The organism is Mycetocola sp. (assembly GCF_025464835.1).
Classification (GTDB): domain Bacteria; phylum Actinomycetota; class Actinomycetes; order Actinomycetales; family Microbacteriaceae; genus Mycetocola_A.
Genome location: NZ_JAODMP010000052.1, coordinates 1 through 46,412, shown reverse-complemented (window position 1 = coordinate 46,412; position 46,412 = coordinate 1). Strand labels below are relative to the sequence as shown.

40 protein-coding genes, 2 tRNA genes and 1 riboswitch are annotated in these 46,412 nt (G+C 66.1%); of the genes, 11 read left to right on the top strand and 31 right to left on the bottom strand.

What is annotated here, in order from left to right; genetic code table 11:
* Window positions 1–181 precede the first annotated feature (181 nt).
* Window positions 182–254: transfer RNA gene (locus JWP90_RS06685), tRNA-Arg, on the bottom strand.
* Between the two features lie 110 nt (window positions 255–364).
* Here JWP90_RS06685 and orn point away from each other — a divergent pair.
* From orn to JWP90_RS06665, 4 genes are all read left to right on the top strand, one after another.
* The gene (gene orn / locus JWP90_RS06680) at window positions 365–985 is read left to right on the top strand and encodes an oligoribonuclease (protein ID WP_297361447.1); all 621 of its coding nucleotides are present in this window, start codon (window positions 365–367) and stop codon (window positions 983–985) included.
* Window positions 986–1,034: 49 nt separating this feature from the next.
* Window positions 1,035–1,110, top strand: a tRNA-His gene (locus tag JWP90_RS06675).
* Window positions 1,111–1,164: 54 nt separating this feature from the next.
* Entirely contained in the window at window positions 1,165–1,515 is a 351-nt protein-coding gene (locus tag JWP90_RS06670; protein WP_297361445.1) for a metallopeptidase family protein, read from the top strand.
* 58 nt (window positions 1,516–1,573) lie between these two features.
* Window positions 1,574–2,806, top strand: a complete 1,233-nt coding sequence (locus tag JWP90_RS06665) for a D-alanyl-D-alanine carboxypeptidase family protein (protein WP_297361443.1) — start codon at window positions 1,574–1,576, stop codon at window positions 2,804–2,806.
* Between the two features lie 15 nt (window positions 2,807–2,821).
* Here the strand turns inward: JWP90_RS06665 and JWP90_RS06660 are convergent, their stop codons facing one another.
* The 10 genes from JWP90_RS06660 to gatC all read right to left on the bottom strand — a co-directional run bounded on the left by JWP90_RS06660 (window position 2,822) and on the right by gatC (window position 12,915).
* A complete protein-coding gene (locus JWP90_RS06660; RefSeq protein ID WP_297361441.1) occupies window positions 2,822–3,400 on the bottom strand; it encodes an ATP-binding protein in 579 nt (192 codons plus the stop codon).
* Window positions 3,387–4,175 carry an energy-coupling factor transporter transmembrane protein EcfT gene (locus JWP90_RS06655; RefSeq protein WP_297361439.1) on the bottom strand — a complete coding sequence of 263 codons (789 nt, stop codon included), beginning with the start codon at window positions 4,173–4,175 and terminating at the stop codon, window positions 3,387–3,389. Before JWP90_RS06655 ends, JWP90_RS06660 begins: the two co-directional genes overlap by 14 nt.
* Window positions 4,172–5,674, bottom strand: coding sequence for an ABC transporter ATP-binding protein (locus JWP90_RS06650; protein ID WP_297361437.1), 1,503 nt, complete (start codon window positions 5,672–5,674; stop codon window positions 4,172–4,174). Before JWP90_RS06650 ends, JWP90_RS06655 begins: the two co-directional genes overlap by 4 nt.
* Entirely contained in the window at window positions 5,671–6,324 is a 654-nt protein-coding gene (locus JWP90_RS06645; protein WP_297361433.1) for an ECF transporter S component, read from the bottom strand. The genes JWP90_RS06650 and JWP90_RS06645 overlap by 4 nt, the downstream gene beginning before the upstream one ends.
* 25 nt (window positions 6,325–6,349) lie before the next feature.
* Window positions 6,350–6,461, bottom strand: a riboswitch (TPP riboswitch).
* 34 nt (window positions 6,462–6,495) lie between these two features.
* Complete coding sequence (locus JWP90_RS06640) at window positions 6,496–6,855, bottom strand: hypothetical protein (RefSeq protein ID WP_297361430.1); 360 nt, start codon at window positions 6,853–6,855, stop codon at window positions 6,496–6,498.
* Window positions 6,856–6,906: 51 nt separating this feature from the next.
* A complete protein-coding gene (dinB, locus tag JWP90_RS06635; RefSeq protein WP_297361427.1) occupies window positions 6,907–8,154 on the bottom strand; it encodes a DNA polymerase IV in 1,248 nt (415 codons plus the stop codon).
* Between the two features lie 724 nt (window positions 8,155–8,878).
* Window positions 8,879–9,472 carry a hypothetical protein gene (locus JWP90_RS06630; RefSeq protein WP_297361423.1) on the bottom strand — a complete coding sequence of 198 codons (594 nt, stop codon included), beginning with the start codon at window positions 9,470–9,472 and terminating at the stop codon, window positions 8,879–8,881.
* Window positions 9,473–9,590: 118 nt separating this feature from the next.
* The gene (gene gatB / locus JWP90_RS06625; protein ID WP_297361420.1) at window positions 9,591–11,105 is read right to left on the bottom strand and encodes an Asp-tRNA(Asn)/Glu-tRNA(Gln) amidotransferase subunit GatB; all 1,515 of its coding nucleotides are present in this window, start codon (window positions 11,103–11,105) and stop codon (window positions 9,591–9,593) included.
* Entirely contained in the window at window positions 11,105–12,616 is a 1,512-nt protein-coding gene (gene gatA / locus JWP90_RS06620; RefSeq protein WP_297361417.1) for an Asp-tRNA(Asn)/Glu-tRNA(Gln) amidotransferase subunit GatA, read from the bottom strand. The genes gatB and gatA overlap by 1 nt, the downstream gene beginning before the upstream one ends.
* Window positions 12,616–12,915 carry an Asp-tRNA(Asn)/Glu-tRNA(Gln) amidotransferase subunit GatC gene (gene gatC / locus JWP90_RS06615; protein WP_297361414.1) on the bottom strand — a complete coding sequence of 100 codons (300 nt, stop codon included), beginning with the start codon at window positions 12,913–12,915 and terminating at the stop codon, window positions 12,616–12,618. The genes gatA and gatC overlap by 1 nt, the downstream gene beginning before the upstream one ends.
* An 86-nt stretch (window positions 12,916–13,001) precedes the next feature.
* Here gatC and JWP90_RS06610 point away from each other — a divergent pair, with 86 nt between their 5' ends.
* Complete coding sequence (locus JWP90_RS06610) at window positions 13,002–14,717, top strand: long-chain-fatty-acid--CoA ligase (RefSeq protein WP_297361411.1); 1,716 nt, start codon at window positions 13,002–13,004, stop codon at window positions 14,715–14,717.
* A gap of 94 nt (window positions 14,718–14,811) precedes the next feature.
* Here the strand turns inward: JWP90_RS06610 and ligA are convergent, their stop codons facing one another.
* From ligA to JWP90_RS06595, 3 genes are all read right to left on the bottom strand, one after another.
* Complete coding sequence (gene ligA, locus JWP90_RS06605; protein WP_297361408.1) at window positions 14,812–17,124, bottom strand: NAD-dependent DNA ligase LigA; 2,313 nt, start codon at window positions 17,122–17,124, stop codon at window positions 14,812–14,814.
* 92 nt (window positions 17,125–17,216) lie between these two features.
* Entirely contained in the window at window positions 17,217–18,344 is a 1,128-nt protein-coding gene (gene mnmA, locus JWP90_RS06600) for a tRNA 2-thiouridine(34) synthase MnmA (RefSeq protein WP_297361405.1), read from the bottom strand.
* 41 nt (window positions 18,345–18,385) lie between these two features.
* Window positions 18,386–19,606, bottom strand: coding sequence for a cysteine desulfurase family protein (locus JWP90_RS06595; RefSeq protein WP_297361403.1), 1,221 nt, complete (start codon window positions 19,604–19,606; stop codon window positions 18,386–18,388).
* 56 nt (window positions 19,607–19,662) lie between these two features.
* Here JWP90_RS06595 and glgX point away from each other — a divergent pair, with 56 nt between their 5' ends.
* Together glgX and ybaK are read left to right on the top strand one after the other, a co-directional pair.
* A complete protein-coding gene (gene glgX / locus JWP90_RS06590) occupies window positions 19,663–21,717 on the top strand; it encodes a glycogen debranching protein GlgX (RefSeq protein ID WP_297361400.1) in 2,055 nt (684 codons plus the stop codon).
* Window positions 21,718–21,719: 2 nt separating this feature from the next.
* Window positions 21,720–22,208, top strand: a complete 489-nt coding sequence (gene ybaK / locus JWP90_RS06585; RefSeq protein WP_297361396.1) for a Cys-tRNA(Pro) deacylase — start codon at window positions 21,720–21,722, stop codon at window positions 22,206–22,208.
* Window positions 22,209–22,218: 10 nt separating this feature from the next.
* Here the strand turns inward: ybaK and glgP are convergent, their stop codons facing one another.
* On the bottom strand, window positions 22,219–24,780 hold the full coding sequence (glgP, locus tag JWP90_RS06580) for an alpha-glucan family phosphorylase (RefSeq protein ID WP_297361393.1): 2,562 nt from the start codon (window positions 24,778–24,780) through the stop codon (window positions 22,219–22,221).
* 211 nt (window positions 24,781–24,991) lie between these two features.
* On the opposite strand from glgP, the gene JWP90_RS06575 reads away from it, so the two are divergent.
* Window positions 24,992–26,962 (top strand): maltotransferase domain-containing protein, encoded by a 1,971-nt coding sequence (locus JWP90_RS06575; protein ID WP_297361455.1) that lies wholly within the window; start codon window positions 24,992–24,994, stop codon window positions 26,960–26,962.
* An 86-nt stretch (window positions 26,963–27,048) separates the two neighbouring features.
* Window positions 27,049–29,262, top strand: coding sequence for a 1,4-alpha-glucan branching protein GlgB (gene glgB / locus JWP90_RS06570; RefSeq protein ID WP_297361453.1), 2,214 nt, complete (start codon window positions 27,049–27,051; stop codon window positions 29,260–29,262).
* Between the two features lie 90 nt (window positions 29,263–29,352).
* Here the strand turns inward: glgB and JWP90_RS06565 are convergent, their stop codons facing one another.
* Window positions 29,353–30,312 carry a tetratricopeptide repeat protein gene (locus tag JWP90_RS06565; RefSeq protein ID WP_297361390.1) on the bottom strand — a complete coding sequence of 320 codons (960 nt, stop codon included), beginning with the start codon at window positions 30,310–30,312 and terminating at the stop codon, window positions 29,353–29,355.
* Window positions 30,312–32,150, bottom strand: coding sequence for a hypothetical protein (locus JWP90_RS06560; RefSeq protein ID WP_297361387.1), 1,839 nt, complete (start codon window positions 32,148–32,150; stop codon window positions 30,312–30,314). Before JWP90_RS06560 ends, JWP90_RS06565 begins: the two co-directional genes overlap by 1 nt.
* A 201-nt stretch (window positions 32,151–32,351) precedes the next feature.
* On the opposite strand from JWP90_RS06560, the gene JWP90_RS06555 reads away from it, so the two are divergent.
* Window positions 32,352–33,398 (top strand): AI-2E family transporter, encoded by a 1,047-nt coding sequence (locus tag JWP90_RS06555; protein ID WP_297361384.1) that lies wholly within the window; start codon window positions 32,352–32,354, stop codon window positions 33,396–33,398.
* Between the two features lie 270 nt (window positions 33,399–33,668).
* Here the strand turns inward: JWP90_RS06555 and JWP90_RS06550 are convergent, their stop codons facing one another.
* The 9 genes from JWP90_RS06550 to rpsB form a co-directional block, all read right to left on the bottom strand.
* The gene (locus JWP90_RS06550; protein WP_297361381.1) at window positions 33,669–34,391 is read right to left on the bottom strand and encodes an alpha/beta fold hydrolase; all 723 of its coding nucleotides are present in this window, start codon (window positions 34,389–34,391) and stop codon (window positions 33,669–33,671) included.
* A gap of 10 nt (window positions 34,392–34,401) precedes the next feature.
* Window positions 34,402–34,698, bottom strand: a complete 297-nt coding sequence (locus tag JWP90_RS06545; RefSeq protein WP_297361377.1) for a hypothetical protein — start codon at window positions 34,696–34,698, stop codon at window positions 34,402–34,404.
* A gap of 87 nt (window positions 34,699–34,785) precedes the next feature.
* Window positions 34,786–35,487: a lytic transglycosylase domain-containing protein gene (locus JWP90_RS06540; RefSeq protein WP_297361451.1), complete on the bottom strand. Its 702-nt coding sequence runs from the start codon at window positions 35,485–35,487 to the stop codon at window positions 34,786–34,788.
* A gap of 61 nt (window positions 35,488–35,548) precedes the next feature.
* Window positions 35,549–36,100 (bottom strand): DivIVA domain-containing protein, encoded by a 552-nt coding sequence (locus JWP90_RS06535; protein ID WP_297361374.1) that lies wholly within the window; start codon window positions 36,098–36,100, stop codon window positions 35,549–35,551.
* A gap of 43 nt (window positions 36,101–36,143) precedes the next feature.
* Window positions 36,144–37,145 carry a phosphatidate cytidylyltransferase gene (locus tag JWP90_RS06530; protein WP_297361371.1) on the bottom strand — a complete coding sequence of 334 codons (1,002 nt, stop codon included), beginning with the start codon at window positions 37,143–37,145 and terminating at the stop codon, window positions 36,144–36,146.
* Window positions 37,146–37,181: 36 nt separating this feature from the next.
* The gene (frr, locus tag JWP90_RS06525; RefSeq protein ID WP_297361368.1) at window positions 37,182–37,736 is read right to left on the bottom strand and encodes a ribosome recycling factor; all 555 of its coding nucleotides are present in this window, start codon (window positions 37,734–37,736) and stop codon (window positions 37,182–37,184) included.
* Window positions 37,737–37,806: 70 nt separating this feature from the next.
* On the bottom strand, window positions 37,807–38,532 hold the full coding sequence (gene pyrH, locus JWP90_RS06520; RefSeq protein WP_297361449.1) for a UMP kinase: 726 nt from the start codon (window positions 38,530–38,532) through the stop codon (window positions 37,807–37,809).
* A 101-nt stretch (window positions 38,533–38,633) separates the two neighbouring features.
* Window positions 38,634–39,461, bottom strand: a complete 828-nt coding sequence (gene tsf / locus JWP90_RS06515; protein ID WP_297361365.1) for a translation elongation factor Ts — start codon at window positions 39,459–39,461, stop codon at window positions 38,634–38,636.
* 23 nt (window positions 39,462–39,484) lie between these two features.
* Complete coding sequence (gene rpsB, locus JWP90_RS06510) at window positions 39,485–40,453, bottom strand: 30S ribosomal protein S2 (RefSeq protein WP_297361362.1); 969 nt, start codon at window positions 40,451–40,453, stop codon at window positions 39,485–39,487.
* 304 nt (window positions 40,454–40,757) lie between these two features.
* Between rpsB and JWP90_RS06505 the strand changes: the two genes are divergently transcribed.
* The gene (locus JWP90_RS06505; protein ID WP_297361358.1) at window positions 40,758–41,303 is read left to right on the top strand and encodes a M23 family metallopeptidase; all 546 of its coding nucleotides are present in this window, start codon (window positions 40,758–40,760) and stop codon (window positions 41,301–41,303) included.
* 79 nt (window positions 41,304–41,382) lie between these two features.
* Here the strand turns inward: JWP90_RS06505 and JWP90_RS06500 are convergent, their stop codons facing one another.
* From JWP90_RS06500 to JWP90_RS06480, 5 genes are all read right to left on the bottom strand, one after another.
* On the bottom strand, window positions 41,383–42,294 hold the full coding sequence (locus JWP90_RS06500; protein WP_297361354.1) for a tyrosine recombinase: 912 nt from the start codon (window positions 42,292–42,294) through the stop codon (window positions 41,383–41,385).
* Between the two features lie 156 nt (window positions 42,295–42,450).
* The gene (dprA, locus tag JWP90_RS06495) at window positions 42,451–43,671 is read right to left on the bottom strand and encodes a DNA-processing protein DprA (RefSeq protein WP_297361351.1); all 1,221 of its coding nucleotides are present in this window, start codon (window positions 43,669–43,671) and stop codon (window positions 42,451–42,453) included.
* Window positions 43,671–45,200 carry a YifB family Mg chelatase-like AAA ATPase gene (locus JWP90_RS06490; protein WP_297361348.1) on the bottom strand — a complete coding sequence of 510 codons (1,530 nt, stop codon included), beginning with the start codon at window positions 45,198–45,200 and terminating at the stop codon, window positions 43,671–43,673. The genes dprA and JWP90_RS06490 overlap by 1 nt, the downstream gene beginning before the upstream one ends.
* On the bottom strand, window positions 45,200–45,556 hold the full coding sequence (locus JWP90_RS06485) for a YraN family protein (RefSeq protein WP_297361345.1): 357 nt from the start codon (window positions 45,554–45,556) through the stop codon (window positions 45,200–45,202). The genes JWP90_RS06490 and JWP90_RS06485 overlap by 1 nt, the downstream gene beginning before the upstream one ends.
* Window positions 45,557–45,734: 178 nt before the next feature.
* Window positions 45,735–46,412, bottom strand: a 678-nt coding sequence (locus JWP90_RS06480; RefSeq protein WP_297361342.1) for a glycoside hydrolase family 16 protein, incomplete at its 5' end; no start/stop codon positions are given.

Below are 46,412 nucleotides of genomic sequence, written 5' to 3'. Positions count from 1 at the left end.
TGGTGGCCGATACGGCTGGAGAACCCCTGCGAGGCCGCGAGACCCCGGACAAAGTGCCCCCGGCAGGATTCGAACCTGCGACCAAGAGATGAGAAGCACCGCGAGACCCCGGACAAAGTGCCCCCGGCAGGATTCGAACCTGCGACCAAGAGATGAGAGCACCGCGAGACCCCGGACAAGGTGCCCCCGGCAGGATTCGAACCTGCGACCACGAGATTAGAAGGCTCCTGCTCTATCCCCTGAGCTACGGAGGCGGGCAGAACTCAGAATACCGCAGCGACCAGAGCCTCTCCCACAGGGCACTTCCACCGCACCTGTTCCGAGCCGGGCGAGGAGGGTCGTAGGTCGCAAGTAGCATTGGGGTATGAGTAATGTGAGCGACCGCCTGGTATGGATTGACTGTGAAATGACCGGGCTCGACCTCTCCGTCGATGAACTGGTTGAGATAGCGGTGGTGATCACCGATTTCGACCTCAAACCGATCGACGACGGAATCAGCATCGTCATCAAGCCCGATGCCTCCGCACTGGAAAACATGGGTGAGTTCGTGACGAACATGCACCGCTCCTCAGGACTCCTTGAGGAGATCCCCAACGGTGTCAGCCTCGCGGATGCCGAATTCCAGGCGCTCGAGTACATCCTCAGCCATGTCCCCGAGGAGCAGAAGGCACCGCTCGCCGGTAACTCCATCGGAACCGACCGGGCGTTCCTCGCGAAGTTCATGCCTCGGCTGGATTCCCACCTGCATTACCGCAACGTCGACGTGTCGTCGATCAAGGAGCTGGCTCGGCGCTGGTACCCCCGGATCTACTTCAACGCCCCTGCGAAAGACGGCGGCCACCGTGCCCTCGCCGACATCCTCGAGTCGATCCGCGAGCTCGCGTACTACCGCGAAGCAGCGTTCGTTCCGCTCCCCGGGCCCACGTCCGACGAAGCCAAAACGGTGGCAGCGGCAGTGGTGAACAACTACACCGCAATTGTGTAATAGACTCTCATAGTCGCAATCGCACGGCTTCGGTCGAGCGGTGCACATGGTGGGTATAGCTCAGTTGGTAGAGCGCCTGGTTGTGGTCCAGGAGGTCGCGGGTTCAAGCCCCGTTACTCACCCCAAGTAGTCTGCACCTGGTTGTGGTGCAGCGTCCAGAACGAAGCCGGTGAAAGCACATGGTCGACATGGATGCAGACACCTTCGAAGCGCTCGTCGGCGAGGTTTTCGACGACCTTCCCGACGACATGGTCGACGGCCTCGTCAATGTCGCCATCGTGATCGAAGACCGCCCCGAGGACGGCTCCCTCGACCTGCTCGGCCTGTACCACGGGGTCGCTCTCACCGACCGGGACCAGTACGGCTTCGGTGAACTGCCAGACATGATCAGCATCTACCGCGAGCCGCTCCTCAACGTCGTCGACGATACGGCCGAACTGCGTGAACAGGTGCGTGTCACGCTGGTGCACGAGATCGCCCATTTCTACGGAATCGACGATGACGAATTGCACGCCCTCGGGTGGGGCTGACGACCGAACTGTCGTTGCGGGGTTAGCCTGAGGCCGTGACAGTTTCAGGGTGTACCCAGTGGGCGTAGCGCGCGTGATCGGCATCTTCGCGGGCACCGTGGTGATCCTCGGAATCGGGGTCTACGGACCGGCGACGCTTCTGGGCCCGCTGCCGGCGGCGTCCGTCTCGCGGATCACACTCGACGAACCGGAACCCGCCACGCCGCCCGCACTCCCGACGGTGGGCGCCAGCGCCATCACCCGCTCTGCATCCGAAGCCCCGTTCGCCTCGGCCGGAGGCGCCGAGGCTATGCCGATGGCCAGCATCACCAAGACAATCACAGCGCTCGTGGTCCTCGACCAGCACCCGCTCGGGGAGGCCGCGCAAGGGCAGATGGTTCCCATCACGAGCGACGACTACCTGTCGTACATCGACTACCGGGATGCCGGAACCCGCACCGTGACCGTTTACACTGCGGATGCGTGGACCGAGCGGCAGATGCTGCAAGCGATGTTGCTCGGGTCGAGCAACAACCACGCCGACACCCTTGCGCGGTGGGCGTTCGGATCCGTCGACGCCTACGTCGTCGCCGCGAATGCCTGGCTCGCGGAAAACGGTCTCGCCGACACCGTCGTGGCCGACGCCACGGGGCTCAGCGACCGGAGCGTCGGCACGGCCGCGGACCTGGCCCGCCTGTCTGCGATCGCGCTGGAGACACCGGCGATCGCTTCGGTGCTGTCCGAACCCGTGACTGGCTTACCCAGCAGCCGTGGCGTCATCAACACCACGACGTACATGCCCGAGAACGGGGTACTCGGAATCTCGCGCAGCTACACGGATGCCGCCGGCATCTGCCTCCAGTTCGGTCTCGATGTGCACGTTGAGGGTGCCGAGAAACCTCTCAGGGTTTACGGCGCGTTCCTCGGCCAACCCGACTGGGACACCCTCGATGCCGGGATGCTGGCGCTGGTGGAGAGCGCCAAAGCCGGGGTGTCGGCTCAGCCCGTCCTTGCCGAGGGCACTCCCGTCGTGACCCTGACCACGGCATGGGGCGACACGGCGAAGGGAGTCGCCGGGCTCTCCCCGGAGTCGTTGCGCTGGGGGCAGACCGCGCCGACGATCACGGTCGACACCGACCCGGTGACGACCGGCGGTGCCGGCGCCACAATCGGGAGCATCCTCGTGGCGGACGGCTCAGGAACTGAGCAGTCCGTGTCGTTGAAGCTGGATTCCTCGCTTTACGACCCTGACTTCCTCTGGCGGCTGGCACATCCGGGTATTCTCATCCCCACCTTGATCGACTCGTTCTGAGCCGACGTCTGGCGGTCAGGGTAGGCGGAGGCGGATGTCCGCGGCTTCTCTCGGCGACTCGTCGGCTAGAAACTCGGAGAATTGTCGTTGCCAGCCGTCCCAGTGGGCGTCGAAGCCGCCGTTGTCCCTGGCCAGCGCCCGTTGCTTGCGAACATCGTCATCAGCGTCCAGCCAGATCCGCATCGTCGCGAGAGGTGCGTTGAGGCGGGAGAGCGCGCCGCAGCCTTCGAGAACGAGCGAGCGATTGCCAGGTACGGTTTGCCATTCGGCGGGCCTGCCGGCCACCCAGTCGTACCGTTGCCAGCGGGACTGCACCCCGCGCCGCCGGGGCTCGAGCAGGAAGTCGTGCACATGGCGGCTTGCCGCGGCGAGCCCGTCCCAGCCCGGGTAGATGGCGTCCATCCGCACGATACTCACCGCGCCCGCCCATGCGGCGACGAGCGCGTCTGCGAGAGTCGACTTGCCGGCTCCGCTCGGACCGTCGAGAAGGACGGTCTCAACGGGCGAGGAGCGGCGGGCAAGGATGAGGGTTACGGCGTCGCCGATGCTGAGTAGCACGGGATGCCCTGTGCTCACCGGGTCATGACTGGTCAAGGATGAAGCTCCAGGTTCCGGCGAAAACCGCCGCGGCGACGGAGGATCCGGCGATGACGACCCCGATGGCGAGAAGAACGGCTTCGGCGAAACCGAACCGCGAGGGCCGCGCCCAGGTCCTCGGGGTGTCGGATCCGAACCCCTTCGCTTCCATCGCGGTCGCCAGTTTGCTGCCTCGGCGGATCGCCAGAACAAGAAGGGCGAAGGCCTGGGTTCCGAGGCGCACGAGCACATGGGCGTCGCCGACACCACGCGCACGCCGCGCCTGGCCGAGCGCACGCCAATCGTCCAGAAACAGTCCGATCATCCGCATCCCCGCGAGACCGCCGAGCACGAACCGAGCTGGCAACCGCAACACCTGCGCGAGACCGTCGGCGAGGTCGGTGGGATCGGTGGTGGCGAACAGGACGATGCTCGGCAGCCCGATTGCCAGGACCCTGAGCGTGATGGCAAGGCCGAGGCTGAGCGAGCCTTCTGTGACCGAGATCAGTCCCCACGCGAGCAACAGCGCGCCGCTGTCCTCCCCGTAGAGCACGGTCGTCAGCCCGGCGAAAGGGGCCGCGAGCCACAGCGGTGCGGTCCGCATCCAGAACTGGCGAGCTCCAAGCCCTGACCAGAACAGCAGGATGCTGACGAGCACCAGGGCGACGGACGCCGACACGACGTCGATGGACAGCAGGAGACTGACGCTGAGGAACACAGCAACAGCGAGCTTCGCGACCGGGTTCACCCGTGCGATCGCGGAGTCGCGGATCTCGGGAAGGAGTGCACTCATGCCCTCACCCCGGTCGTCGCCCCAAGAACGAGCTCGCGGTCTGCGAACGCCTCGACGAGTGAGAGATCGTGGGTGACCGTGACGACTGAGCTGCCGCCGTCGACCAGCTCGCCGAGCAGCGAGACGAGCTCGCCCCAGGTGACGGCATCCTGACCGAATGTCGGCTCATCGAGAAGCAGCACCTGCGGTCGCGTCGCCAGCACGGTCGCAACCGACAGCCGGCGTTTTTCGCCTCCGGACAGTGTGAACGGGTTCGCGTCGGCGAGGTGGGCCAGGCGCAGCCGCTCGAGCAGATCGTCGACAAGGGAGGAGGTCTCGCTCTTCGCCAATTTCAGAGCGGTCGGCCCGATGGCGAGTTCTCGGCGCACCGTCGGGGCGAGGAACTGGTGCTCTGGTTCCTGGAAGACCGTGCCGAGCCGGGTCAGCAGGGCGCGAGACCTCCAGCGGATCGGTGAGGGAGGCAGCCCCCTGGCCAAGGCGTCGGTTGCATTCAGGGCTCCGCTGACCGGTGCCAGCAGCCCGGCGAGGGTCAGGGCCAGCGTCGACTTGCCCGTCCCGTTCGCGCCGGTCACGGCGGTTCCCGTGCCCTCAGTCAGCGTCAGGTCGAGATCGGATGCCGCAACCGCCGGAATCTTGGAGGCGAACGGCGTCCGGCCGACCGAGAGCCCGGCAGCCTGCAGCAGGTCGAGCCCCGGCGACGCCCGATCCGGACGTGCCGCCACTTGCGGAGGAATCCCAGGCACCCAGACGCCGGCGGCGGCGAGGCGTGCTCCTTCCCGCTCGAGCACGCTATCGGGATGCCCGTCGGCGAGCACGCCGCCGGCGGGATTCAGGACGATGACCCGGTCCACCACATCCCGCCAGACCGCTACGCGGTGTTCGACGACGACCAGCGTCGCCCCGGTATCGGTGATCACCCGGTCGACGACGTCACGGATCTCCCGCACACCACCAGGGTCGAGATTCGCTGTCGGTTCGTCGAGGAGCAGAAGCCCCGGCTGCATGGCCAGGACGCCCGCCAATGCCAGCCGTTGCTTCTGACCGCCTGAGAGGTTCGACGATGAGTGGTTCAGCGGCAGGTCGAGGCCGACAGCATCCAGTGCCCACCGCACCCGCCGCCAGATCTCATCCCGCCCGATTCCGAGGTTCTCTGCCGAGAACGCGACGTCATCACCGATCCGCGCGAGGACGATCTGCGAATCAGGATCCTGAAGGACCAGGCCCGCCCGGCCGCGCGCATCGGCCGGCCGTCGTCCGTCGAGCTGGATGGAGCCGAACTCGTCGCCTTCCTCTTCGCCGCCGAGCACCCCGGCCATCGCCTGAAGCAGGGTCGATTTGCCCGCACCAGATGCCCCGAGGAGCAGCACCCGCTCCCCCGGCTCGATGTCGAGGTCAAGACCGGAAACAGCCGGAGCGCCACGGCCTGCGTGCCGCCATCCCCAGTCCCTGGCGCGCACGTGCGCGCCAGGGACGGAATGAACGGGAAAGAGGGCGGTCATTGACCGCCGGTGTCCGTGATTGTTCGGGCCTGCCTGCCGGAGGCGAAGCGGCTCAGGGCCCCGGTCGCAGCGAGTCCCCGAACAGCGAGCCAGGAAAGAAGCCCGGCCAGGAACACGCCTGACACGATGGCGCTGACGACGTAGGTGGTTTTCGCCGCGACGTCGAGCGCTGCGTAGCTCGAGAATGTCGTGTCGAGCAGGCCGACGGCGAGGCCGGTAGTCGCGCCGGCGAGGAGAGCCACGCCGATCCGCCAGTTCGCGTAGAAGAACAGCGCGAAGACGATTTCCGCACCGATACCCTGCACGAGACCCCAGATCAGGGTTTCGAAGCCCCAGACGGTTCCGATCAGCGCAGAGACCGCAGCGGCCACGAGCTCGGTGTAGAGCGCAGCGCCGGGCTTGCGAATGACCAGACCGCCCAGGACGCCGGCGAAGAGCCAACCACCGGCGAGCAGGCCGCCGAGCCCGGGGGTGAACGCGAGCGCCGCACTGAGCGGCCCCCAGGCGAGGCCCCATGCCCAGAAGATCACGCCGGCGGCGACGCCGAGGACGCTGGCGACGACGATGTCGACGACGCGCCAGCGAAGGTTTCGCCGCTTCGGGCGAAGCGACTGGGGAAGTGGTGGAGAGGTACCGATAGTTGAATGCACGAAACGCGCCCTTCTGTGGGCACGGGTGACGAGATAGTCTGCCTCCCTGCGCTGGCATGACCCAGATCAGGTTCGACGGTCGAAGATTACGGAATCTTCCTCTCAGCCCGGTTCACCGGACTCCCGTGCTACTACCGCCAGTCTAGTTACTGGCGCCAGATCGCGCGATCCTCACTTCTTCAGCGCGCGGATGATGAGCGACAGAGCCTTGCCGACGACCCACACGAATGGGATGCCGATGGCGACGAGAGAGACGATATTCGGTTCGAATCGCAGGCCTTCGCGGGTCTTGATGTACGCGCCGATCGGCATGGCGAATCCGCCGCCCCCTGCGCCGGAGCCGGCACCGTTCCCGTGCATGGTCGCTGACGAGGCGTCGCCTTCGCCTTCCGCCTCACCGGCGCCGAAGCCGTACCAGGCCAGGGCGACGGGCACCAGCTTCTCGCCGTCGACATCAATGGGGTTGCCGTACACGGTGGTCACTCCGACTGCTTTGAAAGAGTCGGCCAGTTCGAGCGCAAGTTTTGTCATATCGTCACGCTATCGGGCTGCGCCGGAGCGGCCAAGGGGTTGCATCGGATCTCAGTCGCGCGGTGCGCGGGTCCCGCCTGCCGTCTCTCCGCTCGGTCGGGTCAGCATGGATGCACGGCGCACCGCTGCTCCGCCGAATCGAGCCCGCAGGGAGTCGATTGTCGTCTCGGCCTCCCGCCACTCCTCATCCGGGTCCCACAGTGCCGCCATTTGGCCTTCACCGTCGACGAGCTGTTCAGCGCGCACCCCGACCAGCCGCACCGGACGGCCGTCCACGCCGAGGGCGGTGAACAGATCGTTCGCTTCCTCATACAGCCTGCGGCCGACGTTGGACGGTTCGGTGAGCGTGTGCGATCGGGTGAGGGTGGTGAAGTCGTCGAACCGGATCTTGATGGCAACGGTCCGAGCCAGAAAACCGGCTTTGCGGAGACGGACTGCGACCTGGTCGGCCAGCCGCAGCAGTTCAAGGCGCAGCCGGGCCTCGTCGGTGACATCCTCGTGGAAGGTCACCTCGTGACCGATGCTCTTCTCCGTGGTCGCGGTGACGACCGACCGCGGGTCGCGCCCGTGTGCGAGATCATGCAGTTTGATGCCCGTCGTGTCTCCGACGGCTTTCCGCAGAGTGGCGAGCGGGGTGTCTGCGACGTCGCCGACGGTGTGCAGCCCGATGCGCAGCAGCGATTCCTCGGTCTTCGCTCCGACTCCCCAGAGCGCTCGGATCGGGAGCGGATGCAGGAACGCGAGGGTCTCAGCGGGAGGGATGACGAGCAACCCATCCGGTTTCGCGCGACCGGATGCCACCTTCGCGACGAATTTCGTCGCCGCTGCGCCGACAGAACAGGTGAGACCGGTTTCGCGGTGCACCCGCTCGCGGATCAGCTGCCCCACCTGTGCGGGCGACCCAAGCAGCCGGCGGGCGCCTGACACATCGAGGAACGCCTCATCGATGCTCAGCGCCTCAACGAGCGGCGTTGCATCGCGGAAGATGCCGATCACCTGGCGGGAGTAGTGCGAGTACCGCTCGTGATGCGGAGGCAGAACGACGGCCTGTGGGCACAGCCGCATCGCCTTCGAGACCGGCATCGCTGCCGTCACCCCGTAGCGGCGAGCCTCGTAGGTCGCGCTCGTCACGACGGAGCGCCCCTCGGCATGCCCGATGATCACTGGTTTGCCACGGAGTTCGGGATAGTCGAGCAGCTCGACCGACGCGAAAAAGGCGTCCATGTCGATGTGCAGGATGTGAGCGCCATCGTCGTTCACGGCGGAGACCTGCCTCGCGCTGCCGTCCTGCTTGCTCATACATCAATTCTCCCACAGTGCCGCTGGTATGCGAACATACGTTCGACACACGCGGTTGCACTCGAGCGCGAGTCGACGCTCGAGGCACGCCCCCTGGCCACACCGATCATGCCCTGCCGGGACGGCACTCCGGCACCGGTTCCGGCGCGTGGGGCCCGGCCTCTTCACACGTTCCGCACGCTTTCACACGGCGCGCCGGGTGTTTCGGTCCAGAACGAGTGAAGGGAAGGCGGCGGCGTCTGTCGCTGTCGCTCACTCCGAGTCGACTGCAGCTGCTGCCTTGCCACGCCGGTACCGGCTCAGTAGCAGCACTTCCACAGGAGCGGTGAGCCCGATGGCGCGAAGAACGGCGAACCAGTTGCCCGTGGCGAGGCTGACCTACAGGCCGGCGCCGAGCACGAGAGCCGATTAGCCCGCTCCGACCACCGACACCAGCTGTGTCGGCCGTCCGGATGCCGCGCGATCAGTCATACGCGCAGCTTAGACGGAAAGGGGTACCCGGATGGAGGGCACCCGTCCGCTCGTCTCCTCACACGTTCCGGCCGGTTTCACGCGGTGCGCCAGGCGTTTTCGTCCAGAACGGGTGAAGTGACGGGCGACAGTCGCGGGATGCCGTGCCACTCGGGCGCCGACTCCCCCACGCATTTCCTCATCCGTTCCGGTCCGTTTCACGCGGTGCGCCGAGCGTTTTCGTGCAGAACGGGTGAGGGGGCGGGCTGCTGCATCAAACGAGGGCGACGACGACGGGTTTCAGCCACTCCCGGAACGCCACCGGGTCGTCGCGGAGCGCCTTGCTGATGACCACGGTGTCCGGTGCGACGACCCACGCCCCTGAACCGCGCACCGGAAGCACTTCGAAGTCCAGGCGGAACGAGCCGCTTTGACGTCGCAGTTCGAATTGCCGCCGCTGGACGAGTTCATAGGCGTCGGCGAGGGGGTGATCCCGTGCGGCGACTGTGCGGAGGTACTCGGCGTGGCGGTCCTCGACCCATGTCATCGCCTGGTCGTAGCAGTTGTAGACGAGCTCCTGGAGTTCGAGGGCACGATCGAAGACTTCGAAGTGCGGGGGTCTGACCTGGCTGATGAACGGGCGGGTGGCTCGTCGCACGATGCCGGCCCACCAGCCGCGCCATTGGGCTGCCAGTGCCTCCGTGTCGATGCCGCGCAGGTCGACCGGGTCCAGCGGCGGGGCGGCCGGCGGGATCTGCTCTTCGCAGATGGCGCTGAGCTCGCCAAGTTCTCGGAGGGCAAGCGCGAGCAACAGATCTCTGGGACAGTCCTCGGTGATCTGCCAGCGAATCGAGCCCTCGACCAGCATGGGAGCATCGTACGCCCGAAAAAATCACCGGAGAAGACTGCAGGCTGGCAGCCTCCTGCGAGAAAAACGGCAGGGGTGATTCCCGGCGCGAACACCGGCAATCACCCCTGCCGGATGGTCAGCCGGCGGCGCGCTCGAGCACGAGTTCGCGCACCCGTGCGGCGTCTGCCTGGCCTCGCATGGCCTTCATCACGGCACCGATGACGGCGCCGGCTGCCTGCACCTTGCCGTCGCGGATCTTCGCGAGGACGTCAGGCTGGGAGGCGAGAGCGTCGTCGATCGCGGCGATAAGCGCGCCGTCATCTGACACCACAGCGAGCCCGCGGGAATCGACGACCTCCTGCGGGGAGCCCTCACCGGCGATGACGCCTTCGAGGACCTGTCGCGCGAGCTTGTCGTTAAGGGTGCCCGCCTCAACGAGCGCAGCGACCGCAGCCACGTCCTGTGCTGAGACGAGGGCGGATGCCTCGACGCCGTTCAGGTTCGCGATCCGGCTGATCTCCCCCGTCCACCACTTGCGGGCCGCGGCGGGCGACGCACCGGCGGCGACCGTTTCGGTGATCTCGACGAGGAGCCCGCCGTTGACGACGTCCTGGAACTCGAGGTCGGTGAAACCCCACTCGGCCTTCAGCCGGCGCCGACGTTCAGCGGGCGGCTCCGGCAGAGCCGCGCGGAGTTCCTCGATGAGTTCAGCGCTCGGCTGAACCGGAAGCAGGTCCGGTTCCGGGAAGTACCGGTAGTCGTCCGCGTCGCTCTTGGGCCGTCCCGCACTCGTGCGGCCGGTGTCCTCGTGCCAGTGCCGTGTCTCCTGGATGATCGTGCCGCCGTCGGCGAGGATCGCCGCCTGTCGCTGGATCTCGTAACGGATGGCGCGCTCGACCGACCGCAATGAGTTCACATTCTTGGTCTCGGTCCGGGTTCCGAGCGGCGCGGGCGGCTGACCCTCAGGTGTGCGTGGGCGGAGGGAGATGTTCGCGTCGCAGCGCAGGTTTCCGCGTTCCATCTTCGCGTCGGAGATCCCGAGAGAGACCACGATGTCGCGGATGGTCGAGACGTACGCTTTCGCGAGCTCAGGGGCATCCGCTTCGGCGCCGTAGATGATGTCGGTGACGATCTCGACGAGGGGAACGCCGGCACGGTTGTAGTCCACGAGTGAGTATTCGGCGCCCTGGATCCGGCCGGTTGAGCCGCCGACGTGGGTCAGCTTGCCCGCATCCTCTTCCATGTGGGCGCGTTCGATCGACACGGTCACGAGACGGCCGTTGGGCAGCTCGACGTCGACGGAACCACCGAACGCGATCGGTTCGTCGTACTGCGAGATCTGGTAGTTCTTCGCCAGGTCCGGGTAGAAATAGTTTTTGCGCGCGAAGCGGGATGACGGAGCGATCGAACAGCCGAGGGCAAGGCCCAGGCTGATCGAGTACCGCACGGCCTGCTCGTTGACCACGGGCAGCGCACCGGGCAGGCCAAGGCACACCGGCGTGACGTTCGTGTTGGCATCCGACCCGAAGTCGTTCGGGGCGTGCGAGAACATCTTGGTCTTCGTGTTGAGTTCGACGTGGACCTCGAAACCGAGCACCGGCTCGAACAGTTCGAGGGCCTTGTCGTAGTCCATCAGGGCGTCTTTAGCCATTATTTGCCTCCCAGTGCTGGAGCCTGCGAGATCAGCGTGTGACCCCACTGTTGCTCGAGCAGAGCTTCGATTGCCGCGCCGACGCGGTAGAGCCGGGCGTCTTCGCGCACCGGTGCCATGATCTGGATGCCGACCGGCAGGCCGTCTTCGGGGGCGAGCCCGATCGGGACGCTGATGCCGGGGACTCCGGCGAGGTTCGCGGGAATGGTGGCGACGTCGTTGAGGTACATCGCCATCGGGTCCTTGAGCTTCTCACCGAATTTGAACGCCGTGGTGGGTGCGCTCGGGCTGATGAGCACGTCGACCTGAGCGAAAGCGGCGTCGAAGTCACGCTGGATGAGCGTGCGAACCTTCTGTGCGCTGCCGTAGTAAGCGTCGTAGTAGCCGGCGCTGAGGGCGTAGGTACCGAGGATGATCCGTCGCTTCACCTCAGGGCCGAATCCGAGTTCACGTGTCGCCGCCATGACCTGTTCGACGGTGCCGCCTCCGTCCGGCTGCACCCGCATGCCGAATCGGACGGAATCGAACTTGGCCAGGTTGGAGGAGGCCTCGGCCGGGAGGATCAGGTAGTAAGCGGAGACGGCGTACTCGAAGTGCGGTGCCCTGACCTCGACGACCTCGGCTCCCTGCTTCGTGAGGAGGGCGACGGTCTCATCGAAACGGCTCTGCACGCCGGCCTGGAAGCCTTCGCCGGAGAGCTCTTTCACGACGCCGACCCGGAGTCCCTTGAGCACGTCACCGCGGGCGCCATCCCTGGCGGCCTCGGCCATCGACGGCCAGGCATCGGTGAGCGAAGTGGAGTCGAACGGGTCGTGCCCGCCGATGACGTCCTGCAGCAGCCCGGCGTCGAGGACGGTCCGGGTGACCGGTCCGACCTGGTCGAGGCTGGAGGCGAGAGCGATGGCGCCGTAGCGGCTGACGGCCCCGTAGGTAGGCTTCACGCCGACCGTGCCGGTGACGTGCGCAGGCTGCCGGATGGATCCACCGGTGTCGCTGCCGAGTGCGAGGGGCGCTTCGAATGCCGCGACCGCCGCCGCAGACCCTCCACCGGATCCGCCGGGGATCCGGCCCAGGTCCCACGGGTTGCGGGTCGGCCCGTATGCCGAGTGCTCGGTCGACGACCCCATGGCGAACTCATCCATGTTGGTCTTGCCGATCGGGATGAGTCCGGCTTCACGCGCCCGCTTCACCACTGTGGCGTCGAACGGCGACATGTAACCTTCGAGGATCCTGCTGCCGGAGGTAGAAGGCATGTCGGTGGTGACGAGGACGTCCTTCACGGCCAGCGGGACGCCGGCCAGCGGGCCGAGCTCCTCACCTGCTGTGCGGCGATCGTCGATGCGACGAGCTGCGTCGAGAGCATGGTTTGAGACATGGAGGAAGGCGTGCACGTCGTGGTCGACGGCATCGATCCGATCCAGGTGCGCCTGGGTGGCTTCGACGGCGCTGATCTCACGAGTCTGCAGTTTCTCCGCCAGGCCGGCGGCGGTCAGTCGGATGATGTCGCTCACTACTGCTCCTCGCCCAGGATCGCAGAGACCCTGAATCGGTTGTCGTCGTGCTCTGGGGCGTTCTGAAGCGCCTGTTCGATGGTGAGCGTCTCGCCGACCACGTCTGGGCGGAACACGTTCGACAGCGGCACAGGGTGACTGGTCGCCGGAACGTCCGGGGTTGCAACCTGCTGCACCTTGGCGATGCTGTCGACGATCTGGTCGAGTTCGGTGGTGAGACTCGAGATCTCTTGGGGAGTGAGGGCAATGCGGGCGAGGTTCGCCAGATGCGCCACCTGCTCCTCAGAAATTTCAGACATGGGACTCCGTCGGTAAGTACTGGGGTGTGCGTCCATTGTATTGGGCGCTCGCAACAGCCGACTCTCCCGCCGGTACAGTTGGAAGAGTGACCGATACCTCCTTGCGTCCCTGGCTGGCCAACTACGCACCGGATGTTCCGCACGACATCCCGGAGCAGAACGGATGCCTCGGCAACCTGGTCGACGCATCCGCTGAGTCGAACCCTTCGCTTGTCGCACTGGAGTTCTTCGGGGTGACCACCACATACCGCCAGCTACAGCACGCCATCAACCGTGTCGCTGAGGGCCTGCGTTCGCTCGGCGTGAAGAAGGGCGACCCGGTCGCCGTCGTGCTGCCGAACTGCCCGGAACACATCGTCGCCTTCTACGCCATCCTCCGCCTCGGCGCGATCGTGGTCGAGCACAACCCGCTGTACACCCCGCGGGAACTCCGGCACCAGTTCGAAGACCACCAGGCCAAGGTGGCGATCGTCTGGGACAAGGTCGTCGCCACTGTTCAGGATTTCCCCGGCGACATCGCCGTGACGTCGCTGGTCGCGGTCAACATCACCCGGTCGATGCCCTTGCGGACGCGTCTGGCGCTCCGGTTGCCGGTGGCGAAAGCTCGCGAGTCACGCGCCGCACTCACCGCGGGCACGAAGGACACGATCAGCTGGGCCACGCTGAGCGCCTCACGCACGATCGAGCCGACCCACCCCCGCCCCGAGTCGACGGATGTCGCGATTCTGCAGTACACCTCGGGAACGACAGGCATGCCGAAGGGTGCCGTGCTCACCCATGCCAATCTGCTGGCCAACGCCGTGCAGGCGCGGGCATGGACGCCGACCATCACCCACGCGGGGTGCACGATCTACGCCGTGCTACCGATGTTCCACGCGTACGGGCTGACGCTGTGCCTGACCTTCGCCATGAGTCTCGGCGCACGCCTCGTGTTGTTCCCCAAATTCGACCCGGACCTCGTGCTCAAGGCAGCCGCCAAGCATCCGCCCACCTTCCTGCCCGCCGTGCCTCCGATCGCGGAGAAACTGCTGGCCAGAGCGAAAGAAAAGGGCGTCTCACTGCAGGGTCTCGAGATCGGGATCACCGGCGCCATGGCGCTGCCGCACGAGCTGGTGGTTCCGTTCGAGGAGGCGACAGGGGGCTACCTCATCGAGGGGTACGGCCTCAGCGAATGCTCCCCCGTGCTCATGGCCAACCCGGTATCGGAGCGGCGCAAGCCCGGCACGGTCGGGCTGCCCATCCCCGGGACCGAGATCCGGGTCGTGGACCCGGAGAACCCATCCGTCGATGTGGAACCGGGCATGCCTGGTGAGTTGATCGTGCGCGGACCGCAGGTGTTCTCCGGTTATTACCGCAAACCGGAGGAGACGAGCGCTGCCTTCGTCGACGGGAACTGGTTCCGCACCGGTGACATCGTGACGATGGACGCGGACGGGTACGTCAGCGTCGTCGACCGGATCAAGGAACTCATCATCACGGGCGGCTTCAACGTCGCGCCGACCGAGGTGGAGAACGCCCTGCGCCTGCACCCCGCCATCCAGGACGTCGCTGTTGTCGGGATGCCCAGCGCGCATTCCGGGGAGGATGTGGTTGCCGCGGTCGTTCTGCGGCCGGGCGAGAAGCTGGACCGTGAATCCATCCGCCAGTTCGCGCGCGACAACCTCACGCCGTACAAGGTTCCGCGTCGTATCGTCGCTATCGACGAGCTCCCGAAGTCGCTCATCGGCAAGGTCCTCCGCAAGCAGGTGCGAGACATCCTCCTGCAGAAAGAAACCGGACGCCAGGGCGACATCCTGCGCTGATTACGGCCGCGAGACACCTAAAACGGCTCCCTGATCTGGCGCAACGCCAGTTCTGGGAGCCGTTTCTGGTATCTCGCCGGATCTGCAGCTGGCGTCAGGGGGTCGCGTCGTCGAGCGCGGCGGGGCCCTCGGTGACGAGCAGCGCGAACTGGGCGGCGTCGATGATCCGCAGGCCCAGCTCCTCGGCCTTGCCAAGCTTCGACCCTGCCCCAGGCCCGGCGGCGACGAAGTCCGTCTTCTTCGACACGCTGGACGCGGCCTTTCCGCCGGCCGCGATGATCGCCTCCTGAGCTCCCTCTCGAGAGAATCCCTCGAGCGAGCCCGTGGCGACGACGGTGATCCCGGCGAGCACACCACCGCCGTCACCTGCCGCACCCGGCCCAGGGTGCCCCGGCGTAGCAAACTGCACCCCAGCAGCTGTCCATTGCTCGATGATCTGGCGGTGCCAGTCGACCTGGAACCAGTCGAGAACGGCGTCGGCGATGATTCCTCCGACACCGTCCGTCTCGGCCAGCTCTTCGCGGCTCGCCGACCGGATGGCATCCACCGACCCGAAGTAGTCGGCGAGGGCCCGCGCGGCGACCGGACCGACGTGACGGATGCTGAGGGAGACGAGGATCCGCCACAGCGGTTTCGTCTTCGCTTTCTGAAGGTTTCGGAGAAGCTCGACGGCGCCCTTCGACGGCACGGAGCTTGCGTCGCCGGAGAACTCCGAAGCGTCCGGGTCGTACGGTCCGTCGGTTTTCACGTTCCGCTTGCGCCGGAACGGGGTGACACGCTTCGCCTCGCCGTCACTGCCGAGCTTGGGCAGCCCGGTTTCGAAGTCGAAGACGGTCACGGTCACCGGGAAGAGATCCTCGATGGTGAGGTCGAACAGTCCGGCTTCGGAGACGTCGCCGTTCGCGTCGGCGAGCGGCGCGGACGCCGGTTCGAGCGGCTGGGTGAGCGCCGCGGCAGCGACTTCACCGAGCCCCTCGACGTCGAGAGCACCCCGGGATCCGATGTGCTCGACCCTGCCGCGTACCTGCGCCGGGCAGGAACGAGAGTTCGGGCAACGCAGGTCCTTGTCGCCTTCTTTCGCCGGTCGAAGCGGAGTGCCGCACGACGGGCAGTTCTCAGGCATCACGAATGCGCGCTCGGTGCCGTCCCGAAGTTCGACGACGGGCCCGAGGATTTCGGGGATGACATCGCCCGCCTTGCGGAGGACGACGGTGTCGCCGATGAGGATGCCCTTCGCTTTCACGACGTCCTGGTTGTGGAGCGTCGCCTGGCTCACCGTCGAACCGGCGACGCGCACGGGCTCCACCTGGGCGAACGGCGTCGCACGCCCGGTACGCCCAAGGCTCACAACGATGTCAAGGAGTTTTGTGTTCACCTGCTCTGGCGGGTATTTGAAGGCCGTCGCCCAGCGGGGGGCCCGGCTGGTGGCCCCGAGTTCGTCATGAAGCGCGAGCTCGTCGACCTTGACGACGATGCCGTCGATCTCGTGCTCGACGCTCCCACGATGCTCGCCGTAATGTTCGATGAAACCGACCACACCGTCGATGGAGTCGAAGACACGGAAATGGCTCGATGTGGGGAGCCCCCAGTCCTTCAGGAGCGCGTACACCTCGGACTGAGCCGACACCGGGGGGTTCGGCCAGGTGCCGATGCCGTGGACGAGCATGCGCAGCCGGCCGAGTCGGTTCTCCATGAGCTTTCGCTGGGCAGCATTCTTGCTCTCCGCCTTCTGGCGCAGGCTGCCGCTGGCCGCGTTGCGGGGGTTCGCGAACACTTTCTCGCCAGCAGCCAGCTGAAGCTCGTTGAGCTCACGGAATGATTCGACCGGGAAGAATATCTCACCTCGCACCTCCACCAGCGGAGGATGGCCGGACCCGGCGAGACGGGTTGGGATGGAGCGAATGGCGGCGATGTTCTCGGTGACGTCTTCACCGACGACGCCGTCACCACGGGTGGCAGCGCTGACGAGCCGGCCGTTCTCGTAGCGCAGGTTGACCGCGAGCCCGTCGATCTTGAGCTCGGTGAGGTAGTGCACCGGCCTGGCCGAGGCGCGCTCCACCCGCTCGCTCCACCCGCGCAATTCATCGGCAGAGAAAACGTTGTCGAGGCTGAGCATCCGTTCCGCGTGGGTCACCGGGTCGAACAGCGACGCCTGCGCACGACCGCCAACGGTCTGTGTCGGGCTGTCCTGACCCTGCAGCTCGGGGAACAAATGCTCGATCAGTTCGAGCCTGCGCATCATGGCGTCGTACTCGGCGTCGGAGACGAGGGGCGCGTTCTGCTCGTAGTACGCGTCGCGTAATTCGAGGATGCGGGATGTCAGCGCGGCCGCCTCAGCGGCCGCTTTCTCGAGGTCTTTCGGTGTCGACTGCGGTGCAGCGATTTCGTAGTCGGTGGTCTCTGTCACCCGCCCAGTCTAGGGACTGCCACCGACGCCGGTGAGGGGGTGGCGCGCGGCGAGCCCACCACGCCTCAGGCGCTGCCCGGCCTGTTCCTGCGTCAGGAGACGGGCGTCGGGACGGCGCTCACGGTACGGTCGATGGTGCACTGGCCGAGCACTCGTGTGCCGACGTAGACCACGGCGGTCTGCCCAGGGGCGACCCCATCGAGCGGGTTCCCTGGCCGGATCATCAACTCGGGCTCCCCGGTCTCGGCGTGCGGCTGCACGACCGCGACGGCTGGGACAGGGTCCGCGTGTGCACGGATCTGCACGTCGCAGTCGAAGGCGACGTCGGGATGCTCCGGCGCGAGTCCCGCCCAGGTGAACCGGGACCCGGCGATCTCGGCGATGGCGAGGGCTTCCTTGGGTCCGACGACGACCTGGTTGGTCTTCGGGCGCACTTCGAGGACGAATCGGGGGCGGCCGTCCGGGTCAGGGACGCCGAGGTTCAGCCCCCGTCTCTGACCGACGGTGAAGGCGGCAGCACCCTCGTGTGAGCCGACGACCGAGCCGTCCCGGTCGAGGATCTCCCCCTTCTCGGCGCCGACCCGCTCAGCAAGCCAGCCGCGCGTGTCTCCGTCCGGGATGAAGCAGATGTCGTGGCTGTCCGGTTTGTTCGCGACGCTGAATCCGCGGGCAGCGGCTTCGGCACGCACCTCGGCTTTCGACGGGGTCGCGCCGAGCGGGAACATCGAATGGGCGATCTGCTCGGCCGTGAGCACTCCGAGCACGTAACTCTGGTCCTTGGCCCAGGCGCTCGCGCGGTGCAGTTCGCGGTTTCCGGCGGGATCCGTCACGATCGTCGCGTAGTGGCCGGTGCAGACCGCGTCGAAGCCGAGGTCGATGGCCTTCTCGAGCAGGGCGGCGAACTTGATCTTCTCGTTGCACCGCATGCACGGGTTGGGGGTACGGCCGGCGGCGTACTCGGCGATGAAGTCGTCGACGACGTCGAGCTTGAACCGCTCAGAGAAGTCCCACACGTAGTACGGGATCCCGATGATGTTGGCGGCCCGCTGCGCGTCCATCGAGTCCTCGATGGTGCAACAGCCGCGGCTGCCCGTGCGCAGCGTGCCGGGCATCCGGCTGAGGGCGAGATGGACACCGACGACGTCGTGGCCGGCTTCGACCGCGCGTGCCGCCGCGACTGCGGAGTCGACTCCGCCGGACATTGCTGCTAAAACCTTCACCCGAGAAGTGTACGCGCCGCTTGCTGGAGAACGTCTGCGGATCAGGCCCCGAGCGTGGTCGTGCGGTCGGCGAACCCCGCCCTGGATGCCTGGGTGTACGCTCCGGGCAGGGCGGCGAGAAGCGCGTCGATGTCGTCCTCTGTCGTGGTGTGCCCGAGCGTCACCCGGAGGGCGCCGCGAGCCTCGAGTTCGCTCCGGCCCATCGCACGGAGTACGTGGGACGGTTCGGGGATGCCCGCCTGGCACGCGGATCCGGTGGAGACCGAGACCCCGGCCATGTCGAGCAGAAACAGCAGGGAGTCGCCCTCACAGCCGGCGAAGGCGACGTGGACGTTCCCCGGGAGCCTGCCGTCTCCGGGCAGGCCGTTCAGCCGCGCGGCAGGAACGGCGGTGAGGATGCCGTCGATCAGGCGGTCCCGGAGCGCGGCAAGGCGGACGGCTTCTCCGGCGCGATTCCGTGTGGTGAAGGTGGCGGCCACCGCGAAGGAGACAGCACCGGCGACATCCTGGGTTCCCGAACGCACCTGCCGCTGCTGACCGCCGCCATGCAACAGCGGTTCGACGCTGGCTGATCGGGAGAGGACGAGCGCGCCCACCCCGACAGGGCCTCCGATCTTGTGCGCGGAGACACTCATCGCGACGAGCCCGGCGCCGCCCACGCTGCCCGATGCGTCTCGGACGGCGCGGAAGTTCGTGTCCAGGTACCCGTACGCGGCGACGGCGTCGACGTGAACGGGCACCCCGTGCGCGGCGGCGAGCGCCGAGATCTCCGTCACCGGCTGGATCGTGCCCACCTCGTTGTTCGCCCACAGCAGGGTCACCATCGCGACCCGATCGCCGTAGCGGGTGAGGGCGGCCTCCACGTCGTCGGCGTGCACCAGCCCGTCGTCGTCGAGCGGCAACCAGCCGACCTCGGCTCCTTCGTGCTGCTCCAGCCACTCCAGCGTGTCGATGGTGGCGTGGTGTTCGCCGCCAGGGGCGAGGATCACCGGCCGGGCGCCGCCGCGGTTACGCGACCACCAGATGCCTTTGATCGCCAGGTTCACCGCTTCGGTTCCCCCGGACGTGAGGACGACTTCGATCGGGTCACAGCCGAGGGTCGCGGCGACCTGCTCCCGCGCTTCCTCAAGCATCCGCTTCGCCGCCTGGCCCTGCGAATGGATGGAGGCGGGATTCCCCACGACACCGAGCGCTTCTGCGTATGCGCGGATCGCGTCGGGAAGCATCGGCGTCGTCGCCGCGTGATCGAGATAGACGACCATCCCACTCCTTTTCCGCCGGTACGCGCACGCTGTGCGCACAAACTACTCTAGAACGCATGACCCCAGCCGATCCCCTGCACGACCTCGGCGTGCGGATCACGTCACACGGCGGAGAGTTGAGGGTCTGGTCGGCGGGCGCCGAGTCGATGGAACTTGTGATCTTCGACGACACCGACCCGAACTGGATGACCAGGATGGTCCCGATGCACAAAGGACCGGACTCCGTGTGGGTGGGTCGTTCCCGTACCCTCCGGGTGGGGACCCGTTACGCAATCCGTGCCTCAGGTCCTTCGTCTCCGACGTCGGCGTTCAACCCGGCACAGCTGCTGATCGATCCGTACGCCCGCGGCCTCGTCCGCGTCAGCGCCGGGCAGTACCGCTCCGCCGTCGTCGACACCGCTTTCGACTGGGGAGATGTCCCCAAGCCGGCCGTGCCCCTCGACCGGACGGTGATCTACGAAGCCCACACCAAAGGGATTTCCAAGCTCAACCGGCACGTCCCGGAGCCGCTGCGCGGCAGTTATGCCGGGCTCGCGCACGAAGCATCCATCGGGTACCTCACTGACCTCGGCGTCACCACGGTTGAGCTGCTCCCCGTTCATGCCTTCGTCTCCGAGCAGCGCCTTCTCCGGCAGGGGCTGACCAACTACTGGGGCTACAACACCCTCAACTTCTTCACACCGCATGCACCGTACGCCTCGAGGTCGGCGCAGTCAGAGGGTCCGGCCGCGATCCTCCGGGAATTCAAGGGCATGGTGCGCCTGCTGCACGAAGCCGGCATCGAGGTGATCCTCGACGTGGTCTACAACCACACGGCCGAGGAGGGCAGGGGCGGGCCAACCACGAGCCTGAGGGGTCTCGACAACGACGCGTACTACCGCCAGACCGAAGACGGCGATTACATCGACGTCACCGGATGCGGCAACAGCCTCAACACGTCTCATCCGGCGGCGCACCGCCTGGTGATGGACTCTCTGCGGTACTGGGCCAACGAAGTGCAGGTCGACGGTTTCCGGTTCGACCTCGCCGTGACGCTCGGCCGTGATGAGAAGCACGAATACTCCCCCGAACACCCGCTGCTCACCGAGATCATCTCCGACCCGGCGCTCGCCGGGGTGAAAATGATCTCCGAACCGTGGGATGTCGGCATGGGCGGGTGGCAGACCGGCAACTTCCAGACCGGCTGGATCGACTGGAACGACCGTTACCGTGACCGGGCGCGGAACTTCTGGCTCTCCGACGTCGACTATGCGAGGCGGGCGAGCGCCGCGCCGGTCGGGATCGGCGGGTTCGCCACGCGGCTGGCCGGGTCCTCGAACACGTTCTCCGAGGAACGCGGGCCATTGGCATCCATCAATCTCGTGACAGCACACGACGGGTTCACCCTCGCCGACCTCGTCTCGTACGACGTGAAGCACAACGTCGGCAACGGCGAGTCCAACCGCGACGGAACAGACAACAACCGTTCGTTCAACCACGGCGCTGAGGGGCCGACCACAGACGAAACGATCCTCGCCGCCCGCCGCAGGGCGATGCGGAACCTGCTCGGGACGCTGCTGATGTCGGCAGGGGTCCCGATGATCACCGCAGGTGACGAGTACGGCCGCAGCCAGCAAGGCAACAACAACGCATACTGCCACGACTCCGAACTGACCTGGCTCAGCTTCGCGGTCGACAAGTGGCAGCACAATCTTCACGCGCACGCTCGTCGCCTGATCGAGCTGCGACGTGAGAATCCGGCGCTCAGGCCTGTACGGTTCGGCCGGCCGGAGGAAGTGGTGCCGAGCTCGAGCCAGATGGACTGGTACGACCAATCCGGCCACATGATGAGCGACGACGACTGGACCAACGCCCAGAACCGCACCCTGCAGTATGTGGCTGCGAGCACCCCTGAGATCGAGGCATTCAACAGGATTCTGCTCATCGTGCATGGCGTCGAATCCGGGACCACAGTGACCCTGCCCCATCACGACGGGGTCGTCCGCTACGACCTACTCTGGAACAGCGAGGATGAGACGCCACTGACGGAAATCTCCTCGTTCGTTCCTGGCGACACCGTCGACGTGGAGCCGACGTCGATGCAATTGTTCCGGGCGTTCTCCGAGGACTAGCGATGACGAAGAAGAACTCGGCGGGTACGCCGGCGACGGCAACCCTCACCTCCCTCGGGGTCTGGTTCGCTCCGCATACGTACGAGCACCAGCCTGGCACCGCCGGGTATGGCCTCGAAGCCGCCGAGGCGCTCGGGGTCGAGGCGAACCGGGTGTTCAAAACCCTTCTGGCCGACGCCGATGGGATGCTCGTGGTGGCGATCGTTCCGGTGAGCGGCCAGCTCGACCTCAAAGCCCTCGCCACCGCTGTCGGAGCCAAACGTGCCGGCATGGCCGACCCGGCACTCGCCGAACGGAAGAGCGGTTATGTCGTTGGCGGGATCAGTCCGATCGGCCAGAAAACACGGCTTCGCACCGTCCTCGACGAATCAGCTGCTGAGTTTGCCACGGTTTTCGTCTCGGGTGGTCGCCGTGGTTTCGACATCGAACTCGACCCGACCGATCTCCTCAGCGTGACCGGTGGGGCGCTCGCGGCGATCAGCCGAAGCTGACCGCGCGATATCAGGCGACCGCGATCAGACCCAGTTCGGCCGGGCTGACGAGAACGGCGTTGCTCGGTACAACGCGCACGCTGTAGCCGAACCCGCCTGGCCGGCCGAGGCTCACGGTGCCGGCGAAGAGCCACTCCCCGGACTCGGATGCTTCGGCTTCTTCGTCCGGGAGCAGATCCGCCGTCTGGACGTCCTTCAGATCATCACCGTTCACGGTGCTGCGGCCGTACACGACCTGCACCGAGACGTCGTCGGGGGTCAGGCCGCCGAGCCGGACGGATGCCCGCAGGTGCAACTCGTCGCCGACCTGCGGCGCAACATCCAGCCCGCCGGACTCCACATGGGCGATCGAGACACCGGGCCAGGCATCCGTCACCCGCGACTTCCATTCGGCGAGACGGCGGGCCTCCCGGAACCCGTCGTTGCGCAGCAGCGATGTGCTGTCGAACGCCGGACGGTAGAGGTTGTTGACGTACTCGCCGACCATCCGGTCTGCGCTCAGCCGAGGTGAGAGGGTCGACAGGGTGTGACGGATGCGACGAAGCCAGTCAGAAGGAACACCGTCGGAATCGCGCTCATAGAAGCGGGGGGCAATCTGGTGCTCGATCAGGTCGTACATCGACTCCGCTTCACGGCGGTCGCGTTCCTCGGCGTCCTCGGTGACCGCCGAGGGGATCGCCCAGCCGTTGTCGCCGTCGAAGAACTCGTTCCACCAGCCGTCGAGGATCGACAGGTTGAGCACGCCGTTGAGCGCCGCTTTCATTCCGGAGGTCCCGCAGGCTTCGAGCGGGCGCAACGGGTTGTTGAGCCAGACATCGGTGCCAGGGTAGAGCTTCTGTGCCATCGAGATGTCGTAGTTGGGCAGGAAGACGATCCGCTCACGGACGGCTGGGTCTTTCGCGAATTCGACGACCTTCTGAATGAGCCTCTTGCCCTCGATGTCTGCCGGGTGGGACTTACCGGCGATCACGATCTGCACGGGGCGTTCCGGGTGCAGCAGGAGAGCCCGCAGACGCTCGGTGTCGTGGAGCATGAGCGTGAGGCGTTTGTAGGTGGGGACCCGTCGGGCGAAACCGATCGTCAGTACCCTCGGGTCCAGCACGGTATCGATCCACTCGGGGGCGATCCCACCGGGGTTCTGCGCAAGCCAGGCCCGTTTCAGCCGGGCGCGGGCATCCCACACCAGTTCCTGTCTCATCGAATTGCGGACCGACCAGAGCTCCGAGTCGCTCACTGCCGTCGACGCCCAGTCAGCATTGGCCGTGTCGGAAGTGCCGAGGTTGCGGGTCGCGAGTTCGGTCAGTTGCGGTGCCGTCCAGGTGGCAGGGTGCACACCGTTGGTCACAGAGCCGATGGGTACGTCGTCGATGTCGAACCCAGGCCAGAGTGCGCTGAACATGCGTCGGCTCACATCGCCGTGCAGCTGAGAGACTCCATTCGCCCGCTGGCCGAGCCGAAGTCCCATCACCGCCATGTTGAAGGCGCCGTCCGAACCGGCGCCGGGCTCCCGCCCGAGCGCCAGCACATCATCGACGGATACCCCCGGCATCAGCTCCGTCTCAAAGTACCGGCGGATCAGCCCCGAGTCGAAGCGGTCGATGCCTGCAGGCACCGGGGTGTGTGTGGTGAAGACGGTGCCGGCGCGCACAACCTGGAGTGCCTCCGCGAAGCTCAGGCCGCCACGGATCAGATCGCCGATCCGTTCGATGCCGAGGAAACCGGCGTGGCCCTCATTGGTATGGAAGACACGCGGAGGGCGCACCCCTGTGCGTTCAGCCCAGGCGCTGATCGCCCGGACCCCGCCGATGCCCAGCAGAAGTTCCTGGTGCAGCCGGTGTTCCTCGGAGCCGCCGTAGAGCCGGTCGGTGACGTGGCACAGCTCCTCGCTGTTCTCCGGAATGTCCGAATCGAGCAGCAGTAGGGTTACCCGCCCGACCCTGCCGAGCCAGATCCGGGCGCTGAGCACCTGGTCGTCCGGCAGGGACAGCGTGACGATGACCGGGCTGCCGTCCGGCTGGCGGAGCACTTGCAACGGGAGACCGTCCGGATCGAGCACCGGGTAGGTCTCCTGCTGCCAGCCGTCGGGCGAGAGAGCCTGGCTGAAGTAGCCGGAGCGGTAGAACAGACCGACAGCCACGAGCGGGACGCCGAGGTCTGATGCGCTCTTCAGGTGGTCGCCGGCGAGGATCCCGAGACCACCCGAGTACTGCGGAAGAGCGGCGGCGATGCCGAACTCCGGCGAGAAGTACGCGATGAGCTCAGGCTTGTCGCCCTCGAGTCCCTGGTACCAGCGCGGTTCGGAGAGATAACGGGAGAGGTCATCGCTCAACGCGTTCGCCCGGTGCACGAAACTGTCGTCAGACGCCAGCTCGTCGATCCGCTGCTGGCTGATCTGACCGAACAGGCTGATCGGATCGTGCTGGAACTCACGCCACGCATCAGGTGCGATCTCGGAGAACAGTTCCTGCGTCGGCCCGTGCCAGGCCCACCTCAGGTTCCCGGCCAGATGCTCAAGGGCAGCCAGCCGCTCGGGGAGCGCAGGGCGCACGGTAAATCGTCTAATCGCCTTCACGGGGTTCAGCCTAGGCGAGCAGGGTCGATCGCTGGGCATCCCGGCCCTTTATTGGCCCGGCGGCGTTTACGCAAGGCACCGACGTGCGGGGCGGATTCGCGGTACGGTCGGGTTTGTGGCTAAGAAAGCATCCAGCGCAACGTCCAGGCCTTCGAAGGCCGTCGCGGCGCAGTCCAACTCGAGCACAACACCCGGCATAGGCAGAATCCCCGTGCTCGGCCTCTCCCCTGTCGTCTCCTGTGGACGCTGGCCCGCCCGCGGGTTCGTGGGCGAGGTGCTCCCCTTCCGGGCAACGGCGTTCCGAGAGGGGCACGACGCGATCGGGGTGGAGCTGCTGCTCACTGATCCGTCGGGGGCCACGTCACGGCATCCGATGACGCTGAAGACCGTCGGCCTCGACGACTACGAGGCGCTCGCCCAGGTGACAGCGCCTGGCACCTGGCGCTTCCGTGTGCGGGCGTACGCCGACGACTTCGAAACCTGGCACCACAATGCCGCCATCAAGATCCCCGCCGGGATCGATGTCGAGCTGATGTTCACCATCGGCGCCCAGCTCCTGCAGCGCGCGGCTGCCGAGAAGTCCCGGCCGGCCGCAGAACGCAGCTACCTGTCGGCGAAGGCTGCAGAGCTGGCAGCGACGGATGCTCCGCTCGAGAACCGCACGCGGGTCCTCGACGACGAGCGTCTTCACGAGATCGCCAGGGCGCGGCCGATGACAAGCCTGTCGAGTGAATCGGAGGAAGCCTCGGTTCGGGTCGAACGCGCCGCCGCCGGGGTGGGATCCTGGTACGAATTCTTTCCCCGGTCAGAAGGCGCGAAGCAGAACGCAGACGGCTCCTGGCAATCGGGCTCCTTCCGCACCGCAGCCGGGCGTCTCGCCGGGGTCGCGGCCATGGGTTTCGACGTCGTCTACCTTCCCCCGATCCACCCGATCGGGTCCGCCTTCCGCAAGGGAAAGAACAACACACTGAATCCGGGGCCGCACGACCCCGGATCACCGTGGGCGATCGGGTCGGCCGAAGGCGGGCACGACGCCATCCACCCGGAACTCGGAACCGTCGACGACTTCCGTTATTTCCTCGGCCAGGCCGCTGAGAACAACATCGAGATCGCCATCGACCTGGCATTACAGGCGTCCCCCGACCACCCCTGGGTCACCGAACACCCGGAATGGTTCACAACGCTTCCTGACGGCACCATCGCGTACGCCGAAAACCCGCCGAAGAAGTATCAGGACATCTACCCGGTCAACTTCGATAACGACCCTGAAGGCATCCGTGCCGAGGTGCTTCGGATCGTGCGGTACTGGGTCTCGGTCGGGGTGAAGATCTTCCGCGTCGACAACCCGCATACCAAACCTGTGGAGTTCTGGGAATGGCTCATCGCCACCGTCAACGCCGAGGACCCTGACGTCGTCTTCCTGGCTGAGGCGTTCACCCGCCCGGCGATGATGCAGGCTCTTGCCCGGGTCGGCTTCCAGCAGAGCTACACCTATTTCACCTGGCGAAACACCAAGGAGGAACTCGAGGAGTTCTTCACGAGCATCAGCTCGGAGACGGCGGATTTCCTCCGGCCGAACCTCTTCGTGAACACGCCGGACATCCTCACCGAGTATCTCCAGTTCGGCGGGCCTGCGGCGTTCACCATTCGGGCGGCGCTTGCTGCGACGGCCGCTCCGGTCTGGGGCGTCTACTCCGGCTTCGAGCTCTTCGAGAACGTCGCGCGCCCAGGTGCCGAAGAGAACATCGACAACGAAAAGTACGAGTACAAGCCGAGGGACTTCGCCGCAGCGGATGCCGCTGGCGCGTCGTTGTCGCTTTACCTCGGCATGCTCAACCGGATCCGCGCGGAGCACCCGGCACTCCGGCAGTTGAGGAATCTGCACCTGCACACAAGTGACGATGACTCGATCATCGTCTACAGCAAACACCTCGACGCCGGTTTCACCGGAACCGGGCAAGCGGACACGATCCTCGTGGTGGCCAATGTCGACCCGCACTCCGTCCGAGAGACGACGGTTCACATCGACAGTTCAGCGTTCGGCATCGCGCCGGGAACCCCGTACCGGGTCACCGATCTCATCACCGGAGCCAGCTGGCAGTGGGGCGAACACAACTTCGTTCGCCTCGACGCCTTCACCGAACCGGTACACATCTTCCACGTCCAGGAGGCCACCTCGTGACCGATCCCACGAAGCCCGCAGCGGGAGCGTCAGCGCCCGCTGCCAAGACTCCGCCAACGTCATCAGCACCCTCGGCTTCTCCGTCGATGCCGGCAGCGCCTTCGCCGTCGGCGATCGCCGCCGAAGCCACCCTGAGCGCACCCGAGCTGTCGGAGCATGTCCTCGGCGCGGTCTCCACCGGGTCGTACCACGACCCGCACTCCGTGCTGGGGCAGCACCCGGTCGGGAACAACACCATCCTGCGAACATTGCGGCCACTTGCCGAGAGCGTCACCGCCGTCCTGGCAGGCGGCGAGAGAGTCGAACTCAGCCACCTGTACAACGGCATCTGGCAGGGTGAGCACTCCTCCGCCTTCCCGGACTACTCCGTGGAGGCCGACTACGGCGACGGAGTGGTGTGGAGCACAGACGACCCATACCGGTTCAGCCCGACGATCGGGGAACTCGACCTCCACCTCATCGGTGAAGGCAGGCACGAAGAACTCTGGGAAGCTCTCGGCGCCCATCTCGTCGAGCACTCAGCGGGCGGCGCCCCCGTCGCCGGCACTTCCTTCACCGTCTGGGCACCCCACGCGCAAGCGGTACGGGTGCTCGGAGAGTTCAACGGCTGGGACGGCCGACTCCACGCCCTCCGTAACATGGGCCCGACCGGCGTCTGGGAGCTCTTCGTTCCCGGGCTCGAAGCGGGGACGCTCTACAAGTTCGAGCTGCTCGGGGCGGACGGAACCTGGGTGACACGTGCAGACCCGATGGCCCGGTTCACCGAGACGCCACCGCTGACGGCCTCCGTTGTCGGAACCTCCAGCCACGAGTGGGCGGATGCCGCGTGGATGGAACATCGCGCTGCGACGAACCCGCACGACGGGCCGATGAGCATCTACGAGATGCACCTCGGATCGTGGCGGCCGGGGCTCGGCTACCGTGACATCGCCGACCCGCTCATCGAATACCTTCGGGCGCTCAACTTCACGCACGTGGAGTTCATGCCGCTGGCGGAACATCCGTACGGCGGTTCGTGGGGCTACCAGATCACCGGGTACTTCGCACCGACCAGCCGTTTCGGGCACCCTGACGACCTCAAGTACCTGATCGACCGCCTGCACCAGGCCGGCATCGGCGTGCTCATGGACTGGGTCCCCGGCCACTTCGCCACCGACGAGTGGGCACTCGCCCGTTTCGACGGGCAGGCGCTCTACGAGCATCCAGATCCTCGCCGTGGTGAGCACAAGGACTGGGGCACATACATCTTCGATTTCGGCAACAGCCAGGTGCGGAACTTCCTCGTCGCGAACGCGCTGTACTGGCTCGAGGAGTTCCACGTGGACGGCCTGCGGGTCGACGCCGTCGCCTCGATGCTCTATCTCGACTATTCCCGCGAAGAGGGCGAGTGGTACCCGAACGTGCACGGCGGCCGGGAGAACCTCGAGGCGATCAGCCTGCTGCAGGAGGCCAACGCCACCGCGTACAAGCGCAACCCCGGCGTCGTGATGATCGCCGAGGAATCCACGAGCTGGCCCGGCGTCACCGCGCCGACCTCCGGCGGGGGGCTCGGGTTCGGCATCAAGTGGAACATGGGCTGGATGCACGACTCGCTGCAGTACATCAAGCACGACCCGATGTACCGCTCATACCACCACGGTGAACTCACGTTCAGCTTCGTCTACGCGTTCAGCGAGAACTTCCTGCTGCCGATCAGCCACGACGAGGTCGTGCACGGCAAAGGCTCACTGCTCTCCCGAATGCCAGGCGACCACTGGCAGAAGCTCGCGAATCTGCGGCTCTTTCTCGCATTCATGTGGGCTCACCCGGGCAAACAGCTGCTGTTTATGGGGCAGGAGTTCGGCCAGCCGTCCGAATGGTCTGAGGCCCGCGGCCTCGACTGGTGGATCCTGGACCAGCCGAGCCACCAGGGACTGTTCAGCCTTGTCGGTCAACTCAACAACCTGTACGGCGAGAACGCCGCGCTCTGGGCCCGTGACAACGACCCCGGCGGGTTCGAGCTCATCGACGGCGGAGACGCGGCGCACAGCGTCGTCTCGTTCCTGCGCCGCGACCACGACGGCAACGAGATCATCGCGCTCTTCAACTTCTCGGGCGCGCCGGTCGGGCCGTACCGGGTGGGGCTGCCGGCATCGGGGGACTGGGAAGAGATCCTCAACACGGATGCCGCCGAGTTCGGTGGCTCCGGCGTCGGCAACTTCGGAACCGTCGTCGCCGTCGACCAGCCGTGGGCGGGCCGGCCGGCATCCGCTCAGCTGACCCTGCCACCGCTCGGTGGTCTCTGGCTCCGCCGCCGCTGACGGCGGTAAACGCGAAATCACCCGTCCCGGACCGAAACACCTGAATCGCCAGGTGAATCCGTCCGGGACGGGTGATTTCGTTGCTCGCCTCTAGAAGAGCAGGTTCGTCAGCCGGGCCCGAGCGCGCATGACACGTGGGTCATCGAGGCCAGCCACTTCGAACAGCTCGAGGAGGCGGGTGCGGATCGTGTTGCGGTCGTCGGCATCCGCGGTTTCAAACCTTGTCAGGAGGCGATCGAACGCATCCTCGACGTGTCCGCCTGAAAGATCGAGGTCTGCGACGTCGAGCTGCGCGTTCAGGTCGTCAGGGTTCGCCGCTGCCGCCGCCCGGATCTGATCGATCGTCTTTCCCCGGAGCCGGTGCAGCAGGCTCACCTGTGCAAGCCCCGCAACGGCCATCTTGTCTGTGGGGTTCTGAGCGATAGCGGTCTCGTACGCGGTGATCGCTCGCGGGTAATCGCCCTGCTCGATCGCCTCGTACGCTTCAGCGTGCAACGGGGGCAGCGGCGGTTCCACGGGTTCAGCGTCCTCGGCAGCGGCTGAGGCGGATGCCGAACCGGTGATGCCGCTCTGTGCGGCGGCCTGGAGGACCTGTTCGAGAACCTGGCGTACCTGGTCCTCAGGGAGGGCTCCGGCGAACAGCTGAAGGGGCCTGCCGCCGACGAGGGCTACCGCAGCGGGCACGGACTGCACCTGGAAGGCCTGCCGAAGCTGCACGTTGACGGTGACATCCACCGTCACGAGCAGGAGACGCCCGCCGTAGCTCTCCACGATCTGGCTGAGCCCCTTCGTCGGCGTACCGGCGAAGAGGTCGACGAGGACGGGGACCTGCATCGACAGGTCGAGGAACTGGCTGAAGTTCGCGTCAGACCCCTCGAGCACGAGGCTGGGAACCTCGACGGTGCCGCCCTGGGCTGGGGCCACCCCGGGGCCGCCGGGAGCAGCGGGCGCGCCGGCACCCGGGGCGCCAGGTGCGGTCCCCCGGTTCACCAGGCTGGACAGGTCGATGGCGCCGCGGAGGTGTTCGGCGGCAGGCTGGCTCGCGCTCATCACAGTTGAACCGCCTTGGTCAGGGCCTGGCTGAACCCGAGCAGTCGGATGGTGTCCGAACTTCCCGCAGGCGGTACGTAGAACAACAACTGGTCCGTGTAGGTCGACTGCACACCCTTCTCCGTTTCTGTCACGCCGCTCAACGCCGAAATGGCGCCAGCGGGTTCGATCTTTGCACCGGTGTCGACCGGCTTGACGACCTCGTTCTCGACGATGTCGACCGCGACGATGGCACCCGACTCGTTGGTCGCCAGTGCGACAGGAGCGTCCGCGCCTGCAGCTGCGGAGAACTCGATCGTGGCCGTTGTCGGGAGTTCGGCCTTCTTCGCCTGCCGGTCGGCCGCGATCGCGGTTCGCAGCGAGTCGCCCTCAGGGTCGAACAGGTCGAAGTGCGCGCTCTGGTCACCGTTGGTGATGACGTCTGCATAGGCTTCAGCGAGCTGGTTCGGCTGGAGGATCTGGAACGTCGACTCCGGTGGGAGCCGCGCCGCTCCGATCGTCGCCGGGGCGACATCAGGGATCTGAGCGTCGGGTTCGAGCCGCACGGCGGACTGAACGAGGTAGTTGGAGCGGGGGTCCTCTTGCACGAGGACGAGCGCGGTCGGGGCGACGGAGGCGTCCGTTTCGTCACTCACCACGGTCAGCACCGTTCGTGGCCAGGTCTCGGTCGCCTCGGGCAACGTGAGCCCGCCAGCGGATGCCGGAATCGGAGTCGGCTGCGCATAATCGGGGAGTTTCTCGCGGATCGCGTAGTTCGCGGCTCGCTCATCGAGTGCCGGACCGGTGAACCGGGTCGCGGCGAGCGTCGCGTCGCGTGCGGCATCCGCATCGAGCGCGACACCGGAGATCCGGGTGACGATCCGCTCGAGTTGCGGCGACGACACGGCGGGCTTCGGCTGCTCCATCTCGGGGAGGATGTCAGTCGGCGTCGGCGTCGGGGTCACCTGGCCGGTGCCGGAGAAGTCGGGCCAGGAACTGGCGGAGCATCCGGTCAGCGCGAGCGCGGAAACCAGCGTGAGCGGAACGATCGCGACCATCGACTTGCGGATCGAGCGCTTGCGCTTGGGCGCGCTTCCGTGCTGCTTGTCTGACTTGTAACGGGACGGTTTCGGCACCTTCGGCATCTTCTCCATTGCGGGACCGGCGGAGACGCTCTTGCGACGTGGGCCGCGTGACCGACGCATGTTCTGGATGCCGAGGAGGTAGAGCACCAGCCCGATCAGCAGAAGCAGGATTCCTCCAACGATCAGCGGGCCGGCCCACGGCGTCGCGTTGTCCAGCGGCCACGACACTTCAACACGGTTTGGCGCGGGATCTGTCCCGTTCGAGGCGAGGATGACGCTGACGTCTTCGGGAACGTTGATCGTCTGGACCAGAGCACCCTCTTCGGAGTACTCAGCAAGCCAGAGGTCTGAGCCGGCGGGATCAGCACGTGCATCGAGTGCCGCCTGGTCTTCCTCTGCCGGCGATTCGGCATCTGCCTCTGGGGTGACCTCGTCGCTCTTCGCCGGCTCGGGGGTGACGACGGATGCTCTCAGGCTGTCGTTCTCGGTGTCGACCGTCAGCGTGTTGTACGGCGAATCACCCAGCCACGCCAGGACGTCCGCCGTGCGCCCGTAGGCGAGAAAGACGTCATCGGAGCCCGAGACCGTCAGCGACTGCTGACCGGGTTGTTCCGTGAGTTCCTCCCCGCTGATGACGGTGTACGGCAGGTCACCCTTGACCGTCGTGTCGACGGCGTAGGTGGACGGGCCGAGAAAGATCGTGTGTTGGGCGATGCCCAGCACGATCATGGCCGCGGCGACCACAAACGCCAATATCGCGAGAACGAAGCGCACTACATCTCCTTCGGGGCCGCGACCGCAGGGGCGGTGCACCCGGATTTGCTCGGAAATCCGGGCCGGTCGCAACAGGACAGACGTTTCACAGTAGTCGAAATGCCTGAGAGGGCGCTTAACACGGTAGCGGATGCGCTCCGATGCGGCGTCTTCCCCACCGAACAGTACGATGATCTGACGTGCGCCGTTGGAGGGACAGCAGTGAAGATTTCGAACCCGTTCCGTGTCGGCCTCATCGGCACACTCGGCGTCGGACTGGGTTTGCTGATCATTCTTTCGGTGGTGACGCTCCAGACGATCCTCAGCTACATCGGTGCGGCCATCTTCATCTCGCTCGGTCTTGACCCGTTGGTTTCCTGGCTGGAGAAGAAGCAGTTCCCCCGTTGGGCGGCGCTTCTCGTGGTGATCATCGGTGTCCTCGCCCTGTTCGCCGGTCTGGTCTGGATGGTCGTTCCGATCATCATCGATCAGGTCTCTGAACTGATCCGGCTGATCCCCGTCCTGCAAGCCCAGTTCCAGGAGTACCCGCTGGTCGATGTCCTCTCCGACCAGTTCCCCGGCCTCGACGTTCGCTCGATCATCGCGGATGCTGGGACCTTCCTGACCGACAACATCACGAATATCGGCTCAGGCGCCATCCAGGTGGCTTTCGCTATCGGCTCGGCGCTCTTCGGCGCGCTGATCATCCTCATCCTGACGATCTACTTCACCGCTTCGCTCGGCGCCATCAAGCGTGGTCTGTACCAGCTGGTGCCCGCCACGAAACGGGAACGTTTCGCTGACCTCGCCGAGCAGATCACGGATTCCGTCGGACGCTACGTCATCGGCCAGGTCGGCACAGCGGCATGCAACGGCATCCTGTCGTTCATCTTCCTCTCGATCATCGACGCACCGTTCCCGCCGGTGCTCGCCTGTATCGCGTTCTTCTTCTCGATGATCCCGCTGGTCGGAACGCTGACCGGGTCCATCATCATCACGCTGGTCTGTCTGATCCCGGGCCTTGGCTCCCCTGTCACCGCGCTTTTCGCCGGCATCTACTACCTCATCTACATGCAGATCGAGGCGTATGTGATCAGCCCGAACGTCATGCGTCGCGCGGTCGCCGTTCCTGGCGCGCTGGTTGTGATCGCTGCCCTGGCGGGCGGCTCGCTGATGGGACTGCTTGGCGCGCTGATAGCGATCCCGACCGCAGCATCGATCCTGCTCATCATCAAGCAGGTCGTGATCCCCCGCGCCAACGAGCTGTGACTCTTCCGTTCGGCAGGCTTGCCGGACGGAAGATTGTGCGATTCGGAACGCTTGTCGAATCGCAGATTGTGCGATTCGGAACGCTTGTCGAATCGCAGATTGTGCGATTCGGAACGCTTGTCGAATCGCAGATTGAGTAGGGGCCGCGACGCGGAGCGTTGCAGCCCCATATCGAAATCGACGGGGCCGCGACGCGGAGCGTTGCAGCCCCGTATCGAAATCGAAGCCGCCGTAATCGAAGCCGCCGGAAGCGAAGCCTAGGCGCGAACCCTAGTCCTCCGTCGGCCATTCAGTCGGCAGCGGAAGAGCGGCAGGGTTGACCGCCCGCACGATTTCCTCAAGCACGCGGCGGGTCTGGTTTTCGCCCACCCAGAGGTGTTTACCGCCCTCGACCGGGATAAGAGTCATGCCTGGCACGCTGGAGAACCGCTCTGCGGCCTCCTCCGGTCGCAGGTAGTCGTCGAACTCAGGAATGAGGGCGATGAGGGGGCGGTCATGCCCGTTCCACGCGGCAACGTCGTCTGGTTGTGCCCGGTGCAGCGGCGGCGACAGAAGAACGGCGCCGGCGATCGGGTGTGAGCGCCCGTATTTGAGGACCAGCTCTGTGCCGAACGACCAGCCGACGAGCCAGGGCTGGGGCAGTCCGCGTTCGGCGACGAAAGCCATGGCGGCATCGAGATCATGCTCCTCAGTGATCCCATCCCCGAACGCACCGTCGCTGGTTCCTCGCGGCGATGATGTCCCCCGAGTGTTGAACCGCAGCACCGCGACGTCCGCCAGCGCAGGAAGCCGTCCAGCAGCCTTGCGGAGGATGTGGGAGTCCATGAACCCACCGGCAATCGGCAGAGGATGCAGCGTCACGAGCGTGGCGACGGGATTCCGGTCCTGAGGGGTGGCGAGCTCACCGACAAGCGTGAGCCCATCGGCCGTGGTCAGTTCGATGTCTTCGCGGGTTGCCGGGAGTTCGATCCCACCGCGGATTTCCAGGGTCATGGCATCCTTTCTAACCGATTCGCCAGCAGTGGGTGTGCCAGTGCCTGCGGGACGCGAGGTCCGCAGCGTCGCCGAGCACCCCGTCTGCACGCCAGACCACGAGATGAGCCGTGCCACGGCTAACGGGGAGTGCGCAGGCCGGGCAGAGGTACTCCTTCACCGCTTTCGCTGCACTCACCGGCTGGACGTTCCACTCGGCACCACGCCTGGTCTCGGTCCGCTTCCAACCGCTCATGAGACGCGACAGGTCGTCGCCGTCGTCGTCCCTGGCGGGCTTGGCGCCGCGGGGGCGGTTGCTTCGGGGCATGGTTTCATCCTAGGTAAGAAACCGCCAGGGCTCCTGGCATACGGCAGCACAGGCGCGGCACGCCCGCTCCACCGTCAGCTGGCGGGCTTAGTACCAGTTCTTCGCCTTGGAGTGGCTCCACGCCCCACAGGGGGTGCCGTACCGACCACTGATGTACCCGAGTCCCCAGGTGATCTGTGTGGCGGGATTGGTTGCCCAATCGCTTCCTGCGCTGCCCATCTTGCTGCCGGGTAGCGCCTGAGGGATGCCGTAGGCTCCGCTGGACGAGTTGGATGCGTTCACGCGCCAGCCGGATTCCTTGTTCCACAAGGAGACGAGGCAGGAGAACTGGTCTTCTCCCCATCCGCGAGAGAGCACCATGCCGTGAGCGATGGCCTGGGCTGAACCCGGATCGGCCTTGACAACGGGCAACGGAGCGCTCGTGCTCTTCTTGGCCTCAGTAGCCTTCTTGGCCTCTGTGGCCTTCTTGGGCTCAACGACGGGCACGGGCGGGGGTGGCGGAGGTGGCGGCGGCGCAATCACGGTGTAACCGTCGCGGGTGAAGGAGGTTTCGTAGGCTCCGGCGACGGCGAGTTTCTGCGTGGCCTTTCCGTCGTAGCGCTCGGCGGTCTGGAAATACGGGGATGCCGTCGCGCCGGAATAGGGATCCACGACGTTCACCGCGACGACGCCGACGGCTGCGGTGAAGGCGAAGATGAAGAGGGTGATCGGGCTCCGCGATCGGGGTCTCTCAAAGGCCCTTCTGGCCTTCGGAGCTGGTACAGAGGACTCGGCCTGCGCTACATATATACCCACGATGCGTCGATTTTAGCTCAGAACGGGAATATTAGCGAGCAGCCGAGCCCGGATCTCACCGAACGGCGAGCATGACCTCGGTTACGGCGTCAAGCAGAAGGTCGACCTGGGACTCGACGTAGCCACCCCTCTGCGCCCGGAATACCGCCGTTCTCACGGCGTCTGCGCTCAGCGGTGTTCCCCTCTCGAAGTAGGCGACGAGTTGTTTCGAGAAAGCGTCGACATCGTCGGTCCGGTAGCCCTGCGCGAGGAACCCAGCGCGGGAAAACTTGTGTCCCGCCGGCCTGGCGAGTCGGTTGAGGATGACCTGGGCGGTCTCCCGTGCCGAGGTCAGCCACTCCCGTTTGCCGGTCTCCGTCAACGCGCGCTCGCGTTCCCGCAGGGCGAAGGCATCCTCGAGTCGCTCGAGGGCGGCGTCCACCGGCCCGGTGGCGTACCCGCCGCGCGCCAGGGCGAAGGAGGTCCTGCGGATCTCAGCGGACGTCAGCGTCGGTGTCTCGCTGTCGTCCACGTCGTAGGCTCTCCGCGCCGACTGCAGAAAGGCGTCGACCTCGTCCCGCGCATACCCACGGGCTCGGCCCCGTGCGGTGGGGAATGTGTTCGTCACCAACTCGTCCTTTCAGCCTCGTTGCGCGTGCGACGTCCCGACGTCATCCGACGACGGGGGCGTTGCTGAAAAGCAGGTACAGCGCGAACGCGACCGGTGCGGAAGGCAGAATCGAGTCAAGACGGTCGAGGAACCCGCCGTGGCCCGGGAGCCAGGAGCTCATGTCTTTGATCCCGAGGTCGCGTTTGATCAGCGACTCGGTGAGGTCACCCATCGTCGCTGTGCCGAGAAGCGCCAGCCCGAGGATCAGACCGACCCACCACGGGCTGTTCAGCATGAACATCGCCAGCAGGATGCCGGCGATCACGGCGGCGGCAGCGGCTCCCGCGAAGCCTTCCCAGGTTTTCTTCGGGCTGATCAGCGGGGCCATCGGGTGTTTGCCGAAGTTGAGCCCGCTTGCGTACGCACCGATATCGACGGCGATCACGATGATGAGGAACGCCAGCGCCCACCACTGGCCTTCGGGCTGGCGGACCAGGACGACGGCGAAACTCCCGAGGAACGACACGTAGACCTGGACGAACACCGCTGCGGAGAGGTCGCGGAGCACATCGAGAGTGCTGCGGGGGGTCGGATGCGCCATCTGGGCGACGAGCCGCCAGGCGATGATGAAGACGATCACGCCGACGAGCATCGCCCAGCGTGACGCCGGGTCGAAGAAGTACCCGCACACGACGATGGCGACGCTACCGATCACCGCAGGCCAGACATCGATCGCGCGGCCCGCGCGCCGGAAGGCCTGGGCCAGTTCGAACACGGTGAACGCGACGATGGCGGCACCGAAGAGGACGAAGAGTTCTTTCACCACGATGAGGCTGAAGAGCATCGCAAGTCCCAGGCCGAGCCCGATGAGCGTTGCGAGAAAGAGGTTGCGCCCGGCGCGAGCCTCGATCCGCGAATTCGCTTCATCGATCGAAGCGCGGGTCGCGCGGACCTGTCGCTCGATGTCGGCACGTCGCGATCTCAGCTGCGCTGAGATGTCGTCGCGAGAGCCGCGCTTCGGCCTCGGCCGGCGCGGAGCGTTGCCGTCGTCAGCGTCAGGCACTGGTGCACCCGTTCCTTCGGATCACAGCGGTCGGCCCTAAATCTCGAGAAGCTCTGACTCTTTACGCTTCAGGGCGTCGTCGATCGCGTCGATGTGGGTCTTGGTGAGCTGCTCGAGCTCCTTCTCGCCCCTGGCGACGTCGTCGTCTCCGACTTCGCTCTTCAGCGCGTCGAGGTCGTCCTTGGCCTTGCGGCGGATGTTGCGGACGCTCACCTTCGCGTCCTCGCCCTTGTTGCGGACGATTTTGACGTATTCCTTGCGACGTTCGGCGGTGAGCTCGGGCAGGGTGACCCGCACGATGGTTCCGTCGTTCGTCGGGTTCGCGCCCAGGTTCGGGGTGTCGCGGATCGCCTGCTCGATGTCCTTGAGGGCGGTCTTGTCGTACGGGGTGACGATGATGGTGCGGGCTTCATTGTTCTGGAGGGAAGCCAGCTGCTCCAGCGGCGTCGGAGTGCCGTAGTAGTTCACCAGGATCTTCTGGAACATCTGGGGGTTCGCACGGCCGGTGCGCACAGTGGCGAAGTCTTCCTTGGCCACATCGACAGCCTTGTCCATCCGGGTTCCAGCGTCAGTCAAAACATCCGCGATCACAGCGACTCCTTTTTATTGCGTGTTGTACCGCACCCATTCTAGAGGGCCGGTGCGGTGGGCTCGTCTCAGCTCAATTGCTGACGAGGGTTCCGATGCGTGCTCCGAGGATCGCTTTGGTCACGTTCCCCGCCGGCGCCATGCCGAATACCTGCATCGGCATGGAGTTGTCCATGCACAGACTGAACGCTGTGGAGTCGACGACCTTGAGACCGGTTTGCAGCGCCTCCTGGTAGGTGATCGAGTCAATCCGGGTGGCGTTGGAGTCGAGCTTCGGATCGGCGGTGTAGACACCGTCGACACCGTTCTTGGCGAGGAGCACGATGTCGGCGTCGATCTCGAGTGCGCGCTGCGCCGCCACCGTGTCGGTGGAGAAGTACGGCAGTCCTGCACCGGCACCGAAGATGACGACTCGGCCCTTCTCGAGGTGACGCTCGGCGCGACGGGGAATGTACGGCTCAGCGACCTGCGTCATGGAGATGGCCGACTGGACGCGGGTCTCCGCTCCTGCCTGCTCGAGGAAGTCCTGGAGCGCGAGGGAGTTCATGACGGTCCCCAGCATGCCCATGTAGTCGGCACGGCCGCGGTCCATTCCGCGAAGTGAAAGCTCAGCGCCGCGGAAGAAGTTGCCTCCACCGACGACGATGGCGATCTCGACCGTCGCCGCGGCCTCCGCGATCTCTCGCGCGATCTGGCTGACGACATCGGGGTTCACGCCGAGCGAGCCGGCCCCGAAGGACTCTCCACTCAGCTTGAGCAGGACCCTGCGCTTCTTCGTTCCTGTTGGCATCCGTGACATCCTTTCGTGGATCACTGACAAAACTTAGGTGTGCCGACCGAAGGGCGCGCACATGAAAAAGGAGTCCGGATCACGATGTGATCCGGACTCCCATGGCGAACCTACGCGCCGACCTTGAAGCGGGCGAAGCCCGTCACGTCGAGCTTGGCATCTGCCAGAACCTTCTTGACCTGAACCTTGCTGTCGCGAGCGTAGTCCTGCTCGAGCAGGGCGACCTGCTTGAAGAACCCGGTCAGGCGACCTTCGACGATCTTGGGCAGTGCAGCCTCAGGCTTGCCCTCGTTCTTCGAGATCTCCGTCACGATTTCGCGTTCCTTGTCGACGATCTCAGCCGGCACGTCCTCACGGGTGAGGTACTGCGGGTCGAACATCGCGATGTGCTGGGCAACGGCACGCGCCGTCTCGGCGTCGTCTCCGCTGTAGCTGACGACGACTCCGATCTGCGGGGGCAGGTCCTTCGACGTCTTGTGCAGGTACGTGGCGAACTTCTCGCCGGACACGAGCGCGACGCGCCGAAGCTCGACCTTTTCGCCGAGGATCGCTGCTTCGTCGTCGATGAGCTGGCCGACGGTCTTGTCAGCAGCAGGAGCCTCGAGGGCTTCCTCCACCGATGACGCGCCTGAGGCTGCAACAGCCTCGAGCACCTTGTCGGCGAGAGCCACGAACTTGTCGTTCTTCGCGACGAAGTCGGTCTCGCAGGCGAGTTCGATCAGCGTCGTGTTCGAACCGTTGTCCTTGGCGGCGACGAGGCCTTCGCTCGTGGAGCGGTCGGCACGCTTCGCGTTGCCTTTCGCACCCTTGAGGCGCAGGATCTCGGTGGCCTTCTCCAGGTCGCCTTCGGCTTCGACGAGGGCGTTCTTGGTGTCGACCATTCCGGTGCCAAGCTGCTCACGAAGAGCCTTGACATCAGCAAGATTAAAATTTGCCATAGTTATTGCACTCCTCGTTCTGGTTAGTTGTTGTCGGCGGCCGGCTGCTTCTCAGCGTCGGTCGCTTCAGCTTCGAGGCGTTCCTCGGTCTTCTCGTCGCTTTCGACGGCGGCGACCTCGACGGCTGCCTCGTCGCCCTTGGCTGCGTTCTTCTCGGCAACCTCAGCGTCAGCGTCGTTCTGCTCGACCGGTGCTTCTGCGGCTTCGGCGGGTGCTTCAGCCTTGTCGGCCTCGGCACCGAGGAGCTCGGCTTCCCAGGCCGCGAGCGGCTCGACGGGGGCGGAACCCTCTTCAGGCTTCTGGTGGCGCTGGATCAGGCCCTCGGCTGCGGCGTCCGCGATGATGCGGGTGAGCAGGCCGACTGAGCGGATGGCGTCGTCGTTACCCGGGATCGGGTAGGTGACTTCATCCGGGTCGCAGTTGGTGTCGAGGATGCCGATGACGGGGATACCGAGCTTGCGCGCCTCGTCGATGGCGAGGTGCTCCTTCTTGGTGTCGACAACCCACAGAGCCGACGGCGTCTTGGTGAGGTTGCGGATTCCGCCGAGCGACTTGTGAAGCTTGTCGAGCTCACGCTTCTTGATGAGAAGCTCTTTCTTGGTGAAGCCGGACTTCGAGGAGTCCTCGAAGTCGAGCTCTTCGAGCTCCTTCATGCGGGCGAGTCGCTTCGACACCGTCTGGAAGTTGGTGAGGAGGCCACCGAGCCAGCGCTGGTTCACGTAGGGCTGGCCGACGCGGGTCGCCTGCTCTGCGATCGCTTCCTGAGCCTGCTTCTTCGTGCCGACGAAGAGGACGGTTCCACCGTGGGCGACGGTCTCCTTGACAAAGTCGTACGCCTTGTCGATGAAGCCGAGCGACTGCTGGAGGTCGATGATGTAGATGCCGGAACGCTCCGTGAAGATGAAGCGCTTCATCTTCGGGTTCCAACGGCGGGTCTGGTGCCCGAAGTGCACGCCGCTGTCGAGCAGCTGGCGGATGGTTACGACGGCCATGAGCCGTTCTCCTGTTCTGACGCGCCCATGCCGGGCAGGCGTCGATCGGTTGTTCGAAGCGGCCGAATGGCCGCTCTTCCTGGTGCCCGGCGCACGTCCGCCTTGTTCCGAAGAACCAAGGACCGAATGGAAGTGTTAGCCGAATGGGCACGCGTAGTCATCCCGACACGCGGGATGCTTCCTTCAGCATAACAGGATCGGGGGACTTTCCCGTGTCCCTCACCGCGGCATCCGGGCGACAGTCTCTCCACAACCTGTGACGGATCGGCAGCGGGGTTCTCAAGGCGGGCAGACTTCTTCGATTATGACCGTCTCACCCCGGAGACCTCTCGTTCCAGCGGCGATCCTGACCGCCGCGGTGGTGAGCTTCGTGTTGGCCGGCCCGGCACCGGCTGCCGGGCGCCCAGCACCCACCGCGCGGGCGTCCTCGACCGCCTCGACGGCGTGGGACTGGCCTGTGTCCCCTCCGCAGCAGCTCGCGCGCCCGTTCGAGGCTCCCCCGACGCCGTATTCGGCTGGTCACCGTGGCGTCGATGTGACGGCCGCCCCTGGTCGAGCTGTCCTCTCCCCCGCGGACGGCGTGGTCAGTTTCGCCGGCATGGTCGTCGACCGTCCGGTTCTCTCGGTGCGGCACGACGATGGGCTGGTCTCCAGCATGGAGCCTGTGTCTGCTTCCGTGACTGCGGGAGCGGAGGTGCGCGCAGGCGACATCGTGGGTGTCGTGGCATCCGGTGGTCACTGTGACGACCGTTGCATGCATTTCGGCGCACGGCTCCACGGCGAGTACGTCAACCCGATGGCCCTTCTCGGGTTGATAGAACGGTCGGTGTTGCTGCCGCTGGGGTCATGATCGCCCGCGCGCGTGCCGACTCGGCGGATGCCGTCGATCGAGCGCGGCGGTTGCTGCTGCGCTCGTGTCCTCGCGCCGATCACGCTCGCGGGTGAGCCGTCCGGTAGCTCTCCTTGAGCCGCTCCATCGACACGTGGGTGTAGATCTGAGTGGTGCCGAGGGACGCATGGCCGAGGAGTTCCTGCACCGCACGGAGGTCGGCTCCCCCGTCGAGCAGGTGCGTTGCTGCCGTGTGACGCAGGGTGTGTGGCCCGGCTGCTGTTCCACCCGGGATGCCGGCGAGCAGCTTGCTGACGATGTTGTATACGCTGCGCGGGTTCAGGCGTCCGCCGCGTGCTCCGAGGAAGACAGCGTGAACCGGCGTCCGGGTTCGGGCCAGCAGAGCAGGGCGAGCCTGGCGGAGGTAGTCGACGAGCGCGGAGTGTGCTGGCACGCCGAACGGCACGACCCGTTCTTTGGATCCCTTGCCGAGTACCCGGACGGTGAGCCGGTCGAGGTCGACATCGTCGACGTCGAGTCCGCACAGTTCGGAGACGCGCAGACCACTCGCGTAGAGGAGTTCGATCAGTGCCGAGTCCCGGAGGGCTACCGGATCTCCCGGTGCGGCCTTTTCGGCGAGGCCGTCGAGGAGCGCGTCCATCTGCGGGCGCTGGACGATGTGCGGGAGCGAACGGCCCGTCTTCGGCGACCGCAATCTCGCCGCCGTATCCACCGGGATCTCACCGTTGCGGGCGAGCCAGGCCGACCAGCCCCGGACCGATGCCGAGCGCCTGGCAATCGTGGCGTGCCCAAGTCCGGCCTGTGAGGAATGCCACAACCAGTCCCGCAACAGCTCGAGGTCGACCTCGGCGACGTCGTCGACCCCGCGCTCGGCAGCAAAGGATGTGAAGGCGGCAAGGTCGGACTCGTACGCCCGGCTGGTCGCCTCGGAATAGTGTCGTTCCACCGACACGTAGTCGATGTAACGAGCGACGGATGGCGGAATTCTCACTCCCCCAGACTCCCGCATCGGCGGGCTGTTGGGCCGCAGGCTCACCCATGAGGCACGATGCTTACGCCGGCCACACCGCGATGAGAAGCTCGGACTGCGGTCCTCCGGTGAGGGACAGCGGTCGGAGCGCTGCTGCCCACCGGCGGGAGGCAGGGTTCACCGGGACTTCGGCAGGTAGACCCAGCCGTCAGGTCGTTGAGCGACGAACCCGTCAAGCTCCATCAATCCGAGAAGAGACCGGACGGTATCCACAGGCAGTCCCGATCTCACCGCGACATCGGCGGCGGATCGCGCCGATCGCACGCTGAGCGCGTCGAGCGCCCGAACCTCGTCCGAGCTGCGTTCTCCGAGCCTCGGCGCCTGGGTAGCGGACTCGACAACACCGGCGAGCTCGGCCATCTCGTCGACGCTCGTCACACAGACCGCGTCGTATTCGCGGATCAGCCGATGGCATCCGGCCGATGCCGCGCTCGTGATCGGTCCAGGGACGGCACCGAGCGGGCGCCCCAACGCCGCCGCGTGCCCGGCAGTATTGAGCGAGCCGGAGCGCCAGCCCGCCTCGAGCACCACCGTCGCATCGCTCACGGCTGCAATCAGCCGGTTCCGTTGCAGGAACCTCCACTTCGACGGCGCCCCACCGCACGGCACTTCGGAGATCACGGCGCCCGTCTCGATGATCCGCCCGATCAACGCCGAATGGCCGCTGGGGTATGGACGGTCGACACCACCGGCGAGGAACGCGACAGTGGTGCCCTCTGAAGCGAGGGCTGCCCGATGGGCCATTCCGTCGATCCCGTATGCGGCACCCGAGACGATGGCGAAGCCACGCCCCACCAGGCCGCTGCCCGCCTCGATGGCTACATGCTCGCCGTACCCGGTCGCAGCGCGTGCACCGACAAGTGCGATCGAGTACGCCGTCGCGGGGAGGACGTCCGTCCGGCCGCGCACCCACAGTGCCAGCGGCGCGTGGGGGCCGAGTTCTTCGAGTCGCTCGGGCCACAGCGCGCTTCCCGGTACGAGAAGCGTCGCCCCGCATGCCGCGGCCAGGGCGAGCGAACGCATCGTCAAGCGTGAGTCGACCCGCGGCAGCCAGCGAGCTAGCGCCTGCTCGACCTGCGTCTCCACATCGTCCATACCCCCGGACGCTCCGAGCGCGGCACTGATGCGTGAGACGCTCCAGCGCTCCACGAGCATGGTGAGCGCTGCGGATGCTCCCGCCGCTGACACGAGGAAACCGGCGGTTCCGTCGCCTGGTTCCGCGATGCCGCTCCAGGCTGCGCGTGCGAAGGCATCGGCGACGTCGCCAGGTGTCCCCGACGGCTCGACCCTCTCGACGGCGGCACGTACCTCATCGCTGTCCAGTCCGAATAACGTCATCAGATCCCCTTCCTCAAGAACAACGCCCGGCCGATCTGCTGAGCGTCTGGTCTGTCGGTGCCGTCCAGGTCGGACACCGTCCACGCGACCCGCAGTACCCGGTCGTACCCGCGCATCGTGATCGCGCCCCGTTCAAGCGCACGGTCGAGCGGCGCGGTGACCGCTCTCGGCAGCATGCGGTCGCCGTTGCGCAGCCACGGCCCAGGCACCTGTCCGTTGGTCGTCCATGGGGTACCGGCGAGTCGTTGGGCGGTGCGCTGGCGGGCCATGGCGACTGTCTGTCTCGCTGCGGCGCTGGTCAGCCGTTCGCCTTCTCCGGATACGGTAAGTTCCGCCGAAGTGATCCGTCGCACCCGCAGCTGGATGTCGATCCGGTCCATCAGCGGACCGGACACGCGGCCGAGATAACGGCGAATGGCGCTTGGCGGGCAGACGCAGGTGTTCTCCTTCGCTCCGTACTGCCCGCATGGGCACGGATTTGCAGCGAGTACCAGCAGGAAGCGTCCAGGGAAATGCGCAACCGCGTTGGCCCGGTGGATGCTGATCGTTCCGGACTCGAGGGGCTGGCGGAGCGCGTCGAGCACGCTGGCCTGAAACTCGGGTGCTTCGTCGAGGAACAACACACCGTGGGCGGCACGGGCGGCGGCACCGGGGCGGATCGTCCGGCTGCCACCTCCGAGGATGGCGGCGGTGGTCGCCGTGTGGTGGGGGTTTTCGAACGGCGGCCGGAAGGCCAGCGCCCGGCCGATGCTGGTCCCGCCGAGGGATCGGATCGACGTGACGTCGAGCGCCTCTGGAACGGTGAGATCCGGCAGGATCCCTGGCAGTCGAGCGGCCAGCATCGTCTTGCCGGCTCCTGGCGGCCCGAGCATCATCAGGTGGTGTCCGCCGGCGGCCGCGACGAGCATCGCCTGGACGGCGTCGTCCTGACCGACGACATCGGCGAGGTCGAGGTCGGCTTCGCCCGGCCCGCCTGGGTCCGCCTGCAGAATCGGATCGACAGCAACCGGTGCGAGTTCCGCACCGTGCCAGATCGCTGCCTCCCGCAGCGAAGCGACACCGACGACCCGGATTCCTGGCACGAGTCTCGCTTCATCCTCATTGCCCGTCGGGACCATGACCGTGCTGCGCCCGGACCTCATGGCGGCGAGGACCGCAGGCAGAATGCCGGGAGTCGGCCGCAGCCGCCCATCGAGGCCGAGCTCACCGATGTGGACGACCCCGTCGATGGACTCGTTCGACACGACAGCGTCAGCGGCCAGGCACGAGAGGGCGATGGCGAGGTCGAAGCCCGACCCGTTCTTCGGCAGGCTCGCCGGCGACAGGTTCACGGTGATTCGCTGCCCGGACAGACGGCATCCGGCGTTGGTGGCCGCCTGCCGCACCCGTCCCTCTGCCTCGCCCAGCGACTTGTCGGCCAGCCCGATGATCACGAACCTCGGCAATTGTGACGAGATGTCTGCCTCGACCTCGATCAGTGAGCCTTCGAGCCCGTTGAGCGCAACGGACCAGGTGCGGCCGACAGCCATCAGAAAACGCCCAGGAGGTGCTCGACCGTAGGGAGTCCATTCCGCGGGGCGACCACGGCGATCGCGTCGAGCCGGATCCGTGTCGCCTGCGGATTGTGTTCAGCGCACCAGGCAGCGGCCAGCCCGCGGAGGCGCGTGAGTTTCGTCGCGGTGATCGCCTCGAACGGGTGCCCGAATGAAAGTCCTGAGCGGGTCTTCACCTCGACGAAGACGAGGGTGTCGGCGATGCAGGCGATGATGTCGATCTCGCCTTGCCGGCACCGCCAGTTGCGCTCGATCAGGCGGTACCCGGCGTCCTCCAGGAAGCGGGCAGCCAGGTCCTCGCCCCTTTGCCCGAGTTCGTTCTTGCCTTCCATGATGACCTCCACCGTTCGATGGTGGAGGCAGGATTCGCGCCGCAGACCGACGCCCGGGATTCTGTGAAAACGGCGCGGCGCTATTGGGCTTGTGGAGGGGTCGCGACCCGTTCTGACGAGCTCAACCCCCTGGACAGAGTCCAAGGGGCTGAGATTGAAACGCTGTACCGGTGGCTATTTAGCGCTGGTAAACCCGCACGTAGTCGACCTGGTACTCCGCGGGGAACGCGGTGTCAGCATCGGGCGATCCGGGCCAGCTTCCGCCAACGGCCATGTTCAGCCGCATGTAGAACTTGTAGACGAAGGCCTCGTCCAGCCAGGAGGTCGTCGACAGGTTGCGCTCGTATGTCATCACGCCGTCGACGAACCATTTGATGGAGGCAGGCTCCCACTCGACGGCGTACTGGTGGAATCGGTCAGCGGTGGTGCCGGCTGGGAGCTTGTAGCCGGTGCCGTGCTTGGAGTGCGTTCCCACATAGTCGTAGTGGATCGTCTGCACGGCGTGGTTGGCGCTGTATGCGTCATCCTTGTCCGTTCCGATGGCCTCGAGGATATCGAGTTCACCGATGCCTCCCTCGCTCGGGCGCAGCCAGAACGCGGGCCACAGGCCCTTGGAGGTGCCCTGAGCGAGCGGCGTCTTGGCGCTGATCTCGAAGCGCCCGTACTCGAAGTCCAGCTTGTTCTTGGTGGTCAGCATGCCGGAGGTGTACAGACGGCCGTCCGGGAAGCGGTGGTCGTTGTCCTTGCAGGTGATCGGAGCGGCTTCCTTGCGAGCGGTGATGGTCAACAGACCGCCGGATACCTTGACGTTCTCCGGACGATCCACCAAGCAGGCGACTTCTTTGTTTCCGTCGCC

Bases quoted from the DNA above. Each gene is read 5' to 3' on its own strand.
- orn (WP_297361447.1), top strand. From the start codon at position 365: ATGAGTAATGTGAGCGACCGCCTGGTATGGATTGACTGTGAAATGACC.
- JWP90_RS06670 (WP_297361445.1), top strand. From the start codon at position 1,165: ATGGTCGACATGGATGCAGACACCTTCGAAGCGCTCGTCGGCGAGGTT.
- JWP90_RS06655 (WP_297361439.1), bottom strand. From the start codon at position 4,175: ATGAGTGCACTCCTTCCCGAGATCCGCGACTCCGCGATCGCACGGGTG.
- JWP90_RS06650 (WP_297361437.1), bottom strand. From the start codon at position 5,674: ATGACCGCCCTCTTTCCCGTTCATTCCGTCCCTGGCGCGCACGTGCGC.
- JWP90_RS06640 (WP_297361430.1), bottom strand. From the start codon at position 6,855: ATGACAAAACTTGCGCTCGAACTGGCCGACTCTTTCAAAGCAGTCGGA.
- dinB (WP_297361427.1), bottom strand. From the start codon at position 8,154: ATGAGCAAGCAGGACGGCAGCGCGAGGCAGGTCTCCGCCGTGAACGAC.
- JWP90_RS06630 (WP_297361423.1), bottom strand. From the start codon at position 9,472: ATGCTGGTCGAGGGCTCGATTCGCTGGCAGATCACCGAGGACTGTCCC.
- gatB (WP_297361420.1), bottom strand. From the start codon at position 11,105: ATGGCTAAAGACGCCCTGATGGACTACGACAAGGCCCTCGAACTGTTC.
- gatC (WP_297361414.1), bottom strand. From the start codon at position 12,915: ATGTCTGAAATTTCTGAGGAGCAGGTGGCGCATCTGGCGAACCTCGCC.
- JWP90_RS06595 (WP_297361403.1), bottom strand. From the start codon at position 19,606: ATGGTCGTCTATCTCGATCACGCGGCGACGACGCCGATGCTTCCCGAC.
- glgX (WP_297361400.1), top strand. From the start codon at position 19,663: ATGACCCCAGCCGATCCCCTGCACGACCTCGGCGTGCGGATCACGTCA.
- ybaK (WP_297361396.1), top strand. From the start codon at position 21,720: ATGACGAAGAAGAACTCGGCGGGTACGCCGGCGACGGCAACCCTCACC.
- glgB (WP_297361453.1), top strand. From the start codon at position 27,049: ATGCCGGCAGCGCCTTCGCCGTCGGCGATCGCCGCCGAAGCCACCCTG.
- JWP90_RS06565 (WP_297361390.1), bottom strand. From the start codon at position 30,312: ATGAGCGCGAGCCAGCCTGCCGCCGAACACCTCCGCGGCGCCATCGAC.
- JWP90_RS06550 (WP_297361381.1), bottom strand. From the start codon at position 34,391: ATGACCCTGGAAATCCGCGGTGGGATCGAACTCCCGGCAACCCGCGAA.
- JWP90_RS06545 (WP_297361377.1), bottom strand. From the start codon at position 34,698: ATGCCCCGAAGCAACCGCCCCCGCGGCGCCAAGCCCGCCAGGGACGAC.
- pyrH (WP_297361449.1), bottom strand. From the start codon at position 38,532: ATGTCACGGATGCCAACAGGAACGAAGAAGCGCAGGGTCCTGCTCAAG.
- tsf (WP_297361365.1), bottom strand. From the start codon at position 39,461: ATGGCAAATTTTAATCTTGCTGATGTCAAGGCTCTTCGTGAGCAGCTT.
- rpsB (WP_297361362.1), bottom strand. From the start codon at position 40,453: ATGGCCGTCGTAACCATCCGCCAGCTGCTCGACAGCGGCGTGCACTTC.
- JWP90_RS06505 (WP_297361358.1), top strand. From the start codon at position 40,758: ATGACCGTCTCACCCCGGAGACCTCTCGTTCCAGCGGCGATCCTGACC.
- dprA (WP_297361351.1), bottom strand. From the start codon at position 43,671: ATGACGTTATTCGGACTGGACAGCGATGAGGTACGTGCCGCCGTCGAG.
- JWP90_RS06490 (WP_297361348.1), bottom strand. From the start codon at position 45,200: ATGGCTGTCGGCCGCACCTGGTCCGTTGCGCTCAACGGGCTCGAAGGC.
- JWP90_RS06485 (WP_297361345.1), bottom strand. From the start codon at position 45,556: ATGGAAGGCAAGAACGAACTCGGGCAAAGGGGCGAGGACCTGGCTGCC.